This window comes from Bacillus cereus group sp. BfR-BA-01350 (assembly GCF_022663775.1).
Classification (GTDB): domain Bacteria; phylum Bacillota; class Bacilli; order Bacillales; family Bacillaceae_G; genus Bacillus_A; species Bacillus_A paranthracis.
The window spans coordinates 1-57,671 of sequence record NZ_JAKUGD010000009.1 but is presented as its reverse complement, the minus strand read 5'-3'; the positions used below and the strand labels follow the sequence as shown (position 1 = coordinate 57,671).

The following is a 57,671-nucleotide window of genomic DNA, read 5'->3' as shown; positions in this document are numbered from 1 at the left end:
AACATTGGCATCGATTCCATCTAAACCAATTTTACCGAAAATAGACACAAGGGCAGCAGCAATTGCTGATAATAGTGCGAATAAGAGCCATGAACTCATAGTAAAATTCCTCCAATCGCATATTATTATACATGAAAATCATTCTCATGTATTAATAACGAAATAATCCCCACCTTATATTTTTCATAAGGTGGGGATTATTATACTACTCTGCAATTTCCTCATATAAAAAGTACGTTACATTATAAATATGTTCTACTTCATCGTCTGTCATAAATAATAATTCGTCACGCTCAATCCCTTTTTTCTTTTCGATAAACTCAATCATGTTTTTGCGTTCTTCTCTTTTCATCAATTTTATTTCTCCTCTCAATCTGTTTTAATACAGTTTATTTAAGTTACTGCTATTATATAACAGAATCTTTAGAAAGTTCCACCTATTTTATTGTTTTTTTCAGAAGAACTTTTCGACAAAACAAGCCCACCTAAAGGTGGGCTTGTTTCACTTTATAGTCGTAAAAACTCGGGCTCCGTCGTACCGGCACCATCGATGTAATAAATTGTATCGGGGTTGATTTTAATTAGTACATAATTAGGGTCTTCAGGACCGAGTAACCAACGCTTTAAGCTATTACTCCAAAATTTGTTTTTTAATGTGGAGTCTTCCTCGATGGAGGCTAAGCCTTCCACTTCGATATAATCTTCATCTAATTTTTTTCCTTCACGACCAAGTAGTACATGTACATTTGGATTGTTTTTAATATCTGTTATCTTTTTTGATTGTCGATCTGTTGCAACATACAGTACAAAATCTTCGTGGAAAAACATCATAAAGGCGCTATGAGGTTTCTCATTTCGTACTGTAGATAATACACCGGTACGTTGACCTTGAATAATAGTTGCGATTTTTTCTTTTAAGTGCATAATTTTAACCCCTTTTCATAATTTATAATTCTGTCTGTTTCAACAAGGTAATTTAAATATCTTTCATACTGTTTTCTTCAATTCGATTTTTTAAACGCAATTGTGATGAAATCGGACAAGTTAGGAGAAGAATAATAATAATATCGAGGAGAAATACATACGATGGAAGGATGGAAAGCATGTTTAATAAAATATTTCTTATAGTGGCGCTTATAGGTGTACCACTGTCTGTACTTGGGAAAACACTTCATTGGCCTCAAACAATTATGTTTGCTGTGTATTGTATTACGATTATCGCATTAGCGGGTTTTATGGGGAGAGCGACAGAAAGTTTGGCAATTGTATCTGGTCCTAGAATAGGTGGATTATTAAATGCTACTTTCGGTAATGCTGTTGAACTAATCATTTCAATTTTTGCCCTTCAGGCAGGATTAATTGAAGTTGTGTTAGCTTCTTTAACGGGTTCTGTACTTGGAAATTTATTATTAGTAGGAGGGCTATCCTTCTTTGTGGGAGGGCTTAAATATAAAAGACAAAGTTTTAATGTATATGATGCAAGGCATAATTCGGCTTTATTAATCTTTGCTGTAGTAGTAGCATTTGTTATTCCAGAGATTTTTTCAATGAAGATGGACGCTGGAAAGACGTATCAGTTAAGTATAGGTGTCTCGATTATTATGATTATTATGTACCTTGCTGCATTGCTATTTAAGTTAGTTACGCATCGTGGTGTATATCAGCATAAAAGTGATGAAGTCGCTCATGAGGAAGAACCAGAGTGGTCGAAAGGGAAAGCATTACTCATTTTAGCGATAGCAACAATTGCGGTAGCTTATGTGTCAGAGGCGCTCGTGCATACATTTGAGACAGTTGCAAAATCATTTGGTTGGTCAGAACTATTTATAGGGGTTATTATCGTCGCAATTGTTGGGAATGCAGCGGAACATGCATCTGCAATTATTATGGCGTATAAAAATAAAGTAAATATTGCAGTTGAGATTGCGATAGGTTCTACATTACAAATTGCCATGTTTGTTGCTCCTGTATTAGTACTGCTTTCTATGTTCTTCACGCAAAGGATGCCTTTAGTATTTACAATACCAGAACTTGTTTCTATGATTACAGCTGTTTTCTTAACGATTGCGATTTCAAATGATGGAGATACGAATTGGTTTGAAGGCGGTACTTTATTAGCTGCGTATGTCATTATGGGAATTGGTTTTTATTTATTATGAAAAATAGGCATAACAATTGTGCTCAGAGAAAACAATAAACGAAGTAGTATATATACCTTTATGTAGGAAGGAGCCAGACAGGTGAAACGAGTATACAGCATATGTCTTTCAACTATGGTCTCGTTTATTTTATTATTTCCTAACAGTGGCTTTGCAAAGACAACAGTAGAAACAAAAATGCCTTCATCTGTTTTAAATATTTCTAAAGACAATACGTTTCCAAATGATGCGCAAGATTTACCGCGTTTACAGCCGAGTAAGTTTGCTCAAGAATTATTAAAAACAGCAAATATTAAAATTGAAAATCCGGACTTAATTCGAATGTTTAATGAAACAACAATTTCGAATGCGCCGCTTGCGGTAGGGTACCGAGCAAAGATTTATTTAGGGCAATGGGCTTTACATTATGAATCGATTGATACATCGGTTAATTGGGAATATAAACAAGTAAATCGCAATGTGTACGATAATCGCGGAGGAGATCGCCTATATCCACTACGCTATAAGCAAGAAACACAAAAGACGGTTGAAGGTGATTTAACAGCAGATATGAAAGATGCTGCAGATGTGAAAAAAATGATGCTTCTCAAAGCACTTGAAAAAGTACAATTGCCACTTTCATTTAAAACGACTATTGGTTATGGTACAGGGCATGAGCGTGTGTATAATATTAGTCCGAGTCAACTTGGATATTTATACGCTTATACACCAGCAGTAAATGAAAAAGGGAAAGTAACATTTGGAGAAGTATACCTCGTATTAAAAGGAAATCAAAAAAGGCTTGTTGTAAAAAATATTACTTCTCAAGGAATTGGAGCCGCTATCCCAATTCATGATCATTTATATTTTAAATTCATTTCTTCTTCTCATTCGCAATAAGATAAAAAACGTCAGCTTATAAGCTGACGTTTTTTTATAATGTAATATTTGCTGTTTTTGATAAGAAATCTTCTGTCGGATAGTAGCTGTTTTTTACAAGAACATTCGGTCCAAGACATTTTACTGCTGGACAGTGACAGCTTAATGATTTTGCTGTTTTTGAAGCGCTCCATTTTTCATACGCTTCTTGTAACGTATTTGTTTGAATGTTACCTAGAAGTGGAACATCACCAAAGTCCGTTACAATAATATTTCCATCAAAAATATTTACATTTAAACGAGAACGGCCATCTGGATCGTTACGAACAGTTACATTTTTGCTCTTTTGTAATTTTTTAAATGTGGCAATGTCTCGCTCATCATCGCTACAAGCATAGAAAGGTAAAGTTCCAAATAACATCCATACATTTTCATCGCGAATTTCTAGTAAATGCTCAATTGCATCACGAATTTCAGCTTTTGTTAAAATCTCTAGATTACTCGCGAAGTCACTTGGATACATTGGGTGAACCTCATGACGTTTACATCCCATTTCATCAACGATTTGACGATGAATATGCTCAATGTGTGGTAGAGTTCGTTTATTCAACATCGTTTCGGCTGATACGAGTACACCTGCATCTGATAGAGCTTTACTATTTGTGATCATACGTTCAAATAATTTTGCACGCTGTTCATACGTAGGTTTACGCTCCATCATTGCAAATCCGCCTTCAACGAAGTCGTCAATTGTTCCCCAGTTATGAGATATATGCAATACGTCTAAATAGGGAATAATTTGTTCGTAACGTGCTAAATCTATAGTTAAGTTTGAGTTGATTTGAGTGCGAACACCTCGTTCGTGGGCGTATTTTAAGAGTGGTGTTACATAGTTGTCGACGGATTTTTTTGAAAGCATAGGTTCTCCGCCAGTAATACTTAAAGAACGTAAATGAGGAATCTCATCTAATCGTTTTAATAAAAGATCCATCGGAAGCGGATTCGGGTCTTTCGGCTGTAACGTGTAACCAACAGCGCAATGCTCACAGCGCATATTGCATAACGTCGTTGTTGTAAACTCAACATTTGTTAATAGTAATTTGCCGTACTCTTCAAGGTCCATATACGCTTCCCATGGATCGTAAGAAGGAGTAATCGGCTTCATTTTTTGTGATATCGTCATATGAAATACTCCTTTGACTATTGAAATAACAATTTGTCCATCCTCTATAATAGAAGAATATGTGCTTTTTATAAAGCGAAACTTTTTAGAGGGAAAAGAGAGAGGGCTTACATTATAGTGAATAACCGTGACAAAATTGATGAAATTACATACCTATTGTAATCATTTTTGCGGTATAATAAAAGCAACTCGAATTAAAAGGAGAGTGCCTTCATGGGAAAAGCAATTCAAGATAAAGATACACAATTAGTATATTTAAAAGAACGTTTAAATATGTTCATTGAAGTAATTGATACAATTGAACCTGAAGAAGTAGAATTAGAAGATGTAGATCGTCTTCTTGCAATGCTAGATGAATTAGAATTAAAATGTGAGCAATTTAAAAAAGACGAATAATATATTAAAAAGGCTGCCAATTCCAATTTGGTAGCCTTTTTCTGTGCGGATAATAGAAGGACGATAGAAAAAGAGGTATAATCAAGTTGTGAAAAATTTCATGTATGCTTGAATAGCGTGAAACAAATAAAAGGATGCAGAGCATAATAGTGGAAATTTCAGCTCATAACGTTTTGGTAGCGTTCACAATTGAGGGGGAAGTAACAATGGAAAAGCTTCAAGAAAGCATGTATCAACTAATTGTTGAAACGTCAACGAACTTACCGAAAGATGTTCGTCGTGCGATTCAACAAGCGAAAGAGCGAGAAAATGCAGGGACTCGTTCTGCGATGGCACTTGGCACAATTACAAATAACATTAAAATGGCTGATGATAACATCTCGCCAATTTGCCAAGATACAGGGATGCCAACGTTTAAAATTTATACACCAGTTGGTGTGAATCAATTAAAGTTGAAGGAAGCTATCTATAATGCGCTTGAGCGGGCGACAAAAGATGGAAAACTTCGTCCAAATTCTGTTGATTCTCTTTTTGGAGACAATAGTGGAAATAATTTAGGACCAGGTACACCGGTTATTAAGTTTGAACAATGGGAAAAAGATTATATTGATGCACGTTTAATCCTAAAGGGGGGTGGCTGTGAGAATAAAAATATTCAGTATAGCTTACCGTGTGAACTAGAAGGACTTGGACGAGCTGGCCGTGATTTAGAAGGGATTCGTAAATGCCTTCTTCATGCGGTATATCAAGCACAAGGTCAAGGATGTAGTGCAGGTGTAATTGGTGTTGGTATCGGGGGAGACCGCACATCAGGTTACGAATTAGCAAAAAATCAATTATTCCGTACATTAGATGATGTCAATCCAATCCCAGAATTACAACAACTTGAAGAATATGTATTAGAAAATGCGAATAAGCTTGGCATTGGTACGATGGGATTTGGCGGAGAAACAACTTTACTTGGCTGTAAAATTGGCGTGTATAACCGTCTGCCAGCTAGTTTCTACGTATCTGTGGCGTATAATTGCTGGGCATACCGTCGCCTTGGTGTAACAATCCATCCTGAAACAGGTGAAATTATGGATTGGTTATATCAAGAAGGTGAAGATACACTGGAGCAAGAAGTACAAGAAAAAACGGAGCAGCGTGAAATTGTATTACAAGCGCCAATTACAGAAGAGCAAATTCGTGAACTTCGCGTTGGTGATGTTGTAACAATTAATGGCATGATGTATACAGGTCGTGACGCAATTCATAAGCATTTAATGGATAACGATTGTCCAGTAGATTTAAATGGACAAATTATTTACCACTGTGGTCCAGTTGTTGTGAAAGATGACAATGACAATTGGCAAATTAAAGCGGCAGGTCCAACGACAAGTATTCGTGAAGAACCGTACCAAGGTGATATTATGAAGAAATTCGGTATTAGAGCTGTCATTGGAAAAGGCGGCATGGGTGCGAAAACATTAGCAGCTTTAGAAGAACACGGTGGTGTATATTTGAACGCAATCGGTGGTGCAGCGCAATATTATGCTGAATGTATTAAAGAAGTGAAAGATGTTGATTTCTTACAATTTGGTATTCCAGAGGCAATGTGGCATTTACGTATCGATGGATTTAAAGCAGTTGTAACAATGGATTCTCACGGTAATAGCTTACATGCAGATGTTGATAAAACATCACTTGAAAAATTAGCTAGCTTTAAAGAGCCAGTATTTAAGTAAACAAAAATGCATCTCGAACGATTCGAGATGCATTTTTTTGGTATATATAGAAAAACATGTTCAGCATGAAAGAATGCGTAGCAACAGAAACTACGAGTACGATTATATATGGAAAGGAGACTATTTATGAAACATAAATGGTTATATATCGGTCTCATTTTTTCAATTATGATGGCACTTGTTCCAGTTTCGGCACTAGCTTATACAAATACTCCACATAACTGGGGAATCCCGCGCCCTAAAAATGAAACAGTACCAGATGCAGGAAAGTTATATACAGATTTGCTACAAAAAAATGGTGGTTTTTATTTAGGGGATACGAAGAAAAAGGATATTTATTTAACATTTGATAATGGATATGAGAATGGATACACAGGAAAAATCTTAGACGTATTAAAAGAGAAAAAAGTACCAGCAACTTTCTTTGTAACGGGGCATTATATTAAAACACAAAAAGATTTATTGTTAAGAATGAAGAATGAAGGACACATTATTGGAAACCATTCGTGGAGCCATCCGGATTTCACAGCGGTAAATGATGAGAAACTTCGTCAAGAATTAACGAGTGTAACGGAAGAAATTAAAAAAGTAACCGGGCAAAAAGAAGTGAAATATGTACGTCCTCCGCGCGGCGTATTTAGTGAAAGAACGTTAGCTCTTACGAAAGAAATGGGCTACTATAATGTATTTTGGTCACTTGCATTTTTAGATTGGAAAGTGGATGAGCAAAGAGGGTGGCAATATGCCCATAATAATGTTATGACGATGATTCATCCAGGATCTATTTTATTACTTCATGCAATATCAAAAGATAATGCAGAAGCACTTGCGAAAATCATTGATGATTTGCGCGAGAAAGGGTATCATTTTAAAAGTCTAGATGACTTAGTAAAAAGCAATCAACCGTAAGCATGTATGCTTGCGGTTTTCTCATGCTATAATGATGTGTAAAAAGGATGGGGAAACGTATGTGGAGCGAACATGTTACGTTAGAGTATCCGTATCATTTTGAAGAAGTATTAAAACGTTTATCTTTTGATCCTCTTAACGTCATTCAATTAGATGAGAAAGTTATTTATGTCCCGCTTTGTATAGACGAGGAACAGATTGTTGTTCGCCTGCAAGGGATTGGTACTGTTCAAAATCCACAGTTTTGGATTTCTAGTCAGACAGGAGATCCAGAGAAAGTTATGAAACGAATGAGGGCCATTTTTCATTGGAATGAACCGTTTCAAGATATACAAAATCATTTTTTAAACACATCATTACGTCCACTATTTGAAACATATGCTTATACTCCAATTATTTTAGAGTTTGATTATTTTGCTTGTCTTCTTCGTTGTATCATTCATCAACAAATAAATTTGAAATTTGCTACTGTGTTAACAGAACAGTTTGTGAAACGATATGGAACAGAGAAGAACGGTGTATTCTTTTTCCCCACTCCAGAAATAGTAGCAAATATTTCAATAGAGGAATTGAGAGAGCAGAAGTTTAGTCAGCGAAAGGCTGAATATATAGTAGGATTAGGTCGAAGTATTGCCAGCGGTACATTAAATTTAGCGAGTATAGAAACCAAGGCGGAAGAAGAGGTTTCAGCACAATTGTTACCAATTAGGGGGATTGGTACATGGACAGTGCAAAACTTTTTAATGTTTGGGCTTGGACGGAAAAATATGTTTCCGAAAGCGGACATTGGGATTCAGCGTGCAGTACAAGGTGTATTTCAATTAGATGATAAACCTGATGATGCATTTTTAGAAAAAGTGAAACAAGAGTGTGAACCATACTGCAGTTATGCAGCGTTATATTTATGGAAAAGTATAGAGTAGAGGTGTAATAATGATACAAAAGCAACATGAGAGTAAGTTGGAAGTTGGTCAAACGTTTCCTGTGACAATTAAACGTCTTGGGATTAACGGAGAAGGCGTTGGTTATTTTAAGAGACAAGTTGTCTTCATTCCCGGGGCATTACCAGGAGAAGAAGTTGTTGCTGAAACGACGAAAATTCAGCGTGGCTTCGCTGAAGCAAAAGTGAAAAAGATTCGTAAAGCTTCACCATATCGTGTGAAAGCGCCATGTCCGGTATATGAAGAGTGCGGCGGTTGCCAATTGCAACATTTAGACTATAAAGAACAATTAAATCAAAAGCGTGATATCGTTGTACAAGCATTTGAGAAGTACATGAAAAACAGTTTGGAAGAGAAAATTCGTCCGACGCTTGGTATGGAAAATCCATGGCATTATCGTAATAAGAGTCAATTACAAGTGGGGCGTAAAGACGAAAAGGTTATTACAGGGCTGTATAAACAAAACTCACATCAGTTAATTGATATTGCTCATTGTATGATTCAACATAAAGCAACGAATGAAGCGACAAAAGTTGTAAGACGTATTTTAGAAAAATTAAATGTTTCTATTTACAATGAGAAAAAACAAAAAGGTTTAGTACGTACAATTGTGACACGTACTGCAGTTCAAACAGGGGAAGTACAAGTTACACTGATTACAACAAAAGAAGAGTTGCCAAATAAAGAACAATTTATCGCAGAAGTACAAAAACAGATGCCAGCTGTTAAATCAATTATGCAAAATGTGAACTGGCGTAAAACATCTGTTATTTTCGGTGATAAAACATTTAAATTAGCTGGAAAAGAAGTAATTCAAGAAACACTTGGTGATTTATCATTTGAACTATCAGCACGTGCATTCTTCCAGTTAAATCCAGAACAAACGGTTGTTTTATATAATGAAGCGAAAAAAGCCGCTGCTTTAACAGGAAATGAGAAAATTGTAGACGCGTATTGTGGTGTTGGTACAATCGGACTTTGGCTTGCAAATGATGCAGCGGAAGTACGTGGTATGGATGTAATTCCAGAAGCAATTGCAGACGCAAGAAAAAATGCGAAGCGTCACGGATTTACAAATACGAAATATGAAGCAGGTAAAGCTGAACAATGGTTACCGAAATGGGTAAAAGAAGGATGGCGTCCAGATGTAATTGTTGTCGATCCACCTCGTACAGGTTGCGATGATAAATTGCTGGAAACAATTTTAAAAGTGAAGCCGAAACAAGTTGTTTACGTATCTTGTAACCCTTCTTCATTAGCACGTGATGTACAAGCGTTAATGAAGAGCTATGAAGTGGAATATGTACAACCAGTTGATATGTTCCCGCATACAGCTCATGTAGAAAATGTAGTGAAGCTTGTTAGAAAGTAAAGTGTATTTATATTCCCTCACGATATGAGGGGATATTTTCTATGAAGGAGAATAAAATGAACAATTATAAATTAACGATTCAGTACGATGGTGCACGTTTTAAAGGATGGCAACGTCTCGGTAATAACGATAATACGATTCAAGGAAAAATTGAAAGTGTCATTTCCGAAATGGTCGGAAAAGAAATTGAAATTATCGGTTGTAGTAGAACAGACGCTGGTGTACATGCTTTGAATCAAGTTGCTAACTTTCAAAGTGATGAGAAGTTAGTGGAACATAAAGTAAAAAAATATTTAAATCAATATTTGCCAAATGATATTAGCATTACAAATGTGGAAGAAGTACATGATCGATTCCATGCTCGTTACAATTCTAAAGCAAAAACATATCTGTATAAAATTTGGAATGAAGAGCATACGAACCCATTTATGCGTAAATACAGCATGCATGTGAATAAAAAATTAAATGTGAAAAGCATGAAAGAGGCTGCGAAACATTTAGTTGGTTCACATGACTTCACTGCTTTTTCAAATGCGAAATCAAAGAAAAAGTCTATGGTACGAGAAGTATATACACTTGATGTGATGGAAGAGGCAGGATTTGTACAAATTAGAGTAAGTGGTAACGGATTCCTTCATAACATGGTACGAAAAATTGTTGGAGCATTAATTGAAGTTGGATTAGGACAATTAGATGCAGAGGCGATTCCACACATTTTAGAGGCGAAACAACGTAATCAGATTAATTGCCTTGCTGAGGCAAGTGGTTTGTATTTGGAGAATGTTGAGTTTTAATAATCAGTAAAAAAATCGAGCTGTGTAGGCTCGATTTTTTTTATGCTTTGGCGTTAAGAAGATCTCTCTTTCTTCATACGTATCTTCAAATTCCAAAAAGCAGCAAGTATAATAGCTGCAAAAGAGCCGCTAATTGTTGCTAGTAGCTTTGCATAAGGATAGGCATTTATATCAACTAGTAACATCATACATACAATGGTAGGGAAGAAGGCTAAGTATTGTAATAATTTTAATTTTTTATCATTACTCATATATATCGTTCCTTTCGAGTATGTTATATGTTCATTATAGCATATTTTACCAACTTTTTATTTGTACATTAAAGCAGATTTATGCTGCATTAACAAGCAATAAAAGTCGAATTGGTGAGGGCTAGTAATCCACTCATCCAAGCTTCATTTCATATGTGTAAATGCAATTTTTTAATTCGATATTGTAAGTTTTGCCTACTTAATCCTAAAAACTTTGCAGCTTGTGAAATATTACCGTGATATTCTTTTAGAATTTGATCGATGTAGTTCTTTTCCATTGCTTCTATTGTGTGTTTTAATGTTTTAGGTGTATCAGTATCGTTATTAGTTAGGAAAGGTTGCGTATTGAATTCTTTTTTTATTCGTTCGCGAAAGCGAGTGGGAAGATGAAACGCTGTAATAATATTTTCATCTTCAACCAAGTTCATTGAACCTTCAATGATATGTTCCAATTCTCGTACATTTCCAGGCCAATCATATGCATACAAGAATTCTCTTACATGTACATCTATATCTGTTACGCTAAGTTCAAATTGAATGTTGTACTTTTCGATAAAGTGCTGAACAAGAGCGGGAATATCTTCTTTTCGTTCGCGTAACGGCGGGAGGCATAAAGTAACGACGCTTAATCGGTAATATAAGTCTTCCCGTAATCGATTGTGTGTAATAGCTTCAAGAGGGTCTTCATTAATAGTTGCTATAATGCGAACATCAATTTCTTTTTCTTGTGTGCCTCCGACTCTTCGTATTGTTTTTTCTTGTATAGCCCGCAGTAACTTCGCTTGAAGTGCTGGACTTAACGAATTGATCTCATCTAATAACAAAGTTCCTCCGTTCGCTTCTTCAAATAAACCGGCTTTATCGATAGCTCCTGTAAATGCACCTCGGTTCGTACCAAATAATAAACTTTCCATTAACGTATCAGGTATAGCGGCACAGTTTTGTGAAATAAATGGTTTGCCTGAACGCTGGCTTTCATTATGGATACTTTGTGCAAATAGTTCTTTCCCAGTGCCTGTCTCTCCTACGAGAAGTATAGAGGAGGATGTACGAATTACCCTTTTTCCTTCCGCAATGATTGATTGAATGGCTTCAGAATCACCAATTATGTGATCAAAGGTAAACTTATTATTTTGTTTTCGGGAAAGGTTTGTTTTCATTGTTTGTTTAGAATTGCTAATCTCTTTTGAAATTTCAATAGCGCCTTTAATTTTTCCATTTTCTATTATAGGGAAAGTATTGTTAATCGTCGTAATTTCTTGCCCTTTATTGTTAAAATAAGTTTGTTTTATATTTTTGTTTGTTTTTCCTAATTTTAATGCTTCTATAAGAGTACTATTTTTATTTTCTTCAAATGCGAATACTTCTAAAGGATTTTTATATAGCACATCTGAGCGCTCCATTGATTCAATTTCCATCATTTTACGGTTATAGATAATCGTTTTACCTTCCTCATTAATAATATGAATCCCGATATCGAGTTCATTGAGCAAAGTTTCATATAGCATATTCATTTCAATGATCTGTTTCAAATTAATTTCTTCTGTACGCATAGATTATCTTCTCCTCATTTCACCCTATGAAGACTGACTTTTTATAATTTTATTAAAATTCTTATAAAACCGCAAAATTTTTTTGCAATTTTCCTTTTAAAACTTCTTACACGGTAGAAAAAATTTGCGGTTATGAAGATTTTTTTGTGAGGAACCCTTATTTTAAATAGGAATTTAAGATTGGTACGCATTTTGCATAAAGAATAGTTGAAATCTCTAAAGGAGGGATATGCAACGTTTCAGTACCAATTAATAAGAAGGAGGAGTGTATAAAGTGAAGACGGTTATAGAAGGCGTGTATAGTCCTTGTTACGGGAAAGTTGAGAAGTTATTTGTTACGGAAAGTTCTTACGTATACGAATGGGAGAAATTAGCATTAATTGAAACAATAGATAAACAGAAAGTAGAAATTAAGGTAGGAATCAGTGGGTATATCGAGTCATTAGAAGTAGTAGAAGGACAAGCTATCGCTGATAAAAAGCTATTAATAACGGTGAGGGATGATCTTTTAATAACAGGTAGTGATTAATACTATGTATTTTGCTCTTTTCAATAATTATTTTTCGTATAAAAAAATTTAAAAACGCTTACATGAAATGGGTTTCCAAAGGGAAAAGGGGGGATTTGTATGATGGATCAAAACCAAGTATTAAAAAGGGAATTGAAAAGCAGACACATATTTATGATCGCACTTGGAGGAGTTATTGGTACCGGACTTTTTTTAGGATCGGGGTATACAATTCATGAAGCTGGACCTGGAGGAGCGATTGTAGCTTATCTTGTTGGAGGATTTGTTATGTATTTAACGATGCTCTGTCTCGGAGAATTAGCTGTTGCGATGCCTGACGCAGGATCTTATCAAACGTATGCTACGAAGCATATTTCCCCTGCAGCGGGTTATGTAGTCGGATGGATGTCGTGGCTAAACTGGTCGGCTACAATAGGTATTGAACTAATTGCAGTTAGTATTTTAATGAAACGCTGGTTTCCTGATGTACCGTCTTGGATTTGGTGCGTAGTGTTTGCGGTACTACTTTTTGCTATTAACGCGTTATCTTCAAGAAGTTTTGCAGAAGTTGAATTTTGGTTTGCAAGTATTAAAGTCATTACAATCATTGCATTTATTATTTTGGGCGGGGCAGCGATGTTTGGTTTTCTAGATATGAAAGGAAATGAACCAGCACCAATGTTCTCTAGTTTTACTGATTATGGTGGATTGTTTCCAAATGGATTATCCGCTATTTTAATTACGATGATTGCTGTTAACTTTTCCTTCCAAGGAACAGAGCTAGTTGGTATTGCAGCTGGAGAGAGTGAAAATCCAGAGAAAACGATCCCGAAGGCAATTAATAATACAGTTTGGCGTATACTTGTGTTCTTTGTATTATCTATTTTCATTCTTGCAGGATTATTCCCATGGCAACAAGCAGGAGTGATAGAAAGTCCATTTGTAGTTGTATTTGATAAAATTGGTATTCCTTATGCAGCCGATATTATCAATTTCGTTATTATTACAGCAGTATTATCCGTTGCGAATTCAGGATTATATGCAACTTCTCGTATGCTATGGTCTATGTCTAATCAAGGAATGATTAGCCCGATTTTTGGTAAGTTATCTAAAAATGGTGTTCCTATTTATGCGTTGATTGTAAGTACGATTGTAGGTTGTCTTTCATTACTATCAGGTATTTATGCGGAAGATACAGTTTATTTATGGTTACTTTCTATTGCCGGGTTCGGAGCGATATTAGTTTGGGCATCTATTGCTCTATCTAACTTATTAGCTAGAAGGTCATATATAAAGCAGGGCGGGGATGTGAAGGACTTGAAATTTAAAACACCGCTGTATCCATTCGTTCCACTGCTTGCGTTAGTATTAAATATAACAGTAATTGTAGGTATGGCCTTTATTCCAGAACAAAGAATGGCATTGTATTGTGGTATTCCCTTTATGATTGTTTGTTTACTGTTTTACCGTGCGACAAGAAATAAGGGGGGTAACTTAGAGCATATTGAAAAGACAAAGACAACAGAAATAGAAAGTTTATAATAGTGATTAATTTGGAGACTGTAAAATTGTAAACAGTCTCTTTTTTTGTGAAAATAAAGCTGGGAATATACTATGTATGCAAAGGGGAATTAGCGATGAATGAAGAAGTTGCACAGTTATTAGAACAGATTGATCTACGAAAAAATGAGTTACTAGAGCTTACAAAAACATTAATTCGTTTTGAAACACCAGCACCGCCGGCGAGAAATACAAATGAGGCGCAAGAATTTGTTGCACAGTTTTTAAGAAAACGAAATTTTAGTGTTGATAAATGGGATGTATATCCGAATGACCCGAACGTTGTTGGGGTGAAAAAAGGGATAGAAAGTGACACATATAAAAGTCTTATTATTAATGGGCATATGGATGTAGCGGAAATATCAGCAGATGAGGCGTGGGAAACGAATCCGTTTGAGCCATTTATAAAAGATGGTTGGTTAGTTGGACGTGGTGCAGCAGATATGAAAGGGGGACTGGCTGGGGCACTATTTGCTATTCAGCTTTTACAAGAAGCTGGCATTGAATTACCTGGAGATTTAATCTTTCAATCCGTAATTGGGGAAGAAGTTGGAGAGGCGGGAACACTTCAATGCTGTAAAAGGGGATATGAAGCTGATTTTGCAGTCGTAGTGGATACGAGTGATTTACATATGCAAGGACAGGGGGGCGTAATTACTGGATGGATTACTGTGAAAAGCCCCCAAACGTTTCATGATGCAACACGTAGGCAAATGATCCATGCAGGGGGTCGTTTATTCGGAGCGAGCGCGATTGAAAAAATGATGAAAATTGTGCAAAGTTTACAAGAATTAGAGCGTCATTGGGCAGTCATGAAAACATATGAAGGCTATCCATCTGGAACAACAACAATTAATCCAGCTGTTATTGAAGGCGGAAGACATGCAGCATTTATTGCGGATGAGTGCCGGTTATGGATAACAGTACACTTTTATCCGAATGAAACACATGAACAAATAATAAAAGAAATTGAAGAGTATATTGGGAAAGTGGCAGCTGCTGATCCATGGCTAAGTGAAAATCCACCACAATTTAAGTGGGGCGGAGAATCAATGATTGTGGATCGTGGCGAAATTTTTCCTTCTTTAGAAATAGATAGTGAACATGCAGCTGTAAAAACGCTTAGCTCAGTACACGAATCAATTCTTTCTAAAAATGCAATTTTAGATATGTCTGCAACGGTAACGGATGGTGGTTGGTTTAGTGAATTTCATATTCCGGCCGTTATTTACGGACCAGGTACATTAGAGGAAGCTCATTCAATAAATGAGAAAGTAGAAATAGAACAGTTAATTGAATTTACAAAAGTAATAACAGCATTTATATACGAATGGTGTCATACGAAAAAAATAGATTAGTATGTTGAAATCGTACAGGTATGTATACTTGTACGATTTTTTAGTGAACTATTTCAGAGTTGGATAGAAACAACTGAAATAGTTCTTTATTTTTCTATGTCTTTCGTTTTAGCTCAATTAATTTCTCTTTCGCTAATTCAACAGCAATTGCATCATCTAAATAACCAATTGGAAAGAGATAGTCGGGAATAATATCTGTCGATAAAATGAAATACAGTAATGCGCCGCCAAGAACTGCACGCTCTTCTTTTGAAATCGTTTCATTGCAAAATTGTTGATACATATCCGTTAATTGTTCAATGAAAGGACCAGCACTATCAATTTGTTCTAACTTGCTTGCAAAACTTTCATGAATACGTTTTTCACCCTCTGTTGTTTGCGCATATCGTTCATAGTTTTCAAGTTCTTGTTTTACGCGGGTTGTTGTGTAGTCGAAATCGAATAAGTTAGAGGATTGCAGCGTTTGCTGAATGGTATCAAGAGATGTGTACATATCCGTCTTTTCTTTATTAATGTGAGGAGAATCCGGATACATTTCATCGAATAACAATTGGGGCGGAACTTGCAGACATTCTGCGAATTTTTGTAGGTGTTTTTGTTTTGGCGGTTGTTTACCATTCATAATTCTTGAGATTGTTGCGGGGTCAATATTTGTAAGCATTCCGAGTTGGCGCATAGATAAGGCACGTTCTTTTAAAAGTTTTTTTATTAATCTACTAAGCCGCTCATTTGGATTTTCTTTAGGCATAGCGAAGGCACTCCTTTTTATTGTTGAAAAAATGTTGAGCATTTATTACATGTATATGAAACAGACAGGCACAGTTGCTCAACATTTTCATAAGATGCATTGAAAAGTGAGAAAAAGGGGTGGCTATTTATGAGTACGGCAGGTCTATTTTCAATTTTTTTAATTGGGGTTGCTTCTAATTTAGATAATGCAGGTGTTGGGATTGCATATGGCATTCGTAAAATTAGAATTTCGTGGTTCAACAATTTTATCATCGCATTTTTTGGTTTTTTATTTACTTTATTAGCTGGATTTTTTGGGAACTGGATTGCGTTATTTATTTCAGAGTTTACAGCAAACTTGATTGGAGCAATCGTTTTAGGGATAATCGGTGTGTTTATTTTGTGCCAGCCTTTCTTGGGGCAAAGAAATACCGTAGGATCTAAAGATGGTAATGTACTTATGGGAATTTTACGTGATCCAGAAAAAGCAGATTTTGATGGTTCTAAAACGATTAGTTTTTCAGAAGCAATTGTTTTAGGGATTGCGTTGTCTATTAATAATATTGCAGGTGGATTTGATGCTGGAGTAACAAACTTGAACCTTTGGCTTACAGCAACTATTTCTGGGGTGTTTAGTTTTATTTGTATTAGTGGATTTGCGTATGTAGGAAAACGATTTTTAGCAGAATACTTAGGGAAATGGGCTACGGTTATTGCAGGAGTGTTATTAATTCTTATTGGGATTGATCAGTTGTTGTAAGGATAAGAGAAAAAACAAGGTTCGAGTATTTCCTTGGAAATACAGCAAGGGATTGCATATATCGACGTACTTTTCTCCATACTAATACGGATTTCTTTTAAGAAAGGGGGATTTGTATGGGACGCGGGAAAGCATTTGATCATAAGAAAAAAGGGCATGATCACCAACCACCTAAAGGTGCGTTCATTCATAAAGATGTAAATGAACATACTTTGGAAGAGGAAGAGCTACCAGTAAATATTGAAGCGTATAAAAATAGTTTGAAAAAACATTAAAAGCACCTACATAGGTGCTTTTTTTAACGTATATCTTCAATTAATTGTTCTGATTCTTCATGCATACTGTACTCACTTAATACTTGGATACAAAGCCACTTTAATTCTTCAATTGTATGTTCAAGTTCTTCAGGAAGCACATGATGAATGTCTTCAAGTCCCATTCCGAAATGAATAAGTTCAAGTACTTGATCATCGATGTTCCGATCCATTAATAGTTCAAGTACTTCTAAATTGAATATGTATCGGTGAGCTTCATCGAGTGAAACGACTTTTAACTTCAAGCTTTCTACAATACTCAATATAAAAAGAAGAATTGTTTTTTCAAGAACAGGCTGTTTTCCCATTTGAAATATTAGTTTCATCTTTCACACCTCCACATATAGCGCTAGGTTGTACTATATTATTCAGGAGGGGGGAGCAAATATGCATGATATAGAGAAACTTTCAGCACGGTTTTTGTACGGGCGTGGATAGTTGATACAGTTAAGGTTTTTATGAAATGAAAAAATCCTGCTAGTATAGCAGGATAGCTCTCAATTAAAAAATGCTCCAACCTTCTTGGGCAGAAAGAAGTTCAAGAATTTTAAAGCCAGCGATACTATTTCCGTTTGCATCTAAAGCTGGTCCGAAAATACCAATGCCCATTTCTCCTTTTACACAGCCGAAAATGCCACCAGCTACACCACTTTTTGCGGGAATACCAACACGAATCGCAAATTCACCAGACTCGTTATACATACCGCATGTAACCATAAATGTTTTACAAATCTTTGTAATATGCTTAGGGATAATTTGTTTTTCCTTATATGGATCATATCCATCCATCGCAAAAATTAAACCGATACGCGCTAAATCGATACAGTTTACCTCAACTGCACATTGACGAGTGTATAAATCCATCAGTTCTTCGATATCACAATCAATAATTCCGTTTTGTTTCATATAGTAACAAAGTGAACGATTTAAGTAAGCTGTCTCTAATTCTGAATTGGCAACTTTAGAAGAATAATTAATAGTAGGATTATCTGTTATTTCACGTACGAAATGAAGAATGCGATCCATTTTTTCTTCATTATCTTTTCCTGCTAACATGCTTGTAATGGCTAGTGCCCCTGCATTAATCATTGGATTAAGTGGTTTAGAAGGACTTGTCGTTTCTAATTTAATAATAGAATTAAATGGATCACCGGTTGGTTCCATTCCAACTTTAGAAAATACATATTCTTCACCACGATCTAAAAGGGCAAGTGCAAGTGTAATTACTTTTGAAATACTTTGAAGAGTGAATAGTGTTTGTGAGTTGCCAGCATGGATGTATTCTGTTTCTTTATGAAAAATGGCAATCCCTAAATCATCTGGATTGGCATTTCCTAGTTCGGGGATATAAGTGGCAAGCTTTCCTTTTTTCGTATATGGTTTTACTTGTTCTAACAACTGTTGTAAGTTGTTTGTTTCAATGCACTGCATAGTACCAACGCTCCTATTTCGAATTAACTAAGTTTACTTTTCCCGATATGCTCGGAAATAAATAATAACATGAAAAAGTGGAATGATAAAACGAAAGTTGCATGTTCTATAGAGGGTCTTTCGTTTTGAATATTCTGTAGTGAAAAAGGAGAAATTTCCTTTTATATAACAGTTTGGAAATAGGAGATTTATCCATAAAAAATTCAAAAATAAAAACTACACATCTATACAACTATATGTTATTATGGTTATGTGAATAGAAAGCGTTTTCTAAGGCGTACTTATAATGATAACGATTTCATAAATTTGATAGGGGGAATTAAAATGTTGCAGTTTCTACAACGTATTGGTAAAGCGTTAATGCTTCCAATTGCCGTACTACCAGCAGCAGGATTATTGCTTCGTTTAGGACAAGAAGACGTATTTAACATTCCTGTTATGGCACAGGCCGGTGCAGCAATTTTTGATAATTTAGCACTTATTTTTGCAATTGGTGTTGCAATCGGTTTGTCTGTTGACGGTAGTGGAGCAGCTGGACTTGCCGGAGCAATCGGATATCTTGTTTTACAAAATACAACGAATGCTCTAAGTAAGACGTATTCAGCAGCAGAGTTAAATGATAAATTAAAAAGTGTTCAAGATTTAGTCGGTTCAGTAGATCCAACTAAATTAGCAGATACAATGACAAAGGTTTCAAAAGCAGCGGCGTTAACGCCAAAAATAAACATGGCCATACTCGGTGGTATTATTGCAGGGGTTGTTGCGGGATTATTATACAACAAATTCCATAAGATTAAACTACCAGAATGGTTAGGATTCTTTGCAGGAAAACGCTTCGTACCAATCATTACTTCAATCGTAATGTTACTTTTAGGATTAGTATTCGGTCAAATTTGGCCAACAATTCAAAGTGGTATTGATGCAGTGGCACATGGTATCGTGAACTTAGGTTCAATTGGTGCTGGTTTATTTGGATTATTAAACCGTTTATTAATTCCAATTGGTTTACACCACGTAATGAACACATACTTCTGGTTCGTACTTGGTGACTTTACAAATGCAGCAGGCGATATCGTTCATGGTGATATTGCACGTTTCTTTGCAAAAGATCCATCAGCAGGTATGTTTATGACTGGTTTCTTCCCAGTTATGATGTTCGGTTTACCAGCAGCATGTTTCGCAATGATTGCAGCTGCTAAACCAGAAAAACGTAAAATGGTTACAGGTATGTTAGGTGGTCTAGCATTAACTTCATTCTTAACTGGTATTACAGAGCCAATTGAATTCTCATTCATGTTCTTATCACCAGTACTATATGGAATTCATGCTGTATTAACAGGTCTGTCTCTATTCATTACAACAACACTTGGCATTCATGATGGTTTCTCATTTAGTGCCGGGGCAATCGATTACGTCTTAAACTTCGGTATTGCAACAAAACCATTGTTACTAGCAGGAATCGGTTTAATTTACGCAGCAATTTACTTTGTAGTATTCTACTTCTTAATTAAGAAGTTCGACCTAAAAACTCCTGGTCGTGAAGATGAAGAGGAAATGGCTGAAGGCGAAGAAGCTCCAGTTGCGGGTTCAATTGGTGAAACTTACGTAGCAGCTTTAGGTGGAAAAGAAAACTTAACAGTTATTGATAACTGTGCAACACGTCTACGCTTACAAGTGAAAGATGCTGATCAAGTAAACGAAGCAGCATTAAAACGTGCTGGTGCAAAAGGTGTTATGAAATTAAGTAACACGAGTGTCCAAGTTATCGTAGGTACAAATGTTGAATCTGTTGCCGATGATATGAAAAAACACGTATAAATAATTAGATAAGAGGATATCCAAAAAAGATTGATAACATCAATTTTTAGAGGATATCCTCTTTTTTTATGTTAAAAATTTAACGGGAATCTTACTTTTGTAAATTTTCTTTTTCTTTTTTATACATATAGGTTGGTAATATGTGCAGTGCGTGATAAAGTAGGGATGACATAGAATGGATTATCCATAATCTACTAAAATAAATCTTTAGTAGAGAGATTAAATTATTGGTGAATAAGGGGAAAAAAGTAATCATGGATCACGAAAAAAATAATGCGAATGGGAAATCACGTCGGCCGATTGTATACATAAAAAGAACAATCATTCTCGTCTTACTATTTTCACTTGTATATTTCATGTATACAAAAATTGTTGCGCATAATAAGAAAGAAGAAACTTTAAAAGCAGCAGCAGAAATGAAGAAACAAGAAGAGCTAAAAAAGAAAGAAGAAAAAAAGAAGCAAGAAGCAAAAAAACAAATAGAGCAGGAAGAACAAGTGAAGCAAGCACAAGCTGCAGAACAGCCTGCTGAGGGACCACCTCAAGAAATTAATGAAAACGCTCAATTAGATCAATATTTGCAAAAAACAGGATTTAGCGGGACAGCGGTTATTGTGAAGAACGGAAAGGTTCTTGTGAATAAAGGATACGGTATGGCGAATAAAGAGAAACAAGTACCGAATAATTCAGAGACAACTTTTTATATTGGTTCTATTTCAAAGGCTTTTGTAGCGACTGCTATTATGCAATTAAAAGATCAAAATAAGTTAAATGTAGAGGATACGATTGCGAAGTATATTCCAGATTTCCCTCAAGGTAATGGCATTCAGTTAAAACATTTACTAACACATACATCAGGAATTCCAGAGTACGAGCAGGGAACAGAGGATATCTCTCATGAAGAATTGATAAAACGAATAGGAAAGCAAAAGCGTATTGGAAGTCCAGGAGAGAAATGGAAGTATTCCGATTCTAACTATTCGATACTTGCCTATATTGCTGAGAAGGTAAGCGGACAACCGTTAGAAGAGTATATTAAACAACATATTTTTGCTACTGCTGGTATGAAACATTCTGGTTTTGGTAGAGAGCTAGAACAAACAAGATTTCCATCGACAGGTTATAAAATAGTAAATAACAATATGACAACACCTAATATTCCAAGTATGTCACAACTTTATGGTTGTGGTGATATATATACAAGTGCCCATGATTTATATTTATTTAATGAAGCGCTCTTCTCTGGAAAGTTGATTTCAAAAGAAAGCTACGATCAAATGTTTACAGGTGGAAAAAAAGATTACGGGTTTGGATGGTACGTAGACCCGGGAAGTTATTCGAATCACGGTGTAATGCCAGGCTGGAACTGTTTAAATGGATTTAGTAAAAATGGTAGTGTGTATGTTGTTTTATTATCTAACATTCAAAACAACATTAAATCTTTTGGTAAAGTGAATAATGACATTTATACGATGTTACGAAATATTGAAGTGTAAGAGACTATCTTTTTAGGTAGTCTTTTTTTTATGTGATTAGAACATATTGTTTCGTTGAAAAATGTATGTCTTACCTATCACAAAAAGAGTCTGCTTTGTATACATTAAGATGTATGGATATATTTTTATAATTTAAAAATAATAGGAGGAGAAGTGTATGTGTTTATTCGGTAAGTATTGGAAAAAGTTATCGAGATTGTTTAATAGACAATTAGATTATTTTTTAGATAATAAGTTATTGCCTGCTATGGAACGACTTTTGTTTTCGCAAAACTTCGCGAGGTTTATCCAAAGAAACTCCAAGCAAGCTACGGAAGAATTTATTGAATCAAGTAGATTTCAATCTATTATTTGTAACATTTTAAAAGAATGTAATACATCACCTTTTAAAGAAATTGCAGAGCAGTATTTAGGTAAAAATGTAGAAATTACGGTGACAGTTGGACAGTTAACAGGTGTAATTGTAGCAGTTGGTGATGATTTCTTAACACTGCAAGAAGGAATAGGAACAGAAGTTTTATTACCATTTACAAGTATTATATCAATTAAAGAAGCGTAAGAAAGGAGACTTATATATGTTATTTACTGAAGAATTACGTAATCATGTTGGTGAACTAGTGCAAGTTGTGACAGCGGCCGAAATTGTTGCAGGTATTCTGTTATCTGTGACAGACGGGGCAGTAAGTGTTCGTACTTCTCCTTCTTATGGACCACCGGAAGATGTAGTTGTACGTATTCCTATCATTTCTTATGTTCGCTTGGAAGGGTAAGCGTGGTACAAGTATGAGGGTATCAGTTATTATTCCAGTGCATAATGAAGCGAGTACTTTATCACAAGTTTTAGTAGAAGTGGAGAAATTGAAACCATATGAAATTATCGTAGTAGATAATGGATCGACAGACGAAACAAAAGAAATAGCCTTACAACATCATTGCCATGTCATTTATTATAAATATTCTCTTGGTAATGATGTTGGACGGGCAATTGGTGCAAGAGAAGCGAAAGGCGACATTGTTTTGTTTTTAGACGGTGATATCGTCATTGATAATAAAGAGCTACAACGTTTTATAAAAGGCATTCAGCAAGGTCACCAAATTGTTGTGAATAATTTAACATGGTCTGTTTATTTAAAGATGAGACCGCATTATACGACAGTTGGCAAATTTATGTTGAATCGTTATTTGAATAAAAAAGAGCTTGTTGTTGGATCTTTAATCGCAATTCCGCATGCAATGAGTAGGGAAGTTATTCAAAAGTTTGGTTGGTGGAATTTAGCGGATCCAGCACTATTTCAAGCGATAGCGATGTCTAGAGGAGTAGATATTGTTGATATGGCTTCTGTCGATGTCATTCATACAAATAAAGTGCGTCCCGTTCATAGTGGTACATCACCTGGCTCTCCTTATCCGAAAGCGACTAGTCGTATTATGGGGGATCATTTACGTGCTTTGCAATACGTAATCGAAATATATGGTAAGCGTGGTGGCTTTTCGGAAGGAAATAGGGATAGAGAGTTTATAGGAAAGTATAAACCAGTTTTATTACAAAAGAAAAAAGCGAAATATAGTGCAATTATCCCAGTATCAGAAGAAAAGATGACTATAAGATCTGTAATACAAGAAGTGAAAAAATCAGGTGTAGATGAAATTATAGTTGTTGCGAATGGAGCGGACGTTGAGACAGTTAAACAAGCAAAGCTAGAGAATGTCATTGTTATTGAATTTGAGGAAGCGCTTGGACATAATGTAGCCCGAGCGATAGGAGCTATGCATGCTACGGCCGATATTTGTTTATTTGTCGATGGTGATTTTGTTATTCCAGGGGAAAAACTAATTCCATTTTTACATGCTATCGAAGATGGAAATGATGTGGCATTGAATGATTTACAGTGTTTATTAGATATGTTTCATCCGGCAGACCCAATTAGCATGGGAAAATATTTTGTGAATTTGGTAGCGAAACGACCAGATTTATGGAATAACTCATTAACGGCAGTACCACATGCTATGCATAAAAAGGTAATAGAGAAAATCGGATATGATTCTCTTATCATTCCACCACTCGCTCAAATGAAAGCTATTTTGGAGGGATTTTCTATTACAGCGGTAGACTTTGTAGATGTCATAAAAACAAATCGAGTACGCCCAGAGCAACATGGATTTGTAAATGGGCGTATTCCAGCATTTGATCGTATTTTCGGTGATCAACTTGAGGCGATTGCATATTTATTGCAATCCACAGACGAGCGCGGGAGTTTTACAGATGGAGAGCGGAATAGAGATATCATTCAACAATTGAGAAAGGAAGAAGAGAATACAGATGAATGTTAGTAGTACAGTTGCCATTATCGGATTAGGATATGTTGGTCTTCCTTTGGCAGTTCATTTTGCAGAGAGAGGACATACAGTGCTTGGATTAGATAAAGATACTAGAAAAATAGAATCAATTATACAGGGAGAAAGTTATATTCCAGATGTTTCTTCTAAATTGTTACAAAGTTTATTGACTAGAAAAAAATTAATAGTCAATACACCGGATCAAGGTATTGCTGATTTTCAAAATAGTGATTACGTTATTGTCACTGTCCCAACTCCAATTAATGAACAAAGAGAACCAGACTTAAGTGCCCTCATTTCAGCTTCGCATTATATACAACAAAACCTTCAAAAAGGACAAACCTTCATTTTCGAAAGTTCCACATATCCAGGTACGCTCGAGGAAGTTATTATACCGATTATTTCTCAAACAGGAAAAAAGGTAGGAGAAGATTTCTATATTGGGTATTCTCCTGAGAGAATTGACCCAGCTAATAGTCAATATTCAGTTCAAACGATTCCAAAAGTCATTAGTGGACAAACAGAAATGTGTAAACAAAAAGTACAGGCTTTGTATAGCACTATATTTGATGTAGTTGTTCCAGTTAGCTCTCCAAAAGTAGCAGAAATGTGTAAGCTATTTGAAAATATTCAGCGCTTAGTCAATATTTCATTAGTAAATGAGTTAAATACACTATGTGAAAGTTTAGGAATTGATTTTTATGAGGCACTTGAAGCGGCATCTACAAAACCGTTTGGATTTACGCCGTATTGGCCAGGACCAGGGATAGGGGGACACTGTATTCCGGTAGATCCTTTATATTTCCAGTGGAGAATAAAAAAGAATGGAGCAATTAGTCAATTAATTGAGGCGGCACATGTAATTAATGAGGAAATGCCAGAGAAAGTGGTCCGGAAAGTAAAAGGTGTGGTGCAATCACCTGCAACGGTTTTAATTGTAGGAATTGCATATAAAAAAGATGTAAATGACTTAAGAGAATCGCCAGCGTTGCCAATTATTGAATTGTTAATAAAAGCAGGATATGAGATAGCGTATCACGATCCATATATTTCTTCTGCAAAATTTGGAGATAAGGTGTATCAATCTGTTTCTTTGGATGAACAAGTCGTTAAACAAGCGGATTGTATTTTAATTTTAACAGACCACTCTAATATCGATTGGAAGGTTTTTAAAGGGATAAAGCAAGTCGTAGATACACGTGGAATTATAAAGAAGGTGAGTGTATGAGTAAGAAATGTTTAATTACAGGTGGAGCAGGATTTATTGGATCGCATTTAGCTGAAGAGCTGGTGAAAAGAGGTTATGATGTCACTATCGTTGATAACTTCTATAAAGGGAAAAATAAATATCATGATGAGTTAATGAAAGAAATTCGGGTTATTCCAATAAGTGTTTTAGATAAAAATTCTATTTATGAATTAGTAAATCAACATGATGTAGTGTTTCATTTAGCAGCAATTTTAGGTGTGAAAACGACAATGGAAAAGAGTATAGAGCTTATTGAAACGAATTTTGATGGAACGAGAAACATTTTACAAGCAGCGCTAAAAGGAAAGAAGAAAGTAGTTTTTGCGTCTACTTCAGAAGTATATGGTAAGGCAAAGCCGCCCTTTTCTGAAGAAGGAGATCGATTATACGGTGCAACCTCTAAAATACGTTGGAGTTATGCAATTTGTAAAACGTTAGAAGAAACATTATGTTTAGGATACGCTTTAGAAGGTTTACCTGTAACGATTGTTCGTTATTTTAATATTTATGGTCCAAGAGCGAAAGATGGTCCGTATGCAGGGGTAATCCCACGATTTATTCGCGCAGCACTGCGAGGAGAAGACATTCTCGTATATGGAGATGGAAAGCAGACACGTTGTTTTACGTATGTAAGTGATGCGGTAGAGGCAACGATTCGAGCAATGGATGAGAAGGTAAATGGTGAGATTATTAATATAGGTTCTGAGAATGAAAAGAGTATAAAAGAAGTAGCAGCAGTAATAAAAAAATTAACGAATTCTTCTTCAAAAATTGTTCAAGTTCCTTTCGAAGAGGTATATCCACATGGCTTTGAAGAAATTCCAAATAGAAGACCAGATGTAACGAAATTAAGAGAACTTGTTCAATTTCAAGCGAAAGTAACGTGGGAACAAGGGTTGAAAGAAACTATTAAATGGTTTCGTGAAGAAAACAATGGCTAAGTCACTATCGATTATTATACCTGTATGTAATGAAGTGGATACGATTTCAGACGTTATTCAATCGGCAAAAGGATTAAATCCAGTAGAGATTATTGTAGTAGCAAACGGTTGTAACGATGGTACAGAAGAGGTTGCTGATCGTTTAGGGTGTAAAGTAATTAAGTATACAGAGCTACTGGGGAATGATGTGGGCCGTGCAGTTGGCGCAAAACACGCGATAGGTGATGTATTACTATTTATAGATGGAGATTTTGTTATTCAAACTTCACAGTTACAATTATTCCTAAATCCAATTTTACATGATCAGGCCGACATCGTTTTAAATAATTTGGATGCGTTATTTTTAAAGAAACAAAAACCGCACTCAGTGACAGTGTGGCGCCAAATATTAAATGCAATGTTAGAGAGTGAGGAGTTAAAAATTGACTCTTTATTATCTGTACCTCATGCGTTGACGAAAGAAGTTGTTCAAAGCATTGGATATGAATGTTTTGTTAATCCTATTGTCGCTCATTTACGCCTTATTCAAAGCAAATGGAGAATTAGTCGACATTGTGCAATTGACGTTATTACACCAAATAAATTTCGGCCGACCGAGCATGCTGCGTATGGCACGGGTCTTTCTCATTCTGAAAAACGGATGATAGGTGACCATATAGAAGCTGTAGCGGAGCGAATAGTAGGTAGCGATGAGCGCGGAGGGTATTATGATGGAAATAGGAAAAGAGATAGTGTCTATCATACTTTAGATTTTGAAGATTTTTATCAAGGATGGGGCGTTACATCGAATTTGTATAAGGGAAAGCAATTATCGGTCATTATTCCTGTACAAGATGAAGAGAAAACAATTGGAAACGTTATAGAAGAACTTCGCAAAATTGAACCTTTTGAAATTATCGTTGTTGTAAATGGTTCGTCTGATCAAACAGCAACGATTGCAAAAGAAAAGGGAGCAACGACAATTGTATATAAAGAAGCACTCGGAAATGATGTGGGGCGCTCACTTGGAACGTATTTCGCAAAAGGAGAAATTGTATTATTTATAGACGGCGATTTTGTTATTCCAGCGAGTGAGTTATATCCTTTTGCGAAAGCTATTGCAGATGGAACAGATGTTGCATTAAATGATCTAAATCATTATTTAGATTTAAGAGTACCGCTTCATCTTGTAACTGCATTTAAATATGCATTAAATTTAGCTTGTGATAGAAAAGATCTAGGCGTAGGCTCTCTTATCGCTGTACCGAATGCATTTAGTCGTAAGTGTTTGAAAGAAATTGGATATAGATCTTTACTGGCACCGTGTGTAGCTCAAGTGAAAGCTATTCTTTCAGGATTTGAAGTTGCATGTGTAAGTCGTGTTGAAGTCGATAAGATGAACCGTATTCGACCCAGTGAACATTTTGCTAAAATAGGTCATCCACCAGCTGTACTTCGAATTATTGGTGATCATATAGAAGGGTTAGAGCAATTAATTGTATTAACAGGCAGTCGTGGTGGATTCCATGATGGAAATAGAAAAAGAGATATTTTATAGGTAACAAAAAAGTGTACAACATATGTACACTTTTTTGTTCTGTTATAAAAACTATAACAGATTAGGAGATAAGAGTATTACAGCTCTACAATGGGTATTGTTTTTATATTACAAAATAGGACTCGTATATAAGAATACCAAAAAAATACAATTAAGGAAAGGGTTAATTTTAAAGACTTTAAAATGAAGTTAACACTATGTATATAGTAGTTTGCTCAACATTTCACAAACATGTCACAACTATTTCGTTCACTTTCGTAAAAAAGTAGTATTCTAAGTGTGTAAGCTGTTATATAAAAAATCTTAGTCCTGTACTAATCAAAAATGGAGGAGATTAGGATGACTCAAGTATTAGAAAATGTTAAAAACGCATGGGAAAACTTTAAAGGTGAAAAATGGAAAGCAGAGATTGATGTTCGCGATTTCATTTTAAATAATGTAAACGTTTACGAGGGAGATGAATCTTTCTTAGCAGGAGCAACTGAAGCAACGAAACAACTTTGGGAGCAAGTAATGGATTTAACAACGAAAGAACGTGAAAACGGTGGCGTTCTTGATATGGATACAAAAATTGTTTCTTCTATTACATCACATGAACCAGGATATTTAAATAAAGAGACTGAAAAAGTAGTCGGTTTCCAAACTGATAAACCATTTAAACGTTCTTTACAACCGTATGGTGGTATTCGTATGGCAGAACAAGCTTGTGAATCTTATGGATACGAAATGGATAAAGAGCTTAGTCGTATTTTTAGAGATTGGAGAAAAACTCATAACCAAGGTGTATTTGATGCTTATACACCAGAAATGAGAGCTGCTCGTAAATCAGGTGTTATTACGGGTCTTCCGGATGCATACGGACGTGGACGTATTATCGGTGACTACCGCCGCGTAGCATTATATGGAGTAGATCATTTAATTGAAGCGAAGAAAGCAGATTTAAATTTAACTGGCGGTGTAATGAGTGAAGATACAATGCGTTTACGCGAAGAGTTATCTGAACAAATACGTGCACTTCAAGAGTTAAAACAAATGGCTGCTTCTCATGGCTTTGATATTTCTAAGCCAGCAACAACTGCTCAAGAAGCATTCCAATGGTTATACTTTGCATATCTTGCAGCAATTAAAGAGCAAAACGGAGCTGCAATGAGTCTTGGACGTACTTCTACATTCTTAGATATTTATATTGAAAGAGATTTAGCAAATGGTACTTTAACAGAAGAAGACGTACAAGAAATTGTGGATCACTTCATTATGAAATTACGTCTTGTGAAATTTGCAAGAACACCTGATTATAATGAATTATTCTCTGGTGACCCAACTTGGGTAACTGAGTCTATCGGCGGTATGGCATTAGATGGCCGTCCATTAGTAACAAAGAACTCATTCCGTTTCTTGCATACACTAGATAATTTAGGACCAGCTCCAGAACCAAACTTAACAGTTCTTTGGTCTAAACAATTACCACAGAACTTTAAAAACTACTGTGCGAAAATGTCTATTAAAACATCAGCAATTCAATATGAAAATGATGACATTATGCGTGCTGACTACGGCGATGACTACGGGATTGCTTGTTGTGTATCTGCAATGAGAATCGGTAAACAAATGCAGTTCTTCGGTGCACGTGCAAACTTAGCAAAAGCATTACTATATGCGATTAACGGTGGTAAAGATGAAAAATCTAAAGCACAAGTTGGTCCTGAGTACGCACCGATTACTTCTGAAGTATTAGATTATGAAGAAGTTATGCATAAGTTTGATATGACAATGGAATGGTTAGCGGGTCTATATTTAAACACATTAAATGTTATTCACTACATGCACGATAAATATAGCTATGAACGTATTGAAATGGCACTTCACGATACAAATGTTCTTCGTACAATGGCAACAGGTATCGCGGGTCTATCTGTAGTAGCAGACTCTTTAAGTGCAATTAAACATGCAAAAGTAAAACCAATTCGCGATGAAAATGGAATTGCAGTTGACTTTGAAATTGAAGGAGATTTCCCTAAATACGGTAACAATGATGACCGTGTAGATGAAATTGCTGTAAATCTTGTGAAAACATTTATGAATAAACTTCGTAAACATAAAACATATAGAAATTCTGTTCATACAATGTCAATCTTAACAATCACATCTAACGTTGTATACGGTAAGAAAACTGGTAACACTCCAGATGGTCGCCGTACTGGAGAACCATTTGCACCAGGTGCGAACCCGATGCATGGACGTGATACAAAAGGTGCGTTAGCTTCATTATTATCTGTAGCTAAATTACCATATGAAGATGCACAAGATGGCATTTCTAATACATTCTCTATTATTCCAAAAGCACTTGGTAAAGAGGATGAAGTACAAGTACGTAACTTAGTATCAATGCTTGATGGTTATGCAGTAAAAGAAGGACATCACTTAAATATTAACGTATTTAACCGTGAAACATTAATGGATGCAATGGAACATCCTGAGAAATATCCACAATTAACAATTCGCGTATCTGGTTACGCTGTAAACTTTATTAAATTAACTCGTGAACAACAAATCGATGTAATTAACCGTACAATGCATGAAAGCATGTAAATGAAAAAAGTGTCCCTCTGCATTTTATAAATAGCAGAGGGAGGCTGTTTCAATAAAGGAGGAAGTAACATGGTAAAAGGAAGAATTCATTCTGTAGAGTCTTGTGGTACTGTTGATGGCCCAGGAATTCGTTATGTCATATTTACACAAGGGTGTTTATTACGTTGTCAATATTGTCATAATGCTGATACGTGGGAGATCGGTAAAGGAAAAGAAATAACAGTCGAAGAAGTAATGCAGGATGTGACATGTTACCTTCCTTTTATTGAAGCTTCCGGAGGCGGTATAACAGTTAGTGGTGGGGAACCATTATTACAACTAGATTTCTTAATTGAATTATTTAAGAAATGTAAGGAAATTGGAATTCATACAACAATTGACTCTTCGGGTGGTTGTTATTCTGAAGAACCAGAATTCCAAAATAAGCTAGATATTTTAATGGAGTACACAGATTTAGTTTTATTGGATTTGAAACATATTGATTCAAAGAAACATCGTAAATTAACAGGAAAACCAAATGAACATATTTTACAATTTGCTCGTTATTTATCGGATAAAAATAAACCGATTTGGGTACGACACGTATTAGTTCCTGGTATTACTGATAATGAGGAGGATCTACAAAAACTATCTAGTTTTATTCAAAGTCTGTCTAATGTTCAGAAAGTTGAAGTGCTACCATACCATAAGCTTGGTGTATATAAATGGGAGGCACTTGGGCATAAGTATCCACTCGCAAATGTAGAACCGCCTACTGAAAAAAATGTAGAAGAAGCAAGACATATTTTACAAGCAGTCTAATCCAAATGTTGGGTTAGGCTTTTTGCTTTCTTTACAATAAAACCTAGAGTATATATGGAGAAAAGAGTATACTGAAAATAGAATATCCATATTTTTGTAAGGAATAAGTGGAGAAATTTACATAATTGTAAAGGGAAATCAAAATAGTAAAAAGAATTAAGAAGTAAAAGAGTGAGTATCATGGAATAGAGAACATTTGTAAGTTATTGCGAAAGCTCTTATAGGAAAGTATAATGTAAAGATATGAGCACAGATAGGATTAAGGGGTCAATCTTATATGCTTTGCATATCCACGACAGGTACATAGCTGAAAGAGAAATATTAGAGTCTGTTTATGTAATTTTTAAGGAAAATGTTTTTCCTATTGTCGTATATGCAATATGGAGAAACAATAAGCTAGGAGTGGATTTGTTTGATAAAAAACCCCAAGGTTTTAATATTAACTGCACATTACGGAAACGGTCATGTGCAAGTAGCGAAAACATTAGAACAAACATTTCGCCAAAAAGGAATTAAAGATGTAATTGTATGCGATTTGTTCGGAGAATCACATCCGGTTATAACCGATATTACAAAATATTTATATTTAAAAAGTTATACAATAGGAAAAGAATTGTACCGCTTGTTTTATTATGGCGTAGAAAAAATTTATGATAAAAAAATAGCATCTTGGTATGCTAATTTTGGAAGAAAACGTTTGAAATTACTTTTACAAGCGGAGAAACCGGATATTGTTATTAATACTTTTCCGATTATAGCTGTACCAGAATTAAAAAAGCAAACAGGTATTTCAATTCCTGTGTATAACGTATTAACGGATTTTTGTGTGCACAAAATATGGATTCATCGGGAAGTAGATCGTTATTTTGTAGCAACTGATCACGTAAAAAAAGTTATGGTTGATATTGGTGTGCCTGCGGAGCAAATTGTTGAAACTGGAATTCCGATTCGTAGTAGTTTTGAGTTAAAGATCAATTCAGATATTATATATAATAAATATCAGTTATGTAAGAATAAAAAGATTTTACTAATTGTAGCAGGTGCTCATGGAGTATTAGGAAGTGTAAAAGAACTATGCCAATCATTTATGTCAGTACCTGATTTACAAGTAGTTGTCGTTTGTGGGAAAAATGAAGCGTTAAAACAGGATTTGTTAGGGTTACAGGAAAAAAATCCTGATGCATTAAAAGTATTTGGTTATGTAGAAAATATTGATGAACTATTCCGCGTTACTTCTTGTATGATTACAAAGCCAGGCGGTATTACGTTAAGTGAAGCGGCAGCATTGCAAGTACCTGTCATTTTATATAAGCCTGTTCCAGGACAAGAAAATGAAAATGCGATGTACTTTGAAAGAAAAGGGGCTGCAGTTGTCATTCGTGATGATAGTGAGGTTTTTGCAAAAACAGAGGCGTTATTACAAGATGATATGAGGCTTCTTCAAATGAAAGAAGCGATGAAAAGCATTTATCGTCCAGAGCCAGCTGATCATATTGTGGATACAATTTTGGCAGAAAACCATGTAGAACCGAATCATATACCTATTAAATCACCTGCTCTTGCACAATCATTTACTTAATATGAAACCCTCTTTTGTATGTTTAAAGAGGGTTCTTTATTATTTTCGAAGATAAAGACTTATCCACATGAAGATTGCGTATTTATTAAACATTAAAGTCGGAATATTAACAACTATATCCACATCATCCACAATTTTTAGAAAAATATCCACAATTCTAACATTTGATGTGCGCTACAACATAAAAGCTGGTGAAGGGTTTGTATAATTTATTAACAATTCTATCAATTCTGTGGATAACGTTATCCACAGAAAAAAGGTTCCTTATTTATAAGGAACCTTTTTTCTACTCTATCACGTAGAAAAAATATGTAATGAGAATGAATAATTAGGGGGGAGAACTTCTAATTATTCATTCTCACTTTAAATACTTTTCGAGCGATAACCCGCTGCGCGATCTGCTTTACGAAATTCTCGTTGGTAAAGAACTTCTTGTGTACTAGATAATGCGTTTTTTGCTTTATCACGTTTCTTTTTATCCATTACAAATCACCTCGTGTCCTAAAGTTACTATCTATCGTTTCCAGAGACATGGGGTGATATACGTATATATCAAAATGTTAATGGTTAATTATTATTTCTGAAAATTTAGATTATGCTTCTTTTAAGTGATGAGAATCTTGGAACGTTGTATCTCGCATTGTAGCAAGTGTATATTGATCTTTTGGAATTTCATATAAGTTATATACTTCTTCATTTGCGTTAATTTCATCATAAACGGCTTTTCTTGTTTCGTTTGCTAGATTTACATATTGTAATTTTTCTGCAGCTTTAATAGAACGAATATTTATTTTGCGAATACGCATAAAGATCGTTTCAATATCTAACTCGTAGAAAAGTTCGCTAAAAAATGAATCTTTTGCCAATTTATTGTAGCCTTTTCCGTGATAAGGTTTGCCAAGCCATGTTCCAAGGAATCCGGCTTTTTCTTGCACATCAAATAAAGTAATTGTTCCGATAGGGTTACCCCATTCATCTAAAATTGTGCGTGAAATTAATTCCCCACGCTCTTCAGCTTCAATCGTTTGTTTCGTTAAAAATAAATATTCCTCATAAGAATAAGCCTTTTGACGCACAAAAGGGAAGACAGCTGGATCCACCATTAACTCGTATAGAACGTGGCTGTCGTGTAAGTCGCGTTTTTTCAACATACTAACTCCTCCTCACACGAGGGTAGCATGACGAAAAAACACCCCACCCTCGAAATTTTTATATCAATCTTTAAAAAATTTCGGGGTGGGAATCGAACCCACTAGAACCAGTTTCTAACGCTGGTGGCGCACCATTTGCCTTCCCCATTCATCAATTTGAAAATGATAATCACGACACAAATTGATTATGGTTTCATTCAGTTTATAATCGTATAATACTTTATCTAGTCAAAAAAATAAACTAGTTTTTTTTATTTTTTTTGTAAATTATTTTTCCATCAATCATAGTTAGTACAGGCTTGGCTAAATAATGGAAAGGATGATGGGTCCAGAGCACAAGATCAGCGTCTTTTCCAGCCTCAATGCTTCCAATTCTATCCTCTAAACGTAAATTTCGCGCTGGAAATATAGTGATTCCTTCTAGTGCAGTTTTTTCGTCTAATCCTTCCCTTACTGCGACAGCAGCACAAACATTTAAATATTGAATGGGTGTATAGGGGTGATCTGTTGTGATGGAAACTTCCACTCCATTTTTTGATAATATATGGTAAGTATCCCATGTTTTATTTTTTAGTTCGATTTTAGAACGGCGTGTAAGCGTGGGGCCAACTGAAACCTTCAAATTGTGTTTTGAAAGTTCTTCAACAATAAAGTGTCCTTCTGTACAATGTTCAATACGTAAATCAAGATTGAACTCTGTTGCAAAGCGTAGAGCAGAACTAATATCATCTGCTCTGTGAGCGTGGATACGTACGGGTATTTCACGGCGTAATGCTTTTAAGATAGGAAGCATTCGAAAATCAGCTTCATGCCCGTAGTGCTGTGCTTCATAGAATGATTCCCGAAGTAATCCCATAATTCCCATACGCGTAATGGACTCTTTTGTGCCATTACTATGGACCTTTTTAGGATTTTCTCCAAAGGCAATCTTTAAACCAGCAGGTTCTTGGATAATCATATGATCAATACAAGTTCCAGCTGTTTTTATTACACAAGTCGTACCACCGATAATGTTTTGACTTCCTGGCATAACGTGAACAGTTGTAATTCCATTTTGTACCGCATCTTGAAATGCAATATCCAAAGGGTGGATTCCGTCTAAAGAACGGATATGTGGTGTTGAAACTTCAGACGTTTCATTTGCATCATTGCCAGCCCAACCAGTACCTTCATCATAGAGACCAAGATGGGTATGGACATCAATAAATCCAGGTAAGAGATGAAGAGCACGTGCGTCTATAACTGTCATATCTTGAGTAGGTTGAATGGAAGGCTTGACCTCAGCAATTTTTTCTCCTATAACGAGTACATCCCCTTGAAATTTTTGGGATGTAATAGGATAGACAATGGCTTGTTTGAGCAATATTTTCATAGGTACCTCATTTCTGTTACTTTATAATGTTAATGGAATGTAAGGGAAAGTAACTGAAAGATTATTTGTGTAATAATGCTCCGGATGCTAGAAAATAAAAGTTTTGAAAGGGCCCTCTGTAAAACTGTGTTTTAGAAGTACTACATTGTATGCGAAAGTATATTTTGTAATGCATGGTCTATTGACGGAAATGTGTATTGATACCTATACTCAATTGCTTTACTAGGTAATACATGTTGCCCTTCTAGTACAAGTATGCTCATCTCGCCTAATAAAGCACGAAGCATAAATGAAGGGACAGGTAACCAATGAGGTTTTTTTATTATAGTTGCAATGATTTCTCCAAATTCCTTCATTCTTATAGGATCAGGAGCTGTAATGTTAAGCGGTCCATCAATTTCTTCTTTGTGTATGATGAAATCAATCATGGAAGCGACATCGTCTATATGAATCCATGATAACCATTGATTTCCAGATCCAACTGTACCTCCGATATAGAATTGATAGGGAAGTAGCATTTTGGGAAGGGCTCCTCCGTCTGGACCTAATATAACTCCGAATCTTGCGTAGATTGTCCGTATTCCGAGAGCACGTGCTTTAGATGCTTCTTGTTCCCATGAATATACTGTATTTGCTAAAAAGTCATTTCCAGGAGTCACATGCTGTTCTGTAAAAGACTCGGTTTCAGACGTTCCATAGTATCCAATTGCACTTGCGTTAATAAATGTGTGTGGTTTTGTAGGGAGTGCCTGCAATTGTTTAATGAGTCCTTTTGTTGTTTGAATTCTACTGTTTAAAATGACTTTCTTTTGTTTCTTTGTCCATCTACTATTAATAGACTCTCCAGCTAGATTAATAACTACATCAATAGAAGAGAGGGGGAAGGTTTGCAAATCTGGTGTCCATTGCACATACTGAAGGTTAGGGTGAGAAGTTTCAGTAGTTTCTTTTCTTGTGAGAATGTAAACCGTATATCCTTTTTGAATAAAAAAAGTAGAAAGGTATGTGCCGATAAAGCCGGTACCACCAGAAATTGCGATTTTCACAATTATTTCCTCCTCATTATATATATTCTTGAAAAGCAAAAACGTTCCTCGACTATGTTAAAATAATAGAGAGGTGAGAGTATGGCTGTCATTACAAAAATAGAAGTGCAAAAACGATCGAAAGAACGGTTTAATATTTATATCGATAAAGGTCAAGGGGAAGAATACGGATTTAGTGTGAACGAAGTAATCTTAATAAAACACGGATTACAAAAAGGCTTAGAAATTGATGAAATAGCGTTAGGAAATATTTTGTACAATGAAGAGGTACAAAAAGCATATTTACAAGCAATCTCCTATTTATCCTATCAAATGAGAACGAAACTAGAAATAGAAGATTTCTTACGAAAAAAAGAAGTAGGACAAGCCATCATCTCTGAAGTCGTTTCGAAATTATTACATGACCGATATATTAATGATAAAGAGTATGCTATTTTATATACGAGAACGCAAAGTAATGTGAATCGAAAAGGTCCAACGGTTATTAAAAGAGAGTTGTTAAATAAAGGTATTCAGGATTTAATTATTACGCATAGTTTACAAGAATATCCAAAGGAAAAGCAAATTGAGAATGCTTTAATTCTTATAGAAAAGAAGAAAAAGTCTTATCAAAAGCATTCCTTTTTACAAATGAAGCTAAAGTTAGACGAAATGCTTGTTCGTAAAGGATATTCTAGAGATGTGATTCAAATTTGTTTGGAAGAATTGAAAGACGAAAAAGATGACGAAAAGCAACAAGAAGCGTTACACTATCATGGGAATAAATACTATGAGAAATATAAGAAGTATGATGGATGGACATTTGAAAATAAGATGAAACAAGCGTTATATCGTAAAGGATTCTCTATTGATGAGATAGAGATATTTTTGCAAATGAAACGCGAAGAGGGGTGAGGGAATAAAATGAATATGCCAAAACGCTACAGTGAAATGACACCATATGAGCTAAGGGAAGAAATTGGGGTTTTGAAAGAGCAAGCAATAAAAGCTGAGCAACTTGGAATTGTAAATGAGTTCGATGTATTAATGCGAAAGATAGCAATGGCTCGCGCTTATATGACTGACATAAACAAATTCCATATTGGTGAAACGTATGAATTAGTAGAAGAACCTGGTATATTATTTGAAATTACGTATTTCAATGGGGTATTTGCTTGGGGACATAAGCAAAATGATAATGAAGAGATTGGAATACCGATTTCTTTATTGCAAGAAAAATAAAAACCAGAGAGCGAATATCTCTCTGGTTTTCATCTTTGGTAGGCGTTACAGGAGATAGGAGATTCTAAAATTGGCGTTTTTTACATTCATTCGCCAATATAATGAGAGACTGGGTTTGTTGCGTCTGTCCGTTAACTTGCGCTTTTGCATGTTTCGGACGAGTCCACGTATGGTTAAATAATTCAGAACGACTATCTAAGCGATCACGGTAGCTCATCTTTATCACCTCGTGTAGGAAGTTAAGTTACTTTGTTACTACTCTTCCTGCTGATTTGCAGCACGCATACGTTCTTGTGGGTGCGTGTTAATTGTGCCGTTAGGTCGTTTCGAAGCGAAGCGTGATTTCGCTTTCGGTTGACCGTCGATTTTGCTGTTGTTTTTTGACTCAGACCAAAATTCGGCTTGTTTACCCATTGCGAACGCCCTCCTCATCATCAGTTGATACCTCTTGAAGAAGTATCAATTATAGAATGTGCAAAATAGAAGAAACTATCCTTTAGAAATGAAGGGATAATTAGGTAAAGGAGACTAGAACATGAATGATATTTATGAAGCATTAACGAAAGAACTATTAGACAAAAATGACAAGCTTTCTTACGCACAAGCGCGTGCTTGGGTTGAATTACTGTGGGAAGATTTTCAAACGACTTATGCGAAATCAGGTCGTTATCAAGGAGAAGAAATGACTGAACAAGTTGTGCGATCATGGATTAATAATCATGGAGGACGCCTTCATGAAATGCGTACAAATAATCCGAAATATAGCCATCTAATCAATCAAGAAGATCATTTGAAACATTAAAAAAAGCGACTGAAGTCGCTTTTTTTAATGTGGAAGTAACTCCAGTTTTTTTCGAAGTTTTTCTTCACTAAAAATCCATCCTGTATAGGAACTAATAATATTTAAATTATGATCGAGTTGAACGATCGCAACGAATGGATAATAGTCTTTACTACGATATCGCAAATCAATGAATCGAACTTCATAATAATGATCATAATCGAAAATGTCCCAGCGATATACAGGGGAGAAAGATAAAAATGCTGAGATGTTTTCATCTTGTTTAGCTGCGCGCATAATAGCATTATCTGGGAACGGTACCCGATCGAACTTATCATAGATCATAATGTTACCACGATGCCATCTAGCAACGTAGTAATAATCGGTTGTAACGACTGCTAAATGATAATGATAAAATCGATAAGAAGGAGAAATGATTATCTTCTCAACATTTTTGAAACGTTTTTGTACAACACTTCTTATATTTCTATGCATCATAATCCGTCCGATGTAGTAAACAATCATTAATATATACGCTGCTAAGGCAGTATATCCTTTATGGGAACCTACGAGCATACAAGCAATTGCGAGTATATGGATAAAGAAAATGACGGTATCAAATGTATTAATGATGCCGAGCGCTACCCATTTTTTTGTGAAGGGCCGTAATGCTTGTGTACCGTAGGCATTAAAAATATCTACAAAGACATGAAGAAAGACGGCAATAAAGGACCAAAGTAGTAGATGCAAATATGGAGCGTCTGAAAAGAAGGCGAAAGAGATGCCACTTATAAGGAAAGACCAAAGAATCACTGCAGGAATGGAATGAGTAATCCCACGATGATTTCTTATATATTTAGCGTTATTACGCAATTTTAAAACTGTATCGATGTCAGGAATATTGGAGCCGGCAATTGTAGCAAGCATAACTGCTTGTGGCCCAATATCACTTTGTGCTATGGCTGGATCTAACGTGGCCAAACTGCCTAGAGTAACGCCCATAACAAGGTGAGTGGCTGTGTCCATAGAAATCCACCTCCGTTTTTTATTAATGTAACTCTTTTTATTCGATACCTCAAGTCCTTTGCCTTCTATTTCCTATGTCATCTTACTTAAATTTTTTCCTAAAATCTTTATAATAGTACTTATATGCAAAAAAATGAGGGGGACCAAGTTTGACACTTGAAATATTAAATAATTTTAACATAGAGCAGTTTCAAAATGATTTAATTGGTTGGTTTGAAAAAGAGCAACGCGACTTACCGTGGCGTAAAAATAAAGATCCATACCGTGTTTGGGTTTCGGAAATTATGTTGCAGCAAACTAGGGTAGAAGCTGTAAAACCATATTACGCAAATTTCATGGGGAAGTTTCCTACTCTAGAAGCTTTGGCAAATGCTGATGATGAAGAAGTGTTAAAAGCATGGGAAGGTTTAGGCTATTATTCTAGAGCGCGAAATTTACATGCAGCCGTAAAAGAAGTAAAAGAAGTATATGGCGGGATTGTGCCAAGTGATGTAAAGAAGATTGAGAAATTAAAGGGAGTCGGTCCCTATACAAAAGGTGCTATTTTAAGTATCGCATATGGTATACCAGAGCCGGCAGTTGACGGAAATGTTATGCGTGTATTATCTCGCATTTTATCAGTATGGGATGACATTGCAAAACCGAAAACGAGAAAAGTGTTTGAAGAGATTGTGCGTGAAATTATTTCGGCTGAAAATCCATCTTATTTTAATCAAGGTTTGATGGAATTAGGAGCACTGATTTGTATTCCTAAAAATCCAGCATGCTTACTTTGTCCTGTACGTGAGCATTGCAGGGGATATGCTGAAGGTGTTCAAAAGGAATTACCAGTAAAAAGTAAAGCGAAAGCCCCTACGATGGTACCGATCGTTGCAGGAGTACTTCAAACTGAAGATGGTCGTTACGTCATTAATAAACGTCCAAGTACCGGTTTATTAGCTAACATGTGGGAGTTTCCGAATATTGAACTTGGCGAAGGGATTCGAAGTCAGAAAGAACAGCTTACAGATTATATGAAAGAAAAATTTGAGCTCTCGATTTCTATTGATGAATACGCAATGAATGTACAACATACATTTACACATCGCACATGGGATATATTCGTATTTTACGGAAAAGTAACTGGTGATATCGTTGAAACAGATACATTGAAATTTGTATCGAAAGAAGCATTTGAGCAGTTACCTTTCTCTAAATCGCATCGTACGATTTATGAGAATTGTGTTGAGAAAATTACAATGCAATAAAGTGAAACTTTAATCAGTGGGGGTTTTCTTCATCCCCCACTGATGATTAGCCCTCACCAATCGGACTTTAATGGGCAGCTCGACCCCCACCTTACTTCTTTTCTTTCGCTGCATTTTGAGGTGGGGGTCTTACTGCCCATTAAAGCGGGATAAACAAAAAAAGTGTTCCCAGGTTGGGAACACTTTTTTAATCGTAAGAAATTTTTGTCCCATGAGTCCAACTAGCATCACCTTCTTGTAAGCCGCCTCTTGATTCAATTTCTATTACAATTTCTTTGTAGATACTTTGACCTTCTGCATTTAAATACGGCAGAATCTGTTGTAATGAATGATGAAAATAAGCCAATTCATCTTCTTTCCACTCATTTTTTGAAATCATCGTTAGTTCAGTCATATCGCGTCCTATATACATATTTCCACCTCCATTTTCTATAGTTTAAATGAGTGACAAGAGATATATACGGAGATTAAAAAAAGAAAATCACGGATAGCTTCTAAGTGAATTGGTTACATTATTGGTTGTGGAGGTGAGAAAGATGAGTAAAAAACAACAAGGTTATAACAAGGCAACTTCTGGTGCTAGCATTCAAAGTACAAATGCTAGTTATGGTACAGAGTTTTCAACTGAAACAGATGTGCAAGCAGTAAAACAAGCAAACGCGCAATCAGAAGCAAAGAAAGCACAAGCTTCTGGTGCACAAAGTGCAAACGCTAGTTATGGTACTGAATTTGCAACTGAAACAGACGTGCATGCTGTGAAAAAACAAAATGCACAATCAGCTGCAAAACAGTCACAATCTTCTAGTTCAAATCAGTAATGAAAGAAAAACACTTCTCTAATTCGGGAGAAGTGTTTTCTTTGTGCATGGGTCTTGGTAATGAAAATAAAGCGAACGACATAACTTCTAATAAGTCAACAAATGTAGTCAAAGGAGAAGGAAGTTAAAGATTAGAAATATGTAATGAGGAATAATAAATGATAAATAAGTCCAAAAGGGGGTAAGTAATGAACGATTTTGATAAGTTGGTAGGAGAGCAATTGGAAACGATGGATGAGTTGTTGAAGTTACAAGCTCACCTAGAGAAGTATCAGCAAATTGAAATGAGCGAAAAGGATACGTGCGATAAAAAGGAATTACATTTTATTCGCCAAGAAATATATAGAACAGAATTAGCGCTCAAGCTATTACATGAGAAATTTGAAGAGCAAACAAATAGTGTGATTCAATCTTTTGAAACTGAAAAAATGATTTCAAATTTAGGATAAGATATATCGTTACCTTTAGGTGAAAGGTCCTTCTTTACATGGAAATGAGGAAGGACTTTTTTTATTCTCATTTCCTTGTTTTGCCCCGTAACCTAAGAAGATTAGGATTATGGTATTCAGTGTGAAAAATAGAGCCTTGGCGCTTTAGTTTTAAAATTTCGACAAAAAAGTTATAATAGAAAAAAAGTGAATGCAGCTCAAAGGGCATTTGCAGTTGAAAGAAGGGAGCATATATGGGATTTCCCAAAGAAGGAGAAAAAGTACAAATACATAGTTATAAACATAATGGCTCCATTCATAGAATGTGGGAAGAGACAACGATTTTAAAAGGGACACAAAGTCTTGTGATCGGAGCAAATGATCGTACAGTAGTGACGGAATCAGATGGCCGAACATGGATTACTCGTGAACCAGCAATTTGTTATTTTCATGCAAACTATTGGTTTAATGTAATTGGAATGTTAAGAGAAGAGGGAGTATATTATTATTGTAATTTAAGCTCACCTTTTGCATATGATTCTGAAGCATTAAAGTATATTGATTATGATTTAGATATTAAAGTGTATCCAGATATGACATATACGCTTTTAGATGAAGATGAGTATGAAAAACATAGTCAAATTATGCAATATCCACCTGTAATTGATACGATTTTAAAACGAAATGTAGCACAACTAACACAATGGATTCATCAAAGAAAAGGGCCATTCGCACCAGACTTTGTAGATATGTGGTATGAGAGATATTTAATGTACAGAAATTAAAACAAACCTGCAGGGGATTTCCCCGCAGGTTTGTCCTATTAGAGGGGGGATTATGTGCAAGGTATAAAAAGATATTTGCAATTTGTTAAACCATATCGATGGCTTATTGCTATTACGATTATGATTGGTCTAGTTAAATTCGGCATCCCGCTTATTATGCCGTGGTTATTAAAATATATTATTGATGATGTCATTCAGGGCGGAGGGTCACTTCAAGATAAGACGTCCCAACTAGTAACAGCGATTGGGATTGCTTTTTTTATTTTTGCAATGTTAAGACCACCGATTGAATATTATCGTCAATATTTTGCGCAGCGTATCGCAAATACAATACTATATGATTTGCGAAAACATATTTTTGGTCATTTACAAAAGTTGAGTTTACGCTATTATTCGAATACAAAAACAGGGGAGATTATTTCACGTGTCATTCATGATGTAGAACAAACGAAGGACTTTGTAATTACTGGTTTGATGAATGTTTGGTTAGATACGGCAACAATTGCTATCGCTATTATTGTTATGTTTTCTATGAATATAAAATTGACATTTGTTGCGCTATTAATTTTACCTATTTATGTAGTAGCAGTGAAATATTTTTTCGGGCGTCTTCGTAAATTGACGAAGGAGCGTTCACAAGCGTTAGCAACGATGCAAGGATATTTACATGAACGTATTCAAGGGATGCAAGTGACACGTAGCTTTGCATTAGAAGAGTATGAGGGGAAGCAGTTTGAAAAAAGAAATAATGAATTTTTGACGAAAGCGTTAACGCATACGAGTTGGACGGCGAGAACATTTTCGGCAGTAAATACGTTAACAGATTTAGGGCCGTTACTTGTAATTGGTTTTGCAGCATATGAAGTGATTCAGGGGCAGTTAACATTAGGGACTATGGTTGCTTTTGTCGGATATATGGATAGTTTGTATAGTCCGCTTCGCCGCCTTGTTAATTCATCTACGACATTAACGCAGTCTTTTGCATCGATGGACCGAGTGTTTGAACTATTAGATGAAAAATACGATATTGTGAATGTGCCAAGTGCGGTACAAACGAAAAAATTAAATGGTGAAGTGATATTTGATAATGTATCTTTTCGTTACAATGCGGATGAAAAAGAGGTATTACATAACCTTTCGGTAACTATGTTACCAGGAGAGAAGGTAGCACTTGTAGGAGCGAGTGGAGGAGGGAAGTCATCTCTTGCTAGTTTAATCCCGCGTTTCTATGATGTTTCTTCAGGCGCAGTGTATGTAGATGGGATAGATGTCAGAAAGTATGATATGAGAAATTTACGTAGTCATATTGGAATTGTACTGCAAGATAATTTGTTATTTAGCGATACAATCGGGGCGAACATTTTATATGGAAATCCGAAAGCTACAGAGGAAGAAGTAATTGCAGCTGCCAAAGCTGCGCAAATTCATGATTTTATTATAGAGTTACCTGATGGTTATGATACTGTCGTTGGGGAACGTGGTGTGAAGTTATCTGGTGGTCAAAGGCAACGTGTAGCGATTGCACGAGTGTTTTTAAAGGATCCATCATTACTTATATTAGATGAAGCGACTTCCGCTTTAGATTTAGAAAATGAACGATATATTCAAGAGGCGCTTCAGACGTTAGCTGCTGATCGAACGACAATTATAATTGCACATCGATTGGCGACGATTACGCATGTGGATACGATTATTTACATTGAAGATGGTGAAATTAAAGAGACAGGTTCTCATGAAGAATTAATGAAAAAAAGAGGATATTATTACAACTTATATCAACTTCAACATATAACAGAAACAGCTCCTTTAGCGTAAAAGGAGCTGTTTTTTATTCGTCTTCTTTTTTATCATCGATTTTAAGTTCTGCTTCTGGTTTATGGTATGTGTAGAAGCTATCCACAAGTAAATCTAAATGCTCTACTTCTTCACTATAGTTAATAATGGCAGAAATAAGAGGGAAGAGATGTAGCCATGTTTTATATGCTTCTTCATCGTCTTTGTTTTGATATTCCATAAAGATATCAATTAATTCTTGTTTACCTGTTTCAACCTCATCAAGCATTTCAACAGATTGTTGTTTTTTTGCTTTACCAATAAATTTTAATAAAACTTGTTCATGATAATGTGTTAATGAGTCAAGTTCGTTCTGGATAGATTCCTGAAATTCTTCTGGCATATAGCGCAGTTCGTTTTCAGTACGATGTAATGATTTTAACGTACTTAAAGCACGGCTTGTCGTAGCTAACATTTGTCTGAATAAAACGAGCTTACGAATTTTTGCGAACTGTACTTTTTTCGTATAACTTCTTTCTTCTTTATACAGCAAATAGTAATGGTTTAATTTGATCATTTTTTCTTTCATACGATCAATATCAGTTTTTAGCGTTGTAAAATCCGAAGCTTGCCTGCTATTCATTCGAATCCATTTTACAATTTCTTCTGTGTTATCAACGATGCGATGATATAGCTTTGTTTCGTATTTTGGCGGCATAAATACTAAATTTACAAGTGAAGCGGCAATAATACCAACCATAATCGTCGCAAATCGAAGTAAGGCAAAACTAAAGAAATCTTCACCCTGATATTCCATAATAGCGATAACAGTTACTAAAGCGATTGATATTGTGTTTTCTAATCGTAATTGCAATGTAAGAGCAATTACTAATATACATGTTAATCCAATAATAAAAGGATTATGTCCAAAAGCAGTAGCGAATGCGATAGCGAATACCGCACCAATGACGTTTGCTTGAATTTGTTCAAGTGCAGTTAAATACGAACGGTATACAGACGGTTGAACAGCGAAGATAGCTGAGATTCCCGCAAATACCGGACTCGGTAAGTTAAGTAAAATACAAGCAAATAAAGCTAGTGTGATGGCAATACCCGTTTTTAAAATGCGAGCACCAAGTTTCATACCCTAAATAAGATCCTTTCTCTTGTCATAATGAATGTACAACATGATACTATACATTCATTACAATATGTTAGCAAGTGATATTTTAGTGACGTTAATAAGAAATTAAGATTCATTTTATACTTTTTCCTAATTCTTTTGAAACATCAATTTTTAGTAAAAAAACCTGCTGAATTTCAGCAGGTTTCAAATTGTTACTATAGATTACTATGAGAAGTGTACTTCGTCAATTTTTTTTCTTGAAGATGAAAAATAGGCATATCACTCTGTTGAGATAGATGGATCAGCCTGCTCTTTTTTCGGAATGATTTCAAAAAACTGTTGCTGCATATCATCGAGTAACGGTGTTAACAAAGCAACTTCTTCATATTGCTCATGTTCATTTAATACACGGATATAATCTAGTAATAACTCGGTCACATCTTGCACACCATTTTTACTAATTGGTTGTAATGTAACATTTGCTCCTTTTGCGATTCTTCTTTTTAAGGCCTGTTCTGTTAAACCTAAGCTTGAATCATGACGTAAATAAACAACGCCGCCAGTCATACCAGCACAGATCCATGGGCCAGGATCCCCTAAAACAAGCGCTCGCCCATTTGTCATATATTCAAAAGCAAAACCTTTAATATTAGAGTATGCGCCTATATTCCCTTGCTCTTTTTCTCGGAGTGGCTTCGTCATGCGCCCTCCAATTATCATGTCTGCTCCAGAGAGACGAATGCCAGCGCGAGCATCAGCGTTACCTTGAACGTATAACGCTCCTTTTTGTGCACCGTATCCAAAACCTTTTCCGACAGAACCGTTATAATATAGGTCATCTTTTCCTTTTGCTTTCGTTATATAAATACCACCACCAAAGGAGGTTTTACCAATACCATCTTGTGCACCGCCATTTACATGTATAAATAAATTTTCACTATTGTAAGCACCTAATCCATTTCCAGGAATCGAGCCATTCGTATACTTTAATGTAAGTGGTTCAAGTTTTGTATCTTCATATAATTTACTACGAACGCGATAGCAAGATTCTAGACCGCCCATAACGCGTTGCTCTACACCAACGCCTACTAATTCTTTTGAATGAGGGGAATGAACTGTTTCAAATTGTTTTTCAGGCATCTGTTCCGTGTTTGTAACAGATGGATGTTCTATCGTTTGTAGTAAATTACATAAGTTTAATAATTTTTTGCCTCTAACTTGCTCTAATAAATCGGAACGTCCGACAATTTCTTGTAAATTTGTATAGCCAAGATTTCCTGTTAATCGTTTTAGTTCTTCGCCAAAAGTAGTGAATAAATGTAATAATCCAGCCACGGCACTTTCTAGTTCGCGCGGGACGAAGCGGCGTAATCCGTGTTCTTTCGCCTGAGCTTCAGATTCAATTTGTGTTGCAATTCCAACGTGACAAGTATCTAGATGACATCCGCGGCAAGTTGTACAGCCGATTGCAATCATGGATAATGTACCAAATCCAATGCGATTTGCCCCAAGAAGCATGATTTTTAAGGCATCATTCACACTTCGAATACCACCGTCAGCCCAAATTTCTACGTTATGTCTCATATTTGCTTCTAATAAAGCATTGTGAGCGGCTTTCACACCAATTTCTACAGGAAGGCCTACATGCTGCAATGCGTGAATACGTGCAGCACCTGTACCACCATCAAATCCGCTAATGTTAATAAAATCAGCACCAGCTTTTGCGATGCCAACAGCAATTGTTCCAATATTAGGGACAACAGGAACCTTTACAGCTACTTTCGCAAGTTGATTAGCCGTTTTAATTTCTGTAATCATTTGAGCTAAATCTTCAATGGAATAAATATCATGGTTGTTCGAAGGTGAAATTAAATCTGAGCCAATTGTTGCATTACGTGCTTCGGCGATTTTGGCTGTTACTTTTGAACCTGGCAAATGTCCACCTTCACCAGGCTTTGCGCCTTGCCCAATTTTTATTTCAATTAAGTTTGATGAATTTAGTAGTTCGGCGTTTACGCCAAATCGCCCAGATGCAACTTGTTGTCCACGTGTATGTGGATATTTTCCAATCATATCTTTAATTTCGCCGCCTTCACCGTTCAAGCTAATCATATTTAGCTGGTCGGCCGCTTCTGCATATGCACGAAAGGCAATTTCATTTTGAGAGCCGAATGACATGGAACTAATAATAAATGGTAAATCATGATTTTGAATACTGATGGACACTTCTTCAGCCGGAACGACATGTTTTGTTTCTTTCGTTTGAACAAGATGTCTAATTGCGATTGGGTTATTTTCTTCTAATTCACTTAATTTTTCACGGTAATCATCATAAGAGTTTCCCTTTGCAACATCGCCGATTGCTTTCCAAATTCGTGGGAATATATGAAAAGATTTTCGCATTCTAACTTTAGGATTGTTATAATCGTTCGCTCGCATTTGTGCATCTTCAGCAAGTGATTCAAGAGAAAAAGCTAAATCATTTGAACCTAAGAAATTTGTAATTTGCAATATATTTGCGATTTCCTCATGTAATCCAATAGAAGAATAGAGGCGACCGTAACCACGCAATTCATGAATTCCAATTGTTGAAATGACTTTTTCCAGTCCCTTATTAAGTGCATTGTATAAATTCATAATTGGTGTTTTTGTCCCATCATTTACGGTTGCAAATAATAAATAGGGATTAATACTATCTGCTCCTAATCCATACAGTGTGACGATATCGTGTAAGGAGCGAAGGGCACCCGAACGTATAACGAGAGAGCAGTTTCGGCGTAATTTATTTTCGCTTAATACTTGATGTACTTTCGCGGTAACTAAATGCGGATCAATCCATAATCGTCCATTTAGGTGAGCATCAGCATCGTCTATTAATAATAGGGAAGCTCCATCGTTCACGGCTGTTATCGCTTCAGAGCTAATTCGACTTAAGGCATATTGTAAAGTTTCTGCCTGACTGAATGTAGCAGAGATTGTAGCGATAGAGCTATGAGTATTGAATAGTTGTATAAGTTGCTCGTACGTAATTGTGTGTAATTCTTCTACAATAGATTGTGCTACACTTCCTTCTAAAATGATTGGGGAAAGCATCTCAACTACAAATGGCTGTTTAGCATCAGCCAATAAACTTGGACGTTTGCCAAGTATCGTTCGTGTGGAGAAGTGTTCAACTTCTCGATCGCGATCGATTGCTGGATTTGTAACAACAGCTACACTTTCCTTAATGAAGTCAGCGATATTCCGTCTATCAGTATCAAGTGCAGCGAGTGGTGAGTCATGCCCAAGTGAGCGAATTGGTTCAACACCTTTTGTTGCCATCTGTTCAAGAAGCTGAATATGTTCACGATCCCATCCGAAAGCAACGTATTGTTTTGTGTCAACTTGCATAGAATCACATAATCCTTGGATTTCTTTCGTTTCAGGGGTAGATAAGTTTAAATGATAATCTTTAGTATCCACTCGTTTTTTAAAACGGTCATATACTTGAGCTTGGTATTTGTCATATTCATAAAGAACAAGCTCATCTTGTTCATTCCACTTTAGTCCGACTTTCTCCCCTGGAGCGAGTGGTTTTGGTTCTGCTACATATTCAGTTGGGGATACAACTCCAGGTTCAGAAGAGAAAATATAAGAGCTTTCTGTCTCTACTTTCCATACTGGTCGTAGCCCGAGGGAATCCACGCTGAAAACAGCTTCATCTTTATAACGTGAAATAATGCCAGCTGGACCTTGTGCAAAATGGCCCCATGCTTCACGTATATACGTATATAAATCTTGTAAATGTGGTTCATAAAGTTTAATTTCATTAATAATTGGCGGGAATAGTATATCCATTGCTTCAAATAAACTGTAGTTGTATTGAACAAGTAGGGTTTCTAAGGTGCGGTTTAAATCTTGGGAGTCACTGCCCCCAGCAGTAAGTGGAACATGAATCATTTCAGCTTGATCGCGTAATTTTGCAATTGTGTTAATTTCACCATTATGTCCGAGGATACTAAATGGTTGTACACGAAAGAAGTTAGATAATGTATTAGTAGAATAGCGATTATGTCCTAGTGTCATAGTTGAAGCAATAAGTGGGTGTTGTAAATCATTGTAATAGGCAACAAGTGTATCCCCAGCACCGAGAACTTTATATACAACGTGATCACGACTTAAGGAAGCAACATGAATCGCTTCATTTTCTTCTATTTTTATCGTTACTGTAAATAATGTTTGCTCAATATTTGCAACTTCATTTTCTGCGATAAGAGCAACTTGCCAAAATAAAGGTTCTTCTTGTTTACCAAGTGGACCGAGTGCATCGGAGTTTATTACATCATCACTTTCGAAAAGAATTGTAAAGTTTTCGTTGTTTAGTTGTGTACGAATATGATTTTTTAAATTAACTATATTTTCGTTTTTGTTTAGAAAAAAATGTCCAACGATAAAGTGGGGATGATCCACGATCGTTGGATTATATCCGCTACTTTTTAATTTTTCATTCCAAAGTGATTTTGGTACATCAATGTGAATACCGATTCCATCGCCTTCGCCATTAATGAAACCAGCTCTATGATTCATTTTGACGAGCGATTGTATGCAAAGATCAATATTTTCTTTTGTAGGAATTTTTCGTTTCTCCATAACGGAAACGATTCCACACGCATCGTGTTCCGCATTTTTGTAATCTCGAAATAAAGACGGTGTCCATGTGTTTGTTTTATTGAGCATCCGTCAATCCCCCCTCTTATGAAAGTTTGAATAATCTTACTATTTGAGGCGTGAGCAGCCTTGTATACAAAGATAGTAAGGATATAAAATAAAATTAAACAGATAATTATGAATAATTATACTATTAATGAGGAATTTATGAAATAGAAAAAAGGAAAAAAAGAAAGGTGTGCTTTCTTTTTTCCTTTTAATGGCGGGATTATTTATTGTTTGCTAAAGCAGCAAATGCTCTACCTACAGCTTCAATTGTATATTCAATATCTTCTTTTGTATGTTCTGTCGTTAAGAACCATGCCTCGTATTTAGAAGGTGCTAAGTTAATTCCTTCTTGCAGCATAAGCTTGAAGAATTTACCGAACATTTCTCCGTCTGTATCTTGTGCTGCATCGTAATCTTCAATTGTATTTGTTGTGAAGTATACAGTTAAAGCGCCTTTTAGGCGGTTTAATGTAATATCGATATTATGTTTTTCAGCCTGCTCTAAAATTCCTTTTTCAAGCATTGCACCAAGTTCATCTAATTTTTCATAAAGCCCTTCTTGTTGAAGAACTTCTAGACAAGCAATACCAGATGCCATAGAAGCAGGATTTCCTGCCATTGTACCAGCTTGATATGCAGGTCCAAGAGGGGCAACTTGTTCCATAATTTCTTTCTTACCACCGTAAGCACCGATTGGAAGTCCGCCGCCAATAACTTTACCAAGCGCTGTTAAGTCTGGTGTTACGCCAAGTAAGTCTTGAGCACCACCGTACATGAAGCGGAAAGCAGTAATAACTTCATCATAAATTACTAGTGCACCAGCTTCGTGAACAAGTTCATTCACTTTCTCAAGGAAGCCAGGTTTTGGCTCTACAATACCGAAGTTTCCAACGATTGGTTCTACAAGAATAGCTGCTACTTCATGTCCCCATTTATCTAATGCTTCTTTTAAAGTTTCTACATTATTAAATGGAACGGTAATAACTTCTTGAGCGATACTTTGTGGTACACCCGCTGAGTCAGGAGTTCCTAGTGTAGAAGGGCCAGATCCAGCTGCTACAAGTACTAAATCAGAATGACCGTGGTAACAACCAGCGAATTTCATAATTTTTGTGCGGCCTGTGTAAGCGCGAGCGACACGAATTGTTGTCATTACAGCTTCAGTACCAGAGTTTACGAAGCGGACTTTATCTAATGCAGGCATTGCTTCTTTTAACATTTTTGCAAATTTTACTTCTAGCGCTGTTGGAGTTCCGTAAAGTACACCATTTTCAGCAGCTGTTGTAATTGCTTTTGTAATGTGCGGGTGAGCATGTCCAGTAATAATAGGACCGTATGCTGCTAAATAATCGATATATTTATTTCCGTCTACATCCCAGAAATAAGCACCTTTTCCACGTTCCATAGCAACAGGAGCGCCGCCACCAACTGCTTTAAAAGAACGAGAAGGACTATTAACACCGCCAACGATATGTTCTAAAGCTTCTTTATGTAATGCTTCTGATTTTGTGAATTTCACTACCATTCATCTCCTTACAAAAATCTATGTATTATTCTAACATGTTTTTCGAAAAGACGTATTGTTTGTGATAGAGAAGGCAGTTGGGTAAACTATTCGTTGTGACATTTAGGAAGGGGGTCCGGTTATGAAATCGGTAATTGAGGTACAAGGGTTACGTAAAGAATTTACAGCCTATTCAAGTCGTCCAGGTTTAAAGGGTGCATTTCGCGATTTATTAAATCGTAATTATAAAATAGTGCCAGCAGTAAATGATGTATCTTTTACTGTGAAACAAGGTGAAATGGTTGGATATATCGGTGAGAATGGTGCTGGTAAATCAACGACAATTAAAATGCTTACGGGGATTTTGACTCCGACATCAGGAGACATTTTAGTAAACGGGATGAACCCGCATAAGCAGAGGGAAGAATTTGTAAGAACGATTGGTGTTGTTTTCGGACAACGCTCACAGCTTTGGTGGGATATTGCGGTACAAGAATCGTTTCGTTTATTAAAAAAAGTGTACGGTGTATCAGACGCTCAGTATAAAGAACATATGGAGCACGTGATCGAAACGTTAGATATTGGTCCTTTATTAGATAAGCCAGTTCGAAAGCTATCTTTAGGTCAAAGAATGCGTTGTGAATTAGCGGCGGCATTAATTCATAATCCGCCGTTATTATTTTTAGATGAACCAACAATTGGGTTAGATGTACTTGTGAAATTGAAAATACGTGAATTTTTAAAAGAAATGAATGAACGTTATAAAACAACGATTTTATTAACAACTCATGATATTACTGATATTGAAGCTTTATGTGAGCGCGTTATCATGCTGGATGAAGGCAATATTATGTATGACGGTTCTTTAAATAATCTTCGTACGCAGTGGGGAGCAGAGAAAGAAATACATTTTCAGTTTGTCGCACCAGTTTCTTATCAGGATTTATCAATGGTTATGCCAGATAGTCATGTCGTTTGGTCGAAAGCGAAAGAGGAAAACGCGTGGATTGCCAAAATACCGAATGAAGAAGTTATTATTTCAATGCTTATTTCTAAAGTGGTACAAGCCTTTCAAATTAAAGATTTAAAAATTAACGAAGTGTCTACAGAGGAAATTATTCGTAACATTTATGAGGAAGGTATTAAACATGGGTAAGTACATTGAAATGATTCGAATTCGCTTTTTAATGATGCTTGCGTATCGTACAAACTACTATAGCGGGATTTTAATTTATACAATTAATATCGGCGCATATTATTTTTTGTGGCAAGCAATTTATAGCGGAAAAGAGAATATTGAAAGTTTATCTATTTCGCAAATGACTACGTATATCGCAATTGCGTGGATGGCACGTGCTTTTTATTTTAATAATATAGACAGGGAAATTGCGATGGAGATTCAAGAAGGACGTGTAGCGGTAGAACTGATACGTCCATATAACTATTTAGGGATGAAAGTGATGCAAGGTCTTGGTGAAGGAATATTTCGCTTTGTCTTCTTTTCAATTCCGGGTATGGTCATCGTTACCTTATTATTTTCATTGCAAATTACAACGAACTTTCAAACGTGGTTATATTTCTTCTTATCTTTAATATTTAGTTTTATTATTAATACACAAATTAATTTAATGACGGGAATGCTCACATTCTTCTTATTTAATAATAGCGGAATTATGTATGCAAAACGTGTTGTTATTGATTTGTTTTCAGGTCTATTATTACCAATTAGTTTTTATCCGTTATGGGCCCAAAAGGCAATGATGTTTTTACCGTTTCAGGCCATTAGTTATATTCCGAGTATGATTTTTTCAGAAGGTATACAAGGAAGTAAATTGTATGAGGCATTATTATTCCAAGTAATTTGGGCAATTGTCCTTATTATTCCAATTGTACTCATGTGGAGAACGGCGAGAAAACGTCTAATTGTACAAGGGGGATGATGAGATGATATATATAAAACTATTTTTGCAATATGCAAGCCAATATATAAAAACAAAATTGGAGTATCGGGGCGATTTTATCGTTGGATTACTTTCTGATTTATCACTACAGGCTGTTAATTTAATTTTTATTCTCGTTGTGTTTGGACATACGCAAGCATTAAAAGGTTGGAGTAGAGAAGAAGTCATCTTTATTTATGGTTTCTTTTTAGTGCCGTTTGCCATTTTCTCAGCTTTCTTTAACATATGGGACTTTAATGATCGTTACATTATTAAAGGAGAAATGGATCGCATATTAACGAGACCGATTCATAGTTTATTTCAAATTATTTTAGAAAGAATGGAGCTTGAATCTTTAATTGGAGCGATTACGGGAATGATTGTAATGGGCTACGCAGCAGTGGAGTTGCAATTATCTTTTTACTGGTACGATATCTTCTTATTCTTGTTGATGGTAGGAGGGGGCGCACTTGTATACGGAGGGATATTTGTTACGCTTGCAAGTCTTGGTTTTTGGTCGGACGCGAAAAGTTCGATTATGCCGCTAATGTATAACATAGGGAATTATGGCCGCTATCCTGTTAATATTTATAACCGTGTGATTCGCTTCATTTTAACGTTTGTCCTACCATTTGCGTTTGTCGGAGTGTATCCAGCAGCGTACTTTTTAAGAAAAACAGAGTGGAATAGCTATGCATTTGCAACACCGCTCGTTGGTGTTATCTGTTTTACGATTGCAATTACTCTTTGGAATCAAGGGGTAAAAAGGTACCGTGGTGCAGGGAATTAATTATAAAAGCTTGTTTGTTTCTAAGGGATAAATCTAATGGCTGTCTCATACATATAAAATGAGGTGGAGGACATGTTATGGGGATTTATTCTATTAATTGCAGCAATTGCTATTTTGAGGAGTGTCCAATTATTATGGAGTTCCTATTCAGATTCAACGCGTTTTTTTTCGCTGTATAATTTAGCTACATTATTTTTGATTTATACAACAGTATTGATTGCATTTGGATTAAGTTACGTTGTATTAGAGGAAATGGGTTTTGCAGTTTTGAAAGAGGATGGAGAAAGCTTAAACGCTCACTCTTTTCAACTCGTTGAAATTTGTTTATATTTTAGCGCAGTTACTTTATTGTCTGTTGGATATGGTGACATATCTCCGATTGGAATTGGGCGATGGATTGCGATTGGAGAAGCGCTAATTGGATATACATTACCGTTTGCTTTTGTAATGAGGTCTGTAACAGACAATGAAAAATAAGGAAGCATTTGTTATAGTAAAAGAAAAGAGTAGGAGTGATAACAATGATCACAGTAGGAGAAATGGCTCCAGAATTTACATTAGAGGGAAGTAACGGGGAACAAGTTCGCTTGGCTGATTTTCGTGGTAAAAATGTAGTTCTATATTTTTATCCGAAAGATATGACTCCAGGGTGTACAACTGAAGCATGTGATTTTCGAGATGCATATGGATTATTTCAAGAGAAGGACACGGTTATTCTTGGAGTGAGTCCGGATTCGGCAAATAGACATTTGAAATTCATTGAGAAGCATGAACTTCCATTTACACTTTTAGTAGATGAGGATCATAAAGTAGCAGAATTATACGATGTTTGGAAATTGAAAAAGAACTTTGGGAAAGAGTACATGGGAATTGAGCGCTCTACATTCCTTATTAATAAAGACGGTGAGCTTGTAAAAGAGTGGCGTAAAGTGAAAGTGAAGGGACATATTGAAGATGTTCTTTCTTATATAAACTAAATCCATTGTGGAGATAAAATATATAGAAGTAAGGCGAGTGTCTATACATATTTTATTGTCTTACATAAAGTGAAGTGTAGGGCATACCTCCTCAGATGATAGTATTCCAAGTGCGATTATGTCGCACTTTTTTTCTATTGTAAATGCATAAAAAATAGGGAAAGATACATAAGAATAAGGCTATATACAAAAATAAACCACATACTTATAGTAGAAATATTGACGATTTATAAGAAAAGGAGTACACTCTTTATAAGAATTATAAAATAATAATCCGTATAGAATCGGGGTGCATGACGGTGGTCAAAGAAGAATTAAAAGAAGCGCTAGAAATGCTGAAAAATACGGGTGTACGCATTACTCCACAGCGTCATGCTATTTTAGAGTACCTTGTGGAATCAATGACGCACCCAACAGCGGATGATATTTATAAAGCATTAGAAGGTAAGTTTCCAAATATGAGTGTTGCAACTGTCTATAATAACTTACGTGTATTTAAAGAGGTTGGGCTTGTAAAGGAATTAACTTATGGAGACGCTTCAAGTAGATTTGATTATGTTACAAGTCAACATTATCATGTGATTTGTGAAAAATGTGGTAAAATTGTTGATTTTCCTTATGGAGGTTTGGAACAACTTGAAGAGGAAGCTGCAAAAACAACAGGCTTCGTTATTAATAGTCATCGCTTAGAAATTTATGGCGTTTGTCCAGAGTGTCATAAGGCGTAATATATAATAAAGAAAGAGGCTGACGGATTTACGTCAGCCTCTTTCTTTATTATATATGGGAATTACGTTAGGTTCAGAAGGAGTTAAAATGTTCAGTGGAGGATTTAATTAAGGATAAATACAAAAGGTGATTTCTTAGTTAAGAAATCACCTTTTCATGTTTAGTTTTGTAAGGATGCATTGTCTCCGTATATACTTATGATTTATAGCTCTTCTTATTATATTTTTCATCAAATTCTTTTCCTTCTAGATTTCGATCCATTGTTAAAGGTTGGTTGCAATGCATACATGCGTCGACACGACCGAGCATTTTTGTAGGTTTATCGCAGCTTGGACAAATAATTTGTACAGTTTTAGTAGATAACATACCAATCCAAAAATAAACGACTGTACTAGCGATAACAGCTAAAAAGCCAACCATCATAAATGTTGTCATAATAATAATGTTCTCACGGAAAAAGACTCCTAAGTATGCAATGAAGAGGCCGATAAATACTAAACTTAATGCAAAGGTCCGGATTTTATTGATTTTGTTTGAATACTTAATGCTCATTCTCACCACGCTCCTATAACAATAATATAACATAAAATTTAGAATTTTCTATCGTGCAGAAATATGGTAAAGTGATAAGATATGAAATGCAGAAGGAAGGGAGATTATAATGATTTTTGAAATATGTTTTTAAACTTTTAACGGGATGTGAAATTTTTTTATAAAAAGTATTGACGATGTATGTACTGCATGATATATTAATAACCGTCGCTGATGCGGAAACGCAGAAAACGATAAAAAGAAATTAAAAAACTTAGTTGACATCGAAAAACGAAGATGTTAACATAAGGAAGTCGCAAATGAGCGGCTAAGTAGTTCTTTGAAAACTGAACGAAACAAACAACGTGAAACGTCAATTTTTATTTTGGATGCTAGACAAACTAACTTTATTGGAGAGTTTGATCCTGGCTCAGGATGAACGCTGGCGGCGTGCCTAATACATGCAAGTTGAGCGAATGGATTAAGAGCTTGCTCTTATGAAGTTAGCGGCGGACGGGTGAGTAACACGTGGGTAACCTGCCCATAAGACTGGGATAACTCCGGGAAACCGGGGCTAATAC

59 protein-coding genes and 1 rRNA gene (1 of these 60 running past the window's edge) are annotated in these 57,671 nt (G+C 35.7%); 39 read left to right on the top strand and 21 right to left on the bottom strand.

The genetic code is table 11. The features are described from left to right. From MR147_RS19015 to MR147_RS19005, 3 genes are all read right to left on the bottom strand, one after another. On the bottom strand, positions 1–99 hold the beginning of the coding sequence (locus MR147_RS19015) for an EamA family transporter (RefSeq protein ID WP_000100306.1). The gene continues 330 nt to the left of window position 1, outside the view; 99 of the gene's 429 nt are visible here — the first part of the coding sequence; its start codon is at positions 97–99; the stop codon falls past the left edge of the window. A 106-nt stretch (positions 100–205) separates the two neighbouring features. After that, the gene (locus MR147_RS19010) at positions 206–352 is read right to left on the bottom strand and encodes a BH0509 family protein (RefSeq protein WP_000817786.1); all 147 of its coding nucleotides are present in this window, start codon (positions 350–352) and stop codon (positions 206–208) included. A gap of 155 nt (positions 353–507) precedes the next feature. After that, positions 508–924: a pyridoxamine 5'-phosphate oxidase family protein gene (locus tag MR147_RS19005; RefSeq protein WP_000550222.1), complete on the bottom strand. Its 417-nt coding sequence runs from the start codon at positions 922–924 to the stop codon at positions 508–510. A 179-nt stretch (positions 925–1,103) separates the two neighbouring features. Between MR147_RS19005 and cax the strand changes: the two genes are divergently transcribed. Beyond that, a complete protein-coding gene (gene cax, locus MR147_RS19000; RefSeq protein ID WP_000482144.1) occupies positions 1,104–2,159 on the top strand; it encodes a calcium/proton exchanger in 1,056 nt (351 codons plus the stop codon). An 81-nt stretch (positions 2,160–2,240) separates the two neighbouring features. Then, the gene (locus MR147_RS18995; RefSeq protein WP_001992424.1) at positions 2,241–3,038 is read left to right on the top strand and encodes a YfkD famly protein; all 798 of its coding nucleotides are present in this window, start codon (positions 2,241–2,243) and stop codon (positions 3,036–3,038) included. A 34-nt stretch (positions 3,039–3,072) separates the two neighbouring features. Here MR147_RS18995 and yfkAB read toward each other — a convergent pair whose 3' ends face one another. Then, on the bottom strand, positions 3,073–4,200 hold the full coding sequence (gene yfkAB, locus MR147_RS18990) for a radical SAM/CxCxxxxC motif protein YfkAB (RefSeq protein WP_000156010.1): 1,128 nt from the start codon (positions 4,198–4,200) through the stop codon (positions 3,073–3,075). Positions 4,201–4,413: 213 nt separating this feature from the next. Between yfkAB and MR147_RS18985 the strand changes: the two genes are divergently transcribed. The 6 genes from MR147_RS18985 (at position 4,414) to truA (ending at position 10,339) form a co-directional block, all read left to right on the top strand. Next, positions 4,414–4,596 (top strand): SE1561 family protein, encoded by a 183-nt coding sequence (locus tag MR147_RS18985; RefSeq protein ID WP_000513558.1) that lies wholly within the window; start codon positions 4,414–4,416, stop codon positions 4,594–4,596. Positions 4,597–4,802: 206 nt separating this feature from the next. Next, positions 4,803–6,323 (top strand): class I fumarate hydratase, encoded by a 1,521-nt coding sequence (gene fumA / locus MR147_RS18980; RefSeq protein ID WP_000413516.1) that lies wholly within the window; start codon positions 4,803–4,805, stop codon positions 6,321–6,323. A 126-nt stretch (positions 6,324–6,449) separates the two neighbouring features. Next, positions 6,450–7,232, top strand: coding sequence for a delta-lactam-biosynthetic de-N-acetylase (pdaA, locus tag MR147_RS18975; protein ID WP_000681213.1), 783 nt, complete (start codon positions 6,450–6,452; stop codon positions 7,230–7,232). 59 nt (positions 7,233–7,291) lie between these two features. After that, entirely contained in the window at positions 7,292–8,155 is an 864-nt protein-coding gene (locus MR147_RS18970; protein WP_000269441.1) for a DNA-3-methyladenine glycosylase family protein, read from the top strand. Between the two features lie 10 nt (positions 8,156–8,165). Beyond that, complete coding sequence (rlmD, locus tag MR147_RS18965) at positions 8,166–9,545, top strand: 23S rRNA (uracil(1939)-C(5))-methyltransferase RlmD (protein ID WP_242304628.1); 1,380 nt, start codon at positions 8,166–8,168, stop codon at positions 9,543–9,545. A 56-nt stretch (positions 9,546–9,601) separates the two neighbouring features. Next, positions 9,602–10,339 carry a tRNA pseudouridine(38-40) synthase TruA gene (gene truA, locus MR147_RS18960; RefSeq protein ID WP_001067307.1) on the top strand — a complete coding sequence of 246 codons (738 nt, stop codon included), beginning with the start codon at positions 9,602–9,604 and terminating at the stop codon, positions 10,337–10,339. Positions 10,340–10,392: 53 nt separating this feature from the next. Here the strand turns inward: truA and MR147_RS18955 are convergent, their stop codons facing one another. Both MR147_RS18955 and MR147_RS18950 read right to left on the bottom strand, forming a co-directional pair. Further along, positions 10,393–10,590, bottom strand: coding sequence for a hypothetical protein (locus MR147_RS18955; protein ID WP_242304627.1), 198 nt, complete (start codon positions 10,588–10,590; stop codon positions 10,393–10,395). 149 nt (positions 10,591–10,739) lie between these two features. Beyond that, positions 10,740–12,143 carry a sigma-54 interaction domain-containing protein gene (locus MR147_RS18950; RefSeq protein WP_242304626.1) on the bottom strand — a complete coding sequence of 468 codons (1,404 nt, stop codon included), beginning with the start codon at positions 12,141–12,143 and terminating at the stop codon, positions 10,740–10,742. Between the two features lie 274 nt (positions 12,144–12,417). On the opposite strand from MR147_RS18950, the gene MR147_RS18945 reads away from it, so the two are divergent. The 3 genes from MR147_RS18945 to MR147_RS18935 all read left to right on the top strand — a co-directional run bounded on the left by MR147_RS18945 (position 12,418) and on the right by MR147_RS18935 (position 15,569). Beyond that, entirely contained in the window at positions 12,418–12,672 is a 255-nt protein-coding gene (locus MR147_RS18945; RefSeq protein WP_000859492.1) for a biotin/lipoyl attachment domain-containing protein, read from the top strand. 99 nt (positions 12,673–12,771) lie between these two features. Further along, positions 12,772–14,193, top strand: a complete 1,422-nt coding sequence (locus MR147_RS18940) for an amino acid permease (RefSeq protein ID WP_242304625.1) — start codon at positions 12,772–12,774, stop codon at positions 14,191–14,193. A gap of 95 nt (positions 14,194–14,288) precedes the next feature. After that, on the top strand, positions 14,289–15,569 hold the full coding sequence (locus MR147_RS18935) for an acetylornithine deacetylase (protein WP_001001564.1): 1,281 nt from the start codon (positions 14,289–14,291) through the stop codon (positions 15,567–15,569). Positions 15,570–15,663: 94 nt separating this feature from the next. Here the strand turns inward: MR147_RS18935 and MR147_RS18930 are convergent, their stop codons facing one another. After that, the gene (locus MR147_RS18930; protein ID WP_001123720.1) at positions 15,664–16,317 is read right to left on the bottom strand and encodes a helix-turn-helix domain-containing protein; all 654 of its coding nucleotides are present in this window, start codon (positions 16,315–16,317) and stop codon (positions 15,664–15,666) included. A 129-nt stretch (positions 16,318–16,446) separates the two neighbouring features. Here MR147_RS18930 and ytaF point away from each other — a divergent pair, with 129 nt between their 5' ends. Together ytaF and MR147_RS18920 are read left to right on the top strand one after the other, a co-directional pair. Continuing rightward, the gene (gene ytaF, locus MR147_RS18925; protein ID WP_242304624.1) at positions 16,447–17,058 is read left to right on the top strand and encodes a sporulation membrane protein YtaF; all 612 of its coding nucleotides are present in this window, start codon (positions 16,447–16,449) and stop codon (positions 17,056–17,058) included. Positions 17,059–17,174: 116 nt separating this feature from the next. Then, positions 17,175–17,333 (top strand): hypothetical protein, encoded by a 159-nt coding sequence (locus tag MR147_RS18920; RefSeq protein WP_000532409.1) that lies wholly within the window; start codon positions 17,175–17,177, stop codon positions 17,331–17,333. 23 nt (positions 17,334–17,356) lie between these two features. On the opposite strand, the gene MR147_RS18915 is transcribed toward MR147_RS18920, so the two are convergent. Both MR147_RS18915 and glsA read right to left on the bottom strand, forming a co-directional pair. Then, a complete protein-coding gene (locus tag MR147_RS18915) occupies positions 17,357–17,698 on the bottom strand; it encodes a DUF3969 family protein (protein WP_000766603.1) in 342 nt (113 codons plus the stop codon). A 175-nt stretch (positions 17,699–17,873) separates the two neighbouring features. Then, the gene (gene glsA / locus MR147_RS18910) at positions 17,874–18,803 is read right to left on the bottom strand and encodes a glutaminase A (RefSeq protein ID WP_001149849.1); all 930 of its coding nucleotides are present in this window, start codon (positions 18,801–18,803) and stop codon (positions 17,874–17,876) included. A 324-nt stretch (positions 18,804–19,127) separates the two neighbouring features. Between glsA and nagE the strand changes: the two genes are divergently transcribed. The 11 genes from nagE (at position 19,128) to MR147_RS18855 (ending at position 33,150) form a co-directional block, all read left to right on the top strand. Continuing rightward, positions 19,128–20,621 (top strand): N-acetylglucosamine-specific PTS transporter subunit IIBC, encoded by a 1,494-nt coding sequence (gene nagE, locus MR147_RS18905; RefSeq protein WP_242304623.1) that lies wholly within the window; start codon positions 19,128–19,130, stop codon positions 20,619–20,621. Between the two features lie 254 nt (positions 20,622–20,875). Next, a complete protein-coding gene (locus MR147_RS18900) occupies positions 20,876–22,117 on the top strand; it encodes a serine hydrolase domain-containing protein (RefSeq protein ID WP_242304622.1) in 1,242 nt (413 codons plus the stop codon). Between the two features lie 157 nt (positions 22,118–22,274). Beyond that, positions 22,275–22,676, top strand: a complete 402-nt coding sequence (locus MR147_RS18895; protein WP_000335513.1) for an LSm family protein — start codon at positions 22,275–22,277, stop codon at positions 22,674–22,676. 16 nt (positions 22,677–22,692) lie between these two features. Beyond that, a complete protein-coding gene (locus tag MR147_RS18890; protein ID WP_000899480.1) occupies positions 22,693–22,887 on the top strand; it encodes an LSm family protein in 195 nt (64 codons plus the stop codon). Continuing rightward, a complete protein-coding gene (locus MR147_RS18885) occupies positions 22,868–24,448 on the top strand; it encodes a glycosyltransferase family 2 protein (RefSeq protein WP_139302791.1) in 1,581 nt (526 codons plus the stop codon). Before MR147_RS18890 ends, MR147_RS18885 begins: the two co-directional genes overlap by 20 nt. Then, the gene (locus MR147_RS18880) at positions 24,438–25,682 is read left to right on the top strand and encodes a nucleotide sugar dehydrogenase (protein ID WP_001103215.1); all 1,245 of its coding nucleotides are present in this window, start codon (positions 24,438–24,440) and stop codon (positions 25,680–25,682) included. The genes MR147_RS18885 and MR147_RS18880 overlap by 11 nt, the downstream gene beginning before the upstream one ends. Further along, positions 25,679–26,644: an NAD-dependent epimerase/dehydratase family protein gene (locus MR147_RS18875; protein WP_000037033.1), complete on the top strand. Its 966-nt coding sequence runs from the start codon at positions 25,679–25,681 to the stop codon at positions 26,642–26,644. The genes MR147_RS18880 and MR147_RS18875 overlap by 4 nt, the downstream gene beginning before the upstream one ends. After that, a complete protein-coding gene (locus MR147_RS18870) occupies positions 26,637–28,181 on the top strand; it encodes a glycosyltransferase family 2 protein (protein WP_242304620.1) in 1,545 nt (514 codons plus the stop codon). Before MR147_RS18875 ends, MR147_RS18870 begins: the two co-directional genes overlap by 8 nt. Positions 28,182–28,520: 339 nt before the next feature. Then, the gene (gene pflB, locus MR147_RS18865; RefSeq protein ID WP_074608196.1) at positions 28,521–30,770 is read left to right on the top strand and encodes a formate C-acetyltransferase; all 2,250 of its coding nucleotides are present in this window, start codon (positions 28,521–28,523) and stop codon (positions 30,768–30,770) included. Positions 30,771–30,839: 69 nt separating this feature from the next. Then, on the top strand, positions 30,840–31,571 hold the full coding sequence (pflA, locus tag MR147_RS18860) for a pyruvate formate-lyase-activating protein (RefSeq protein WP_000238472.1): 732 nt from the start codon (positions 30,840–30,842) through the stop codon (positions 31,569–31,571). Positions 31,572–31,983: 412 nt separating this feature from the next. Next, positions 31,984–33,150, top strand: coding sequence for a diglucosyl diacylglycerol synthase (locus tag MR147_RS18855; RefSeq protein ID WP_000594713.1), 1,167 nt, complete (start codon positions 31,984–31,986; stop codon positions 33,148–33,150). A gap of 363 nt (positions 33,151–33,513) precedes the next feature. On the opposite strand, the gene MR147_RS18850 is transcribed toward MR147_RS18855, so the two are convergent. The 4 genes from MR147_RS18850 to MR147_RS18835 form a co-directional block, all read right to left on the bottom strand. Next, positions 33,514–33,633 (bottom strand): YfhE family protein, encoded by a 120-nt coding sequence (locus MR147_RS18850; RefSeq protein WP_000358480.1) that lies wholly within the window; start codon positions 33,631–33,633, stop codon positions 33,514–33,516. Between the two features lie 110 nt (positions 33,634–33,743). Next, a complete protein-coding gene (locus MR147_RS18845; protein WP_000914738.1) occupies positions 33,744–34,301 on the bottom strand; it encodes a GNAT family N-acetyltransferase in 558 nt (185 codons plus the stop codon). A gap of 241 nt (positions 34,302–34,542) precedes the next feature. Next, on the bottom strand, positions 34,543–35,673 hold the full coding sequence (locus MR147_RS18840) for an amidohydrolase (protein WP_000698303.1): 1,131 nt from the start codon (positions 35,671–35,673) through the stop codon (positions 34,543–34,545). 140 nt (positions 35,674–35,813) lie between these two features. Further along, positions 35,814–36,719: a TIGR01777 family oxidoreductase gene (locus tag MR147_RS18835; RefSeq protein ID WP_242304619.1), complete on the bottom strand. Its 906-nt coding sequence runs from the start codon at positions 36,717–36,719 to the stop codon at positions 35,814–35,816. Between the two features lie 81 nt (positions 36,720–36,800). Between MR147_RS18835 and recX the strand changes: the two genes are divergently transcribed. Together recX and MR147_RS18825 are read left to right on the top strand one after the other, a co-directional pair. Further along, on the top strand, positions 36,801–37,613 hold the full coding sequence (gene recX, locus MR147_RS18830) for a recombination regulator RecX (RefSeq protein WP_000268517.1): 813 nt from the start codon (positions 36,801–36,803) through the stop codon (positions 37,611–37,613). 9 nt (positions 37,614–37,622) lie between these two features. Further along, entirely contained in the window at positions 37,623–37,940 is a 318-nt protein-coding gene (locus MR147_RS18825) for a YfhH family protein (RefSeq protein WP_001057035.1), read from the top strand. Between the two features lie 64 nt (positions 37,941–38,004). Here MR147_RS18825 and MR147_RS18820 read toward each other — a convergent pair whose 3' ends face one another. Together MR147_RS18820 and MR147_RS18815 are read right to left on the bottom strand one after the other, a co-directional pair. Then, complete coding sequence (locus MR147_RS18820; RefSeq protein WP_000122093.1) at positions 38,005–38,157, bottom strand: YpzG family protein; 153 nt, start codon at positions 38,155–38,157, stop codon at positions 38,005–38,007. Between the two features lie 38 nt (positions 38,158–38,195). Beyond that, positions 38,196–38,354, bottom strand: coding sequence for a small, acid-soluble spore protein K (locus MR147_RS18815; protein WP_000517891.1), 159 nt, complete (start codon positions 38,352–38,354; stop codon positions 38,196–38,198). A gap of 121 nt (positions 38,355–38,475) precedes the next feature. On the opposite strand from MR147_RS18815, the gene MR147_RS18810 reads away from it, so the two are divergent. Next, positions 38,476–38,742: a YfhJ family protein gene (locus tag MR147_RS18810; RefSeq protein ID WP_000998157.1), complete on the top strand. Its 267-nt coding sequence runs from the start codon at positions 38,476–38,478 to the stop codon at positions 38,740–38,742. A gap of 24 nt (positions 38,743–38,766) precedes the next feature. On the opposite strand, the gene MR147_RS18805 is transcribed toward MR147_RS18810, so the two are convergent. Next, positions 38,767–39,747, bottom strand: a complete 981-nt coding sequence (locus tag MR147_RS18805) for a metal-dependent hydrolase (RefSeq protein ID WP_000379131.1) — start codon at positions 39,745–39,747, stop codon at positions 38,767–38,769. Positions 39,748–39,896: 149 nt separating this feature from the next. On the opposite strand from MR147_RS18805, the gene mutY reads away from it, so the two are divergent. Next, on the top strand, positions 39,897–40,994 hold the full coding sequence (gene mutY, locus MR147_RS18800; RefSeq protein WP_000171405.1) for an A/G-specific adenine glycosylase: 1,098 nt from the start codon (positions 39,897–39,899) through the stop codon (positions 40,992–40,994). Positions 40,995–41,181: 187 nt separating this feature from the next. Here mutY and MR147_RS18795 read toward each other — a convergent pair whose 3' ends face one another. After that, positions 41,182–41,406 (bottom strand): hypothetical protein, encoded by a 225-nt coding sequence (locus tag MR147_RS18795; RefSeq protein ID WP_000275431.1) that lies wholly within the window; start codon positions 41,404–41,406, stop codon positions 41,182–41,184. Positions 41,407–41,530: 124 nt separating this feature from the next. On the opposite strand from MR147_RS18795, the gene MR147_RS18790 reads away from it, so the two are divergent. The 4 genes from MR147_RS18790 to MR147_RS18775 all read left to right on the top strand — a co-directional run bounded on the left by MR147_RS18790 (position 41,531) and on the right by MR147_RS18775 (position 44,840). Continuing rightward, on the top strand, positions 41,531–41,812 hold the full coding sequence (locus MR147_RS18790) for a gamma-type small acid-soluble spore protein (protein ID WP_000039045.1): 282 nt from the start codon (positions 41,531–41,533) through the stop codon (positions 41,810–41,812). Positions 41,813–42,000: 188 nt separating this feature from the next. Beyond that, positions 42,001–42,261 carry a YgaB family protein gene (locus MR147_RS18785; protein ID WP_000997582.1) on the top strand — a complete coding sequence of 87 codons (261 nt, stop codon included), beginning with the start codon at positions 42,001–42,003 and terminating at the stop codon, positions 42,259–42,261. A 233-nt stretch (positions 42,262–42,494) separates the two neighbouring features. Further along, positions 42,495–43,025, top strand: a complete 531-nt coding sequence (ntdP, locus tag MR147_RS18780) for a nucleoside tri-diphosphate phosphatase (protein WP_000506628.1) — start codon at positions 42,495–42,497, stop codon at positions 43,023–43,025. 54 nt (positions 43,026–43,079) lie between these two features. After that, complete coding sequence (locus tag MR147_RS18775) at positions 43,080–44,840, top strand: ABC transporter ATP-binding protein (protein WP_242304618.1); 1,761 nt, start codon at positions 43,080–43,082, stop codon at positions 44,838–44,840. A gap of 13 nt (positions 44,841–44,853) precedes the next feature. Here the strand turns inward: MR147_RS18775 and MR147_RS18770 are convergent, their stop codons facing one another. The 3 genes from MR147_RS18770 to hemL form a co-directional block, all read right to left on the bottom strand. Further along, positions 44,854–45,942 (bottom strand): aromatic acid exporter family protein, encoded by a 1,089-nt coding sequence (locus MR147_RS18770; protein ID WP_000765785.1) that lies wholly within the window; start codon positions 45,940–45,942, stop codon positions 44,854–44,856. A gap of 261 nt (positions 45,943–46,203) precedes the next feature. Further along, complete coding sequence (locus MR147_RS18765) at positions 46,204–50,640, bottom strand: glutamate synthase-related protein (protein WP_074608202.1); 4,437 nt, start codon at positions 50,638–50,640, stop codon at positions 46,204–46,206. A 199-nt stretch (positions 50,641–50,839) separates the two neighbouring features. Then, entirely contained in the window at positions 50,840–52,144 is a 1,305-nt protein-coding gene (hemL, locus tag MR147_RS18760; protein WP_000260535.1) for a glutamate-1-semialdehyde-2,1-aminomutase, read from the bottom strand. Positions 52,145–52,265: 121 nt separating this feature from the next. On the opposite strand from hemL, the gene MR147_RS18755 reads away from it, so the two are divergent. The 6 genes from MR147_RS18755 to perR all read left to right on the top strand — a co-directional run bounded on the left by MR147_RS18755 (position 52,266) and on the right by perR (position 56,558). Then, positions 52,266–53,279 (top strand): ABC transporter ATP-binding protein, encoded by a 1,014-nt coding sequence (locus MR147_RS18755; protein WP_000843646.1) that lies wholly within the window; start codon positions 52,266–52,268, stop codon positions 53,277–53,279. Further along, positions 53,272–54,063: an ABC transporter permease gene (locus MR147_RS18750; protein ID WP_074608204.1), complete on the top strand. Its 792-nt coding sequence runs from the start codon at positions 53,272–53,274 to the stop codon at positions 54,061–54,063. Before MR147_RS18755 ends, MR147_RS18750 begins: the two co-directional genes overlap by 8 nt. Before the next feature lie 4 nt (positions 54,064–54,067). Next, positions 54,068–54,853, top strand: coding sequence for an ABC transporter permease (locus tag MR147_RS18745; RefSeq protein ID WP_000639354.1), 786 nt, complete (start codon positions 54,068–54,070; stop codon positions 54,851–54,853). Between the two features lie 72 nt (positions 54,854–54,925). Then, on the top strand, positions 54,926–55,330 hold the full coding sequence (locus MR147_RS18740) for a potassium channel family protein (protein ID WP_000964351.1): 405 nt from the start codon (positions 54,926–54,928) through the stop codon (positions 55,328–55,330). 44 nt (positions 55,331–55,374) lie between these two features. Next, a complete protein-coding gene (gene bcp / locus MR147_RS18735) occupies positions 55,375–55,830 on the top strand; it encodes a thioredoxin-dependent thiol peroxidase (RefSeq protein WP_074608205.1) in 456 nt (151 codons plus the stop codon). 299 nt (positions 55,831–56,129) lie between these two features. Then, on the top strand, positions 56,130–56,558 hold the full coding sequence (gene perR / locus MR147_RS18730; protein ID WP_000237831.1) for a peroxide-responsive transcriptional repressor PerR: 429 nt from the start codon (positions 56,130–56,132) through the stop codon (positions 56,556–56,558). A 196-nt stretch (positions 56,559–56,754) separates the two neighbouring features. On the opposite strand, the gene MR147_RS18725 is transcribed toward perR, so the two are convergent. Further along, positions 56,755–57,111 carry a YgzB family protein gene (locus MR147_RS18725; RefSeq protein ID WP_000025063.1) on the bottom strand — a complete coding sequence of 119 codons (357 nt, stop codon included), beginning with the start codon at positions 57,109–57,111 and terminating at the stop codon, positions 56,755–56,757. A gap of 386 nt (positions 57,112–57,497) precedes the next feature. Here MR147_RS18725 and MR147_RS18720 point away from each other — a divergent pair. Next, positions 57,498–57,671, top strand: a 16S ribosomal RNA gene (locus MR147_RS18720); the annotation flags it as partial.

What these genes read in the sequence shown, in the direction of transcription:
- MR147_RS18950 (WP_242304626.1), bottom strand. Translation starts at nt 12,143, where the DNA reads ATGCGTACAGAAGAAATTAATTTGAAACAGATCATTGAAATGAATATG.
- MR147_RS18900 (WP_242304622.1), top strand. Translation starts at nt 20,876, where the DNA reads ATGGATCACGAAAAAAATAATGCGAATGGGAAATCACGTCGGCCGATT.
- ntdP (WP_000506628.1), top strand. Translation starts at nt 42,495, where the DNA reads ATGGGATTTCCCAAAGAAGGAGAAAAAGTACAAATACATAGTTATAAA.
- MR147_RS18840 (WP_000698303.1), bottom strand. Translation starts at nt 35,673, where the DNA reads ATGAAAATATTGCTCAAACAAGCCATTGTCTATCCTATTACATCCCAA.
- MR147_RS18805 (WP_000379131.1), bottom strand. Translation starts at nt 39,747, where the DNA reads ATGGACACAGCCACTCACCTTGTTATGGGCGTTACTCTAGGCAGTTTG.
- MR147_RS18930 (WP_001123720.1), bottom strand. Translation starts at nt 16,317, where the DNA reads ATGCCTAAAGAAAATCCAAATGAGCGGCTTAGTAGATTAATAAAAAAA.
- MR147_RS18875 (WP_000037033.1), top strand. Translation starts at nt 25,679, where the DNA reads ATGAGTAAGAAATGTTTAATTACAGGTGGAGCAGGATTTATTGGATCG.
- MR147_RS18745 (WP_000639354.1), top strand. Translation starts at nt 54,068, where the DNA reads ATGATATATATAAAACTATTTTTGCAATATGCAAGCCAATATATAAAA.
- MR147_RS18825 (WP_001057035.1), top strand. Translation starts at nt 37,623, where the DNA reads ATGAATATGCCAAAACGCTACAGTGAAATGACACCATATGAGCTAAGG.
- MR147_RS18815 (WP_000517891.1), bottom strand. Translation starts at nt 38,354, where the DNA reads ATGGGTAAACAAGCCGAATTTTGGTCTGAGTCAAAAAACAACAGCAAA.
- pdaA (WP_000681213.1), top strand. Translation starts at nt 6,450, where the DNA reads ATGAAACATAAATGGTTATATATCGGTCTCATTTTTTCAATTATGATG.
- hemL (WP_000260535.1), bottom strand. Translation starts at nt 52,144, where the DNA reads ATGGTAGTGAAATTCACAAAATCAGAAGCATTACATAAAGAAGCTTTA.
- fumA (WP_000413516.1), top strand. Translation starts at nt 4,803, where the DNA reads ATGGAAAAGCTTCAAGAAAGCATGTATCAACTAATTGTTGAAACGTCA.
- MR147_RS18885 (WP_139302791.1), top strand. Translation starts at nt 22,868, where the DNA reads ATGTTCGCTTGGAAGGGTAAGCGTGGTACAAGTATGAGGGTATCAGTT.
- MR147_RS19005 (WP_000550222.1), bottom strand. Translation starts at nt 924, where the DNA reads ATGCACTTAAAAGAAAAAATCGCAACTATTATTCAAGGTCAACGTACC.
- MR147_RS18870 (WP_242304620.1), top strand. Translation starts at nt 26,637, where the DNA reads ATGGCTAAGTCACTATCGATTATTATACCTGTATGTAATGAAGTGGAT.
- MR147_RS18770 (WP_000765785.1), bottom strand. Translation starts at nt 45,942, where the DNA reads ATGAAACTTGGTGCTCGCATTTTAAAAACGGGTATTGCCATCACACTA.
- MR147_RS18785 (WP_000997582.1), top strand. Translation starts at nt 42,001, where the DNA reads ATGAACGATTTTGATAAGTTGGTAGGAGAGCAATTGGAAACGATGGAT.
- rlmD (WP_242304628.1), top strand. Translation starts at nt 8,166, where the DNA reads ATGATACAAAAGCAACATGAGAGTAAGTTGGAAGTTGGTCAAACGTTT.
- MR147_RS18740 (WP_000964351.1), top strand. Translation starts at nt 54,926, where the DNA reads ATGTTATGGGGATTTATTCTATTAATTGCAGCAATTGCTATTTTGAGG.
- MR147_RS18935 (WP_001001564.1), top strand. Translation starts at nt 14,289, where the DNA reads ATGAATGAAGAAGTTGCACAGTTATTAGAACAGATTGATCTACGAAAA.
- MR147_RS18810 (WP_000998157.1), top strand. Translation starts at nt 38,476, where the DNA reads ATGAATGATATTTATGAAGCATTAACGAAAGAACTATTAGACAAAAAT.
- bcp (WP_074608205.1), top strand. Translation starts at nt 55,375, where the DNA reads ATGATCACAGTAGGAGAAATGGCTCCAGAATTTACATTAGAGGGAAGT.
- MR147_RS18955 (WP_242304627.1), bottom strand. Translation starts at nt 10,590, where the DNA reads ATGAGTAATGATAAAAAATTAAAATTATTACAATACTTAGCCTTCTTC.
- MR147_RS18850 (WP_000358480.1), bottom strand. Translation starts at nt 33,633, where the DNA reads ATGGATAAAAAGAAACGTGATAAAGCAAAAAACGCATTATCTAGTACA.
- MR147_RS18725 (WP_000025063.1), bottom strand. Translation starts at nt 57,111, where the DNA reads ATGAGCATTAAGTATTCAAACAAAATCAATAAAATCCGGACCTTTGCA.
- MR147_RS18890 (WP_000899480.1), top strand. Translation starts at nt 22,693, where the DNA reads ATGTTATTTACTGAAGAATTACGTAATCATGTTGGTGAACTAGTGCAA.
- MR147_RS18845 (WP_000914738.1), bottom strand. Translation starts at nt 34,301, where the DNA reads ATGTTGAAAAAACGCGACTTACACGACAGCCACGTTCTATACGAGTTA.
- glsA (WP_001149849.1), bottom strand. Translation starts at nt 18,803, where the DNA reads ATGCAGTGCATTGAAACAAACAACTTACAACAGTTGTTAGAACAAGTA.
- MR147_RS18920 (WP_000532409.1), top strand. Translation starts at nt 17,175, where the DNA reads ATGGGACGCGGGAAAGCATTTGATCATAAGAAAAAAGGGCATGATCAC.
- MR147_RS18915 (WP_000766603.1), bottom strand. Translation starts at nt 17,698, where the DNA reads ATGAAACTAATATTTCAAATGGGAAAACAGCCTGTTCTTGAAAAAACA.
- MR147_RS18755 (WP_000843646.1), top strand. Translation starts at nt 52,266, where the DNA reads ATGAAATCGGTAATTGAGGTACAAGGGTTACGTAAAGAATTTACAGCC.
- nagE (WP_242304623.1), top strand. Translation starts at nt 19,128, where the DNA reads ATGTTGCAGTTTCTACAACGTATTGGTAAAGCGTTAATGCTTCCAATT.
- truA (WP_001067307.1), top strand. Translation starts at nt 9,602, where the DNA reads ATGAACAATTATAAATTAACGATTCAGTACGATGGTGCACGTTTTAAA.
- yfkAB (WP_000156010.1), bottom strand. Translation starts at nt 4,200, where the DNA reads ATGACGATATCACAAAAAATGAAGCCGATTACTCCTTCTTACGATCCA.
- MR147_RS18750 (WP_074608204.1), top strand. Translation starts at nt 53,272, where the DNA reads ATGGGTAAGTACATTGAAATGATTCGAATTCGCTTTTTAATGATGCTT.
- MR147_RS19010 (WP_000817786.1), bottom strand. Translation starts at nt 352, where the DNA reads ATGAAAAGAGAAGAACGCAAAAACATGATTGAGTTTATCGAAAAGAAA.
- ytaF (WP_242304624.1), top strand. Translation starts at nt 16,447, where the DNA reads ATGAGTACGGCAGGTCTATTTTCAATTTTTTTAATTGGGGTTGCTTCT.
- pflA (WP_000238472.1), top strand. Translation starts at nt 30,840, where the DNA reads ATGGTAAAAGGAAGAATTCATTCTGTAGAGTCTTGTGGTACTGTTGAT.
- MR147_RS18795 (WP_000275431.1), bottom strand. Translation starts at nt 41,406, where the DNA reads ATGTATATAGGACGCGATATGACTGAACTAACGATGATTTCAAAAAAT.
- pflB (WP_074608196.1), top strand. Translation starts at nt 28,521, where the DNA reads ATGACTCAAGTATTAGAAAATGTTAAAAACGCATGGGAAAACTTTAAA.
- cax (WP_000482144.1), top strand. Translation starts at nt 1,104, where the DNA reads ATGTTTAATAAAATATTTCTTATAGTGGCGCTTATAGGTGTACCACTG.
- MR147_RS18790 (WP_000039045.1), top strand. Translation starts at nt 41,531, where the DNA reads ATGAGTAAAAAACAACAAGGTTATAACAAGGCAACTTCTGGTGCTAGC.
- MR147_RS18820 (WP_000122093.1), bottom strand. Translation starts at nt 38,157, where the DNA reads ATGAGCTACCGTGATCGCTTAGATAGTCGTTCTGAATTATTTAACCAT.
- MR147_RS18985 (WP_000513558.1), top strand. Translation starts at nt 4,414, where the DNA reads ATGGGAAAAGCAATTCAAGATAAAGATACACAATTAGTATATTTAAAA.
- MR147_RS18765 (WP_074608202.1), bottom strand. Translation starts at nt 50,640, where the DNA reads ATGCTCAATAAAACAAACACATGGACACCGTCTTTATTTCGAGATTAC.
- MR147_RS18940 (WP_242304625.1), top strand. Translation starts at nt 12,772, where the DNA reads ATGATGGATCAAAACCAAGTATTAAAAAGGGAATTGAAAAGCAGACAC.
- recX (WP_000268517.1), top strand. Translation starts at nt 36,801, where the DNA reads ATGGCTGTCATTACAAAAATAGAAGTGCAAAAACGATCGAAAGAACGG.
- MR147_RS18880 (WP_001103215.1), top strand. Translation starts at nt 24,438, where the DNA reads ATGAATGTTAGTAGTACAGTTGCCATTATCGGATTAGGATATGTTGGT.
- MR147_RS18970 (WP_000269441.1), top strand. Translation starts at nt 7,292, where the DNA reads ATGTGGAGCGAACATGTTACGTTAGAGTATCCGTATCATTTTGAAGAA.
- MR147_RS18895 (WP_000335513.1), top strand. Translation starts at nt 22,275, where the DNA reads ATGTGTTTATTCGGTAAGTATTGGAAAAAGTTATCGAGATTGTTTAAT.